The following is a 55999-nucleotide window of genomic DNA, read 5'->3' as shown; positions in this document are numbered from 1 at the left end:
GCACCCACCACACCACCGCCGTAAGGCACGGCATCATCGCGACGCAGCGCCATCCCCACGACGACACAGTTCCCGCAGCGGCGACGCCCCGCTGGTGGGCGGCCCCGCACGCCGGTCGAGGGCCGGGCCGGCGGAGGCGTGTGAGCGGTGGGGTGGAAAGGCGGCGGTCACTTGGCGTCGGCGTAGCAGGCGACCGCGACCGCCTCCATCGGGAAGCGCACCGGCGTCGACCCGAACAACAGCCTGCTGGCCTCCTCCGCCGCCGCCGACACGGCCGCCATCACCTCTTCGGCCTGCTCGAGCGGACAGTGCACCATCACCTCGTCGTGCTGGAAGAACACCAGCCGCGCCGGCTCCGGCAGCAGCCCGCGCAACACCGCCAGCAGCGCCAGCGCCCACTCCGCCGCGGTGCCCTGCACCACGAAGTTACGTGTGAACCGCCCCCGGTCCCGCGCCGCGCGCCCGCCCTCGGGCCCCGACACCAGCTCACGCCACCGCGACGACGGCGGCGGGCTGGTGCGGCCGAGCCAGGACCGCACGAGCCGGCCCTCCTCCCCCGCCTTGGCCGCGTCCTCGACGAACTGGTAGGCCCGGGGAAACCGCTGCCGCATCACCGCCAGCAGCTTGGGCGCGTCGCCGCTGGTGCCGCCGTACATGGCGGACAGCATCGCGATCTTGGCGTTGTCGCGCTGCCCGCCGAAGGATTTCGCCAGCGCCGAGTACAGGTCGATCTCCCCGGCGGCCCTGGCAAGACCCACGTCTCCGGCCATCGCGGCCAGCACCCGCGGCTCGAGCTGCGCCGCGTCGGCGACGATCAGCACCCACCCGTCGTCGGCGACCACCACCCGCCGCATCACCTTGGGAATCTGCAGCGCACCGCCCCCGCTGGTGGCCCACCGCCCGGACACGACCCCGCCGACCACGTATTCGGGCCGGAACCGCCCGCCCCGCACCCACTGATCGGCCCACGCCCACCCGTGGAAGCTGTGGAGCCGGGCCAGCTCTTTGTACGCCAGCAGCGGCGCCACGGCCGGATGGTCGATCTGCTTGAGCTCCCACGACCGGGTGGTCTTCAGCGCCACCCCCGCCCCTTTGAACGCCTTGACGAGTTGCTGCACGGAGTCGGGATTGACCGGATGCCCGAACGCCGCCGCCACCTCGTCGGCCAGGGCCTGCAGCTTGGCGGGCCGCATGCCGTGCACCGGCCGCGGCCCGAGCAGCTCGGTCAGCAGCGCGTCGTGCACGTCACGGCGCCACGGCATGCCGTCGTGCGACATCTCGGCCGCGACGAGCGCCCCCGCGGACTCGGCCGCGACCAGCAGCCTGAACCTTCCCGGCTCCGCAAGCGCCTCGATCCGCCGCAGCTGGTCGGCCAGCACCTCGGCCACCGCCTCCGCGCCGAGCGGCTCGGGCGCGAACAGCGTGCCGGGCGCGCTCGGCTGCTCCTCGGGCACGGGCAGCCCGTGCAGCCGGGCGTGGGCGGCCCGGGCCGAGCGGCTCTCGCCATAGCGGCCCTCGTACGCCAGCAGCAGGCCCTCGGTGAGCGCGAGGTCGTGGCAGCGCGAGACCCGCACCCCGGCCCGCAGCAGGTCCGGATAGGTCTCGCGCGTGTCGGCCCAGACCCACCGCGGCCGCTCGGCCGCCTCGATCTCCCGAACGGCGCCCGCCAGGTCGGCGGTATGGCGGGCCGCGCCCCCGACCGGGAGCACCGTCTCTCCGGCGACCACGACGTACACCCTGTCAAGGGTGCCAAACGGCCCCGACAAAACCGCTACGCCAGACTGATGCGCACCTCGTCCTCGACCGGCGGCTCCAGCTCCTGCGGCAGGCACCCGGTGGCGGCGAAGCACCGCAGCGTCAGCTCTTCGGGCGTCACCGACATGTGCAGGAACTGTTTGAAGAACGGCGGAGTGTCCCAGTCGGACAGTTCGGACAGGTAGCGGTGGAACACCCGGTCCACGGGCAGCCGCAGCGGCCACGGCCAGGACCCGAGCAGCCGCGCCGCCCACCGCATCCGGCGGGTGATCTTCACGGTTCCGGTGGGCGTCCTGACCGGCTCGTTCTTGATCTGCTCCGACATGATGCACAGGGCCTCGTCGGGAGTGAGGTAGAGCCACTTCATCCGGAGCCTGCGGGCGTACAGCTGGCTGTAGAAGGACAGCGAGTCGCCGCGCAGCGGGTAGCACCTGAAGTCGTCCTCGTGCACGCCCGCCACGTCGACGCGTCGGATCGTGTGCGTGGCGTGCATGAACGCCCCGCCGCCGCCCGTCACGACGTACTGGATCACCCGGTCGCCCACCTTGACCGGATAGCGCTGGTAGTTGTGCACGTCGCCGCCGATGGCCGCGACGTACCGGTGCGCCGGGTCGCGCACGATGTCGTCAATCGTGCCGCCTTCCTCCAGCCGTGACGGCTTGTACGCGTTGGCGGTGTAGATGGGCTTGCCGGTCACGAGGATCTTCGGCCTCGGGTCGAGCGAGACGCGCCGCAGCCAGGCGGTCTGCGCCTTGTCGATCTCGTTCCTGATGCCGGTGTCCACGCCCACGATGAGCAGGCTGTCGCTCTCGATCACCCAGTACGGGGCCGGCTGCGTGGCCTGCTGCGACGGCTTGCCCCTGAGCGAGCGCGCCTCGGCCAGCCGCGCCTCGTCGACGGCCTCCGGCTTGCGCCACAGCAGCCCGCGCAGGCCGCGGTCGGGCTTGGGCTTGAGCGGCGGCGCGTCGCAGAAGACCCGCATGAAGCCGCCGAGCCCGTCGTACCAGTCGTGATTGCCGGGGATCGCGTAGATAGGAGCGTCATAGTCCTTGTACGGGCGGAAGAACTTGTCGCCGTACTCGTTGCCCGATCCCGTGGGATAGACGACGTCGCTCGCGACGATGGCGAACGACGTTCCGGCGCCGACTTTCAGCATGCCGGGAACGACGGCGTACTGGGAGGCGTCGCCCTCGCCTGTATCACCGAGCAGAAGGAAACTGAAATTTCCACCGACAGGGGGCTTGATACGAAATTCCGGGTCAATCCCACGTTCTTCCTGAGCCGCCACCCAGCGCGCCCGGACCTCCCCTGACGGATCACCGAACAACCCGGCGAGGATCTCGTTGCGCGAGCGCCACAGCGTCGCTAAATTCAGCCAACTGAATCCATTGTCATCCGGTCTGAGCTGGGCGAACGTGCCGACCTGCGTGCAGGCCCACCCGGCCCCCGCCTCCGACACCCGTGAGGAAAGCTCTTTTCCGCGCTCGGCCGCGACATCCACCATGACCACATCTTTACCGCGATCTTCCATTCGCGCACCCTGAACTCTCCGTACAGCACAGAACACACGATGTTCGCCATGGTGTAACCTCAACCCCCCAAGCAAGCGGTTGGGACGCGTGACGCAGGCGGTCGCGGAACGATCCCGACCTGCGGTTGCGCACATTTACACGACCCCGAAGGGAGAAAACCGGTCCGCACTCTGACGGGTGCGTCCCGCCTGCCGGCGAACCGCCCGTCTCCGTCCCGCCATTGCGGGAGTCCGTTTCCTGTCCGGCCCGAAGGCCGGAATATCCACGGAGAAGGTCCGATGACGCGGAACGGCCCGGACGACGCGACCAGGAAAGGCACTTCAGAGGCGCAGGCCATCGAGGGTCTGCTGGCATATGCGCAGAGTCGCCCCCGGTGGGGACGCGCGGCGCTCAAAGTCGTGAGCGAGGCCGTCGCGAGGAGCCGGGCCCTGGCCAGGGAGTCCCCCGGCGAGCACACGGCGCTGCTGGCACGTTGCCTGCGCACGGCGGCGAAGCTGCTGCTCAAGCGGGGCCGGGCCGTGGAGGCGCTGCCGCTGGCCCTGGAGGCGGTGGCGCTCACCCGGTCGGTGGGCGGCGCCCCGCTGGTCGTCTCGCTGCACTGTCTGGCCGCCGCGCTGGAGGGCCTCCACCGCTACAGCGAGGCCGCCGCGACGCTGGCCGAGGCCGACGGCATCCCTCCGCAGCCGGACGACTAGCCCGTTCCGGCCCGCACCGGCTACCCGTCCGAGACCGTGTCGGCGTGGGGGATCAGCGCGCCGGGGTTGAGGATGCCGGCCGGGTCGAGCGCCGACTTGACCGCCCGCAGGACGGCCACGCCGAGCGGTCCGACCTCGGCGGCGTACGCGTCACGGTGGTCGCGCCCCACCCCGTGGTGGTGGCTGATCGTGCCGCCCGCCTCGACGATGGCCGCGTTCGCCGCAGCCTTGGCCCGTTCCCACTGCGCGACCGGGTCGTCCTCCTGCGGGGTCACGACGGTGAAATAGAGCGAGGCGCCGGTTTCGTACACGTGCGAGACGTGGCACATCACCAGCGGCGAGCCGAGGGCGCCGACCAGGGCGAGCCGCACCGCGTCGTAGAGCCGGGGCAGGCCGGCCCAGAACCCGGCCGTCTCCAGCGTCTCGACGGTGGCGCCGGCCGCGAGGAGCGAGTCGCGCAGGTACGGCGCGGAGAAACGCCCGCGCTCCCACGCCCGCCCCGGCTCCTCCCCCAGGAATTCCCCGCCCATCCGCGCCAGCACGGCGGCGACCGCACCTCGCCGCCCGGCGGCCGACGCCGGCGAGCCCACAGCCGGGCGACCGGGCTCCCCCGCCTCCGCCGGCGGTTCCGCCGGGCGACCGGGCTCCCCCGCCTCCGCCGGCGGTTCCTCGTAGCCCGCGATCAGCAGGCAGCCCGAGCCGCCGCCCGAGCCGATCGCGTCCGGCTTGGCCAGGCCGATCATCGTCTCGGTCTCGTCCGACAGCCGCAGCACGGTCGGCAGCGGCCCTTCCTGGGCGAGGGCCCGCATGGCAGCCGTTCCCGCCGCGAACGACGCGAACCGCCACCCTTCGTAGACCCGTTCGGCGGGGGCGCGGCGCACGCGCAGCCGCAGCGACGTGATGACGCCGAAGGCGCCCTCGGAGCCGAGCACGAGCTGCCGCAGGTCGGGCCCGGCCGCCGACTTGGGGGCGCGGCCGAGCTCGAGGGTGCCGGCAGGCGTGGCCACGGTGAGGCCGACGACCATGTCGTCGAAGCGGCCGTACCCGGCGGAGGCCTGGCCGCTGGAGCGGGCCGCGGCGAAGCCGCCGAGCGTGGCGTACTCGAAGGACTGGGGGAAGTGCCCCAGGGTGAGGCCGTGCGCGGCGAGCAGCCGCTCGGCGTCGGGAGCCCGCACGCCCGGCTCGAACTCGGCCACCATCGACTCGGCGTCCACGGACCGCAGCCGGTCGAGCCTGGCGAGGTCGAGCGCGATCACGCCGGCGAAGCCGGCCCGGCCGGCCGCGAGCCCGCCCACCACCGAGGTGCCGCCGCCGAAGGGCACGACCGCGATCCGCTCCCGCGCGCACAGCTCCAAGAGCGCGGCCACCTCCTCGTGCGAGCCGGGAAGCACCACCGCGTCGGGGGCGTCGGAGCCGTCTCCCGCACGCAGGCGCAGCAGGTCGGGGGTGGACTTGCCGCGGGTGTGCCGCACCCTGTCCTCGTGCCCGGTCCGGACGTGCTCGGCGCCGGCGATCGCCGCGAGCGCCTCCAGCAGCGGCGCGGGCAGGGCGACCGGCGGCAGCCGCACGGATTCCAGCGTGGCAGCGGGGACGTGCGGGGCGCGGACGCCCAGGAGGTCGCGGAGCAGCTTCCGCAGGTGCTCGGGCAGCTCGCGGGCCTGGGCGGGGTCGCCCCAGCCCGACCACAACATCGGTTCTCTCGGCACGCTTACACTGTGACACATGACGTCGATTCGTCACAATGACGGCGTTCTGGATGCCGCACGGGACTGCGTGCTGGCCTACGGCGTGCGCAGGACGACGCTCACGGACGTGGCACGCCGGGCCGGCGTGTCCCGTATGACGCTCTACCGCCGCTGGCCCGACGTGCGCACGCTGGTCGCCGACCTGATGACCAGGGAGTGGGTGCGCGTCGTCGCCGGCCTGGACATGTCGGACCCGGCGCGCGCCGTCGTCGCCGGGGTGCGGGGGCTGCGCGCGCACCCGCTGTGGCGGAAGATCGTGGAAGCGGATCCCGAACTGCTCATGCCGTACGTGCTCGACCGGCGGGGCGCCACCCACGAGGCCGTGCTGGAGGTGCTGGAGCGGACCGTCGGCGACCCGCGCAAGGCCAGGGCCGTGCTGCTGGTGGCGCAGTCGTTCCTGCTGTCGGCGCCCACCATGCTCGACCCCGTGACGCTGGACGAGCTCGACGCCGAGCTCGCCACCCTCCTGGAGGCCTACCTTGGCTCATAGGAAATCCGCGCTGATCGCCGCTACGGTCTCAGCCCCGCACCACAGTGGGGCGGCACAATGAGAGCAGGTTTCCTATGAGAAGCTCACTCAACGCCGCTAGACGGGCCCGCGAACTCCGGCAGGTCGCAGAGGAACGCGTGGACGTGCTGGTCGTGGGGCTGGGCGCGACCGGGGCGGGGGCCGCGCTCGACGCCGCCTCGCGCGGGCTGAGCGTGGCCGCGATCGACGCGCACGACTTGGCGTTCGGCACGTCGAGGTGGAGCTCCAAGCTGATCCACGGCGGGCTGCGCTACCTGGCCAGGGGGCAGGTGGACGTCGCGTACGAGAGCGCGGTCGAGCGCGGGATCCTGCTCCGCAGGACGGCTCCGCACCTGGTGAAGGCGCACCCGTTCGCGCTGCCGCTGACCCCGGCCGTCTCCCGCCGCCGGGCGGCGCTGATCATGACCGGCTACCGGATCGGCGACGCGCTGCGGGCGGCCGCGCGCACGCCGCGCCGCCTGCTGCCCGGCCCCAGGCGGCTCGGTGCCGCCAGGGCGCACACGCTGGCGCCGGTGGTGCGCGCGGACGGCCTGCGCGGCGCGCTGCTGTCGTGGGACGGCCGGGTGCTCGACGACGCGCGCCTGGTGGTGGCGATCGCCAGGACGGCCGCCGCGCACGGCGCCCGGGTGCTGACCCGCTGCCGCGCGCTGCGGCTCTCGGACGAGGGGGCTACGGTGCGCGACGAGCTGACGGGCGAGGAGTTCGGCATCCGCGCCCGGACGGTGATCAACGCGACGGGCGTGTGGGCGCGCTCTCTGGACCCCCAGGCCGACGTGCGCCCGTCCCGCGGCACCCACCTCGTGCTGCGGCCCGGGACGCTGCCGGGGCTGATCGCCGGCCTGCACCTGCCCATACCGGGCGAGAGCAACCGGTTCGCGCTCGTTCTCCCCCAGCGCGACGGGCGCGTGTACGTCGGCCTCACCGACGAACCGCTGGAGGGGCCGGTGCCCGACGTCCCCGAAGCCCCCGAGGAGGACGTCAGAACGCTCCTGGAGGTGCTGAACGGGGTTGTCGAGACTCAGGTGACCAGAGAGGCGGTTGCGGGCGCCTACGCGGGCCTCAGGCCTCTTCTGCGGGCCGACGGGCGGACGGCGGACCTGTCGCGGAGGCACGCGGTGCTGTCCGGCGGCGGCGTCGTCACGGTGATCGGCGGAAAGCTCACGACATATCGGCGCATGGCCGAGGACGCTGTGGATCGAGCGGTGTCGATCGGAAACCTCCCGGCGGGCCGGTGCCGCACCCGCAAGATCCCGCTCGTGGGCGCCGGGCCTCAGCCGTCCGGTGTGCCGGCGCTCCTCGCCGAGCGGTACGGCAGCGAGGCGCCGGCCGTGCACGAGCTCGTCAAGGCGTACCCGGAGGAGGTCGGGCTCGGCATCACCGTGGGCGAGCTGATCTGGTCGACCCAGCACGAGGGCGCGCTCGACGAGGGCGACCTGCTGGACAGGCGGACCAGGATCGGCCTGGTCAGAGAGGACAGGGAGCGCGCTCTGCCCGTGACACGGGAGGTATTGGAGCGAATCCGCCACGCATGATCCCCCGCATCCGTTAGGCTAGTCTTACCTAATTAACTTCCGCGCCGCGCCGCGCTCCGGCTGGGGTTCCGCGGGGAGGGATGGGCTGACCCGCCCTCCCCGCGATGCCGGAGTGCGGCGGGGCGCGGATGCGTTACCGCGCCGCACTCCGGCGGAGCCCGGGGGCCGACCTGTCGCCCCCGTCATGCCCGGGTGCGGCGGGTGCGGTGCGTCCTGTCGGCGGAGACGAGGAGGAGAGAGGCGTTGGCGAGGGGCTGCGAGCATCCGGCCGGGTGTCACACCGGGGAGGTGCCCACATTGGCCAGCGCCACCGTGGGAGCCCGGCTCTGGCTGCTCATCGAGTACAGCGGCACGTGGCCGTCTCACCTGGAAAGCTTCGAACTTCCTGAAAAAATCTCCGAACTCGTCCGCCGCGCGCTCGAACGCGGTATCAGGCCCCAGCTGATCCGCCGCCCCGGCAAGCGAACCCGCCCACGGGACCAGGGCATCCGTGTGCTATTGGCATACGCCGTCGGGGAGCGTCCCTGGCTGGCGAGCGGCGTCGTCGCAGGTCCTGACGATCTTGACCTGGACGCGTTCGTGGCCGGAGTGGTCCCGGAGTCCTGCATACTTGAAGACGAGCCGGTATTTCTGGTCTGCACGCACGCCAAGCGCAATGTGTGCTGCGCCCGCATTGGACTACCCCTCGCTCGGTCACTGGCCGAATCTCTGCCGGACAGAGTGTGGGAAACGTCACACGTTGGCGGCGATCGGTACGCCGCCAACCTCGTGTGCTTGCCACACGGAATTTTCTACGGCAGCATGTCTCAGGCTGCTGCACTGGCAGCGGCTAACGCGTACCGGTCGGGCGAGGTCATCCTCGACCGTTACCGGGGACGCGCAGGCATCCCTGAGCCATTGCAGGCCGTCGAGCACTTCGCCCGAGCCCATACGGGAGAGCGCTCCGTCGGCGCGGTGGCCGTGGAATCCTCCAGGTCGGACGGCGACGTCACCGAAGCCATCGTGCGCTGCGGCGACGTCCGGTTCCAGGTTGTGGTTGAGCCATCGGCGTTCCAAGCGCCGTGTGGTACGGCTTGCGCCGAGACGATCACCACCTACCGGCTGGTTTCGCTGGACAGGCTCGCGCCTGTGCGGTACGCCACGCCCGCTCTCGCCTGAACAGGGAACAAACACGGCCCGACATTGCGTTGGCACAGAGACGCCATAAGCGTCCAATGCGGCTCAATTACCGAAATACCTCTCACGAAGGTGGTTTTCTCATGTCTCAGGTACGTCGGCAGCTCGCCCGCCCGCGCCCCAGCTGGGGTTGGCAGGATGATGCCGCGTGCCGGGGTGAGGACCTCGTGCTCTTCTTCGGCCCCGATGGGGAGCGGCAGCCCGAGCGTGACGTACGTGAGCGGAAGGCCAAGGCGATCTGCGCCCAGTGCCCCGTCCGCACCGAGTGCCTTGACTACGCGCTGTCCCGGCCCGAGAAGTACGGCACGTGGGGCGGTCTCAACGAGGACGAGCGCGCCTCCGAGCGTCGCCGTCGCATGCGCCGCGCGGCCAGCGCCGGCATCTCCGCCGCCTGACACAACCCGGCAGCGTCACCATCATGCGTGATCAAGCAGTTGTCCCGATGAACCAGAGCCTGGCCCTCCATGTCCAGGCTCTGGCGAACCCGGTCGGGACAACTGCCTGATCAGGCGAGTTCGCCGCGATCCCACGCAATCCCCTGCTGCCCCTTCGACCTCCGCCGCCCTCGATGCGGCCCTTCGCCATGCCCTCTCCCGCCGGTGGCATCCGCGCGGAGGCGGGCCGTTCACGGAGGCAGGCCACTCAGGGGCATGCGGCCGGAACGTCAGGGCAGGTCACAGCCAGCCGACATCTGGCGGTCACCGTCCGTTGCCGTACGTTCGGGATTTGGTCACATGCCCGCCCTAGGGTGCCCGCCATGAAACGCATCGCCATCCTGATGTGCGCGGGCGCGACGGCCCTGTCCCTGGCCACTCCCGCCGCCGCCGACCCCGGACGTCACGGCACCCAGCCCGGCTTCGGGCAGGCCACCCTGACGGGGTTCGCCTCCCTGCCCGCGCAGACCTTCGTCCCCGGCAGCGAGCCGTCGGGATCGTCCTTGGGCACCGCGCCCGTCAACGGGGTCACCCCGCCCTTCCCCGGCCAGCCCGTACAGGGCTTCAGCGGCATTGTGCGCCGCCACGACGGCACCTTCGAGGTCCTGTCCGACAACGGCTTCGGCGCCAAGGCCAACAGCGCCGACTTCCTGCTGCGGGTGCACCGGGTCAAGCCGGACTTCAAGGCCAAGTCGGTCGAGGTGCTCGGCGGATTCAACCTGACCGACCCGCGCGGGCTGGTGCCGTTCCCGCTCACCAGGCAGGACCGCACGCTCACCGGCGCCGACTTCGACGTCGAGTCGATCGTGCGCACGGTGGACGGCACGTACTGGATCGGCGACGAGTTCGGCCCGTTCCTGCTGCACTTCGACCGCAAGGGCCGGCTGATGGAGGCGCCGATCGAGCTGCCCGGAGTCCGCGCGCCCGAGAACCCCAACCTGAACGGCGCGCAGCCCAACCTCGGCGGCAGCAAGGGCTTCGAGGGCATGGCCAGGTCCGTGGACGGCCGCCGCCTCTACCCGCTGCTGGAGGGCACCGTCGCGGGCGACCCGGCGGGGACGCTGCGGATGAACGAGTTCGACCTGCGCGAGCGGGCCTACACCGGGCGGCGGTGGACGTACAGGCTGGACTCGCCCTCCCACGCCATCGGTGACGCGATCGCGGTCGACGCCCACCGGTTCCTGATCATCGAGCGGGACAACCTTCAGGGCGACGCCGCGAAGGTCAAGCGCATCTACCTGGCGGACATGCGGGACCGGGACGGCGACGGCGCGCTGGACAAGACCCTGGTCGCCGACCTGCTCGACATCGCCGACCCGCGCGGTCTCGGCGGGGCCCCGGGGACGTTCAGGTTCCCGTTCCAGACGATCGAGGACGTCGTCATCCTCGACGACCGCACGCTGGGCGTGCTGGACGACAACAACTTCCCCTTCTCCAGCGGCCGCACGCCGGGCAAGCCTGACGACAACGAGTTCATCACCATCCGCCTCACCCGCGGCCTCCAGGCCGACCCCCGGGTCTACCGGTAACGGCCGCGCGGCCGGTGGCCCCACGCGCGGGTCGCCGGCCGCCGCCGGGCCGCAGGGTGCCCGCCCTGGCTCTTCCCCGCCCCTCCCCGTGACCGCCTGCGACGAGACCGTGCGGCCGGCGATCTGTTCGCCTACGCCGCGCAGCTCGGCCTCAAGGCCCCGCCTCTGGACGTCTCCGTCCCCTTCGCCCTGGGAAGCCGCAGGCGGGGAGGGCCCGAGGAGACCCTCAGGGCCGACCGCGCGGTCAGACCGGCCGGGCTCCTGCAGGTGCCGCGCCGAGCTCCCCGGGCGGCCGCGCCTGACCGCATGGCGCCGGCACAGCACACCCGCGGCTGACCAGAAGTGACCGAAACCCGTCAGCGTCCCCGGCCGAAATGGGCGCCGCCCGCCTGGGCGGTCCGTGGGGGCGGCGGCTCACACGATGAGGTCGTCGAACTCGCCGTCCTTCGCCCCGAGAACGAACGCGGTGATCTCCGCCTGGGTGTAGACCAGCGCCGGTCCTTCGGGAAAGCGTGAGTTACGCATGGCGATCTCCCCCGTGGGCAGGCTCGCGACCTCGACGCAGTTGCCGTTGGGGTTGCTCCTCTTGCTCTTGCGCCAGACGACGGGAAGGCGGCCGGCGGGGGTTCCGTTCCGGAACTCGTGCATGGGGGCAGCTCCTCGCGATCTTACGGATGCACGTGCATCCGCGTTTGCGAGGTGACAATACGGCAACACGTTGATCTCCATATACCGGACGACCAAAAATCCCGGTATGGAGTGGATCACAGGGATATCAGCAGCTCATCCGGAAATGAGCCGTTCCAGGAAGCGCCTGGTCTCCTTCGGCGTCTCGGCCTGGATGCTGAGCCGGTCCATGACCTCCATGTAGTGGTCGGAGTCGGCGGGTTTGTCCAGGTAGAGGGCGCTCGTGAGCTGCTCCATGTAGACCACGTCGGGCAGCTCGGGCTCCGGGAAGCGCAGGATGCTGAAGGGACCTCCGGCCGCCGCGTGGCCGCCGCGCTCGAACGGCATGAGCTGCACGGTGACGTTGCGCTCGGCCGTGACCTCCACCAGATGGGTGATCTGCTCCCGCATCGTGTCCGGGCCGCCGAGCGTGCGGCGCACCACGGCCTCGTCGATCACCGCCCAGAGCGTGAGCCCGCTCTCCAGGCGCTTTTGCCGGGTGGTGCGCAGGGCCACGCGGCGGTCCATCTCCGCCCTGGTGGCCTTCTCGTGCGCCAGCTCGATGACGGCCCTGGCGTACGCGGGGGTCTGGAGCAGGCCGGGGACGAACTGGTTCTCATAGGTGCGGATGCTGGAGGCGGCGCCCTCCAGGCCGATGTAGACCTCGAACCAGTGGGGCAGCACGTCGCCGTACTTGTGCCACCAGCCGGGGGCGTTGGCCTGCTTGGCCAGGTCGAGCAGCGGCTGCCGCTCGGCGGGGTCCGTGACGCCGTACAGGGTGAGCAGGTCGGCCACGTCGCGCTGCTTGAAGCTGACCTGGCCGAGCTCCAGTCTGCTGATCTTGGCGTGAGATGCGCGAATCGAGTACCCCGCGTCCTCGCGCGAGATACCCTTCTCCGTACGGAGCCTGCGCAGCTGGGTTCCGAGCAGGATTCGCAGCACCGTCGGGCTTCCCGGCGAATAGCTGAGAAGCTTCCCTTCCGTGCTCTGTGCGCTCACTGCACTGCTCCTAGATCATCTGCACGTGCAGATGCGATTCGCATCCGTAAACTACGAAAAGTCTTGCATTGGCAAGTACTCCCCGTAAAGATGGGCATTGGATCACCAGACCGCGCTTCGGGGGCCAGAATGACGACTTTCGACGCTCGGCCGCAAGCCGCCATCGGTTCCCGGCCACCAGGATGGCTCTCGTCCATTCTGGTGGATGGTCGTGCCGGTGCGTGCGACGCTGTGTTCCCGTTCCATCAGCGCACGGCTCTCGAGCCCTCCTGCGTGGCCACGGCCAGGAAGTTCGTCGACCAGACGCTCACTTCGTGGGGGGTGATCGAGGTCGCCTTCGATGCGCAGCTGGTGGTCTCCGAGCTGGTGACGAACGCGATGCGGCACGGCGGCGGGGCGGTGCAGCTGCGGCTGGTGGCTCATGAGGCGGAGCTCGCCTGCGTGGTGACCGACCACAGCCAGACCGTCCCGGTGGCCGCCGCGCCCGACGTGTTCTCGGAGTACGGGCGAGGGCTGCGGCTGGTGGACGCCCTCTGCACCGCGTGGGGATGGCTCGCCCCCGGCGGCACCCGCAAGCTCGTCTGGGCCGTGCTCGCCGGCTGAACTCACCTCGTCGTCTCCGTCAATCCCGGCCGAGCAGCTCGAGCACGTCGGCGTCGCTGAGCTGTTCGAAGTGCACGTACCACTGCCCCACCGCCCGGAAGTCGATGGGGGTCAGCAGCACCACCACCTCGTCGGCCTCCTGCCGCATGGACCGCACCGTGTCGCGGGCCCCGACCGGCACGGCCAGCGTCACCTTGGCGGGCTTGGCCGTGCCGACGGCTCTGAGCGCGGCCCTGGCGGTGCCGCCCGTGGCCAGGCCGTCGTCGACCACGATCACCTCCCGGTTCTCCAGCGCGGGCAGCGGCCGGTCGCCGCGGTAGGCGCGCACCCGGCGGTCCAGCTCGCGCCGCTCCTTCTCGACCACGTCCGCGACCGACTCGGGCGTCATGCCGAGCCGGCGCAGCAACGCCAGGTCGAAGACCGGCTCGCCGCCCTCGGCGATCGCCCCCACGCCCAGCTCCGGCGTCGGCGGATAGCCGATCTTCCTGGTCACCAGGACCTCGAGTTCGGCGTCGAGCCTGCGCGCGATGGGCACGGCGACGGCCACGCCGCCGCGGGGCAGCGCGAGCACCACGGGGTCGTGCGCGTCCAGCAGCCGCTCGGCGAGCCTCGCCCCGGCCTGGGCCCGATCTGCGAAGAGCTCCATGACCTGTGCCTACCCCGACGACCACCCCTCCTCGCCTCCCTCCCTCGCCCGAGGACCTGGGCCTCCTGCCCGAGGACAGGCCCCGGGCCTGGGCAGGAGGGCGGAATGTCGGCTACCGCTGCCCCAACGGGCGCGCGGGCACAGGGCCCACTGAGAAACGCCCTCGGACCGGTCCGCGCCTTCCTCGGAACAAGCCGCACCCCCTCGGACAGGCCCGCCGATCCGGGTCTCGCGCCCGAGAAGGGGCCCTGCGCCGACGCGCCTCTCCGCCCGAGAACGGGGCCGCCCCCCAGAGGGGCGGTGCGCCCGCTCGGCACCTTTCCGCCGAGCGGGCGCACCCTTCCGGCCGACGCGGCGTCAGGGGCGGTTTCTGCCTGAGCGCCGCATCTCCTTCGTGATCGACTTCCACTTGCCCTGCAGCTCCTTGCGCAGGCGCGCGTCGGTGCGGGCGGCCATCCAGGCCGCCTCGCGCTGCAGCTTGTGCCAGCTCTCCAGCCGCCGCTCCGGCAGCTCCCCGCTCTCGACCGCCGCCAGCACCGCGCACCCCGGCTCGCCGTTGTGCTCGCAGTCGCCGAACTTGCACTGCTCGGCCAGCGTCTCGAGGTCGGAGAAGACGCGGTCGACGCCTTCCCCGATGTCGTAGAGACCGATCCGGCGGATGCCGGGCGTGTCGATGACGAGCCCGCCGCCGGGCAGCAGGATCAGCTCCCGGTGCACGGTGGTGTGCCGCCCGCGCCCGTCGGCGGCGCGTACCTGCTGGATCTCCATGACCTCCTCCCCGGCCAGGGCGTTGACCAGAGTGGACTTCCCGGCCCCGGACGGCCCGAGGACGACGGCCGTGCGGGAGCCGCCGAGGTAGGAGGCGACCAGCTCCACGCCGTCCCCGTGCAGCGACGAGACGGCGTGCACGTCGACGCCGGGCACGGTCACGCGCACGTCGGCGAGCAGGTCGTCGAGGCCGCGTTCCAGCAGATCGGACTTGGTGATGAGGACGACGGGCGTGCCGCCGGACTCCCAGGCCAGCGCGACGAGCCGCTCGATGCGGCCGAGGTTGGCGAAGTCGGTGGCGTGCATGGACGGCTCGGCCACGAAGACGACGTCGACGTTGGCCGCGAGCACCTGGCCCTGGCTGTCGCGCGACAGGCCGCCGACCGAGTCGCGGCTGACGCCGCCCCGGATGAACGCGGTCGTCCTCGGCAGCACCTCCTCGAGCTCGTAGCGGCCCTCGGGCAGCATCCTGAGCGCGGCCCAGTCGCCGACGGACGGCAGCGCGACGGGGTCGGCGGCGGCCGCGCGGCGGACGTGGGCGGCGTACCTGACCTGATGCTGGCCGTCGGCCGCGATCACCTCGGCGGCGCCCCGGTCGACGCGGGCCACGCGACCGGGAACGGTGTCGGCGGGCAGCTCGGCGGCGCGGAGATCGGTCCAGCCGAGCAGAGAAAGATCGTAAGACAACGGAGTGAAACCTTTGATCGGGAAGGGAACCGGGCAGCGTCAGACGAGCGCCCGGAGGTGGACGGACGGCGCGCAGAACAGGACGACCCGCATAGTCCTCACCTCCTCGATCGGTTACCGGAGAGACTCTACGCACCCTGTCCGGGGCGATGCAATCCGATTTGGCATGGCGTTCTGTTGAACCGTGGCATGGCGGCTCGTCGTACCTCCTGCCGACGGACGCGAGAAAGGGGAGATGATGCGAGCGAGCACGTATCCCCCGCCCCCGGCCGACGGAGCCGCCCCGATGGGCAAGCCGCGCTCACGCCACAGGATCCGGCGCATGCGACCGGATGTCGAGGTGCCCGACGACGAGGTGGCAGTGTCCGCGCTCTACCGGGAGTATCACAGGCCGCTGCTGGCCTTCGTGATCCGGCTGACGGCGGGTGATCGGCAGTGGGCGGAAGACGTGGTGCAGGAGACCATGATCCGAGCTTGGCGCAGTGCGGGACAACTCGATCCTGAGGCAGTCTCACTTATGCCCTGGCTAGCCACGGTCGCCAGACGTATCGTGATCGATGACCGGCGGCGCAGGGACGCCCGCCCCCAGGAGTCGGGTGACGGGCCGCTGGAGAGCATGCCCGTGCCGGACGAGATGGAGGGACTCCTGCACCAGGTGGTCGTTTCTGAGGCCCTGAAAGCGTTGTCCCCGGCCCATCGCGAGATCCTCAACGAGACGATCCTGCGAGACCGGTCGGTCAACGACGCCGCCGAGGCGCTGGGCATTCCGGTGGGCACCGTGAAATCCCGGGTCTACTACGCCGTTCGCGCGCTGCGGATAGCGCTGGAGGAGAGGGGGGTGACGGCGTGACATCCAGAGTCGAGCACACGGACGTGGGCGCATATGCGCTCGGCCTGCTCGATGAAGAGGACAAAGAAGCGTTCGAGGCCCATCTCCTGTTCTGCGCCCCCTGCCGTGCCGAGCTCACCGAGCTGGCCGGCGTGGCCAGCGTGCTGAACGGCCTGAGTGGTCCCGTGGAGGACGACCGCCCGCCGACGCCGGCCCCGGCGATCGACATGGTGCGCCGCAGGAAGGCGGCGCACAGGAGGAGGCGCAAGGGAACGTACGTGATCGGGATGGCGGCCGCGGTCACGCTCGTTGCCGGCGGGCTGACCGTCGGCACGCAGCTCAGCGGGGGCGGTGCGCAGCAGGCCGCCCAGGAGCAGCAGAATCCCATGGGGGAACACATGGGCCCGGCCGAGCAGTTCTACGCCGACGGCCGGCCCATCGAGGGCAAGGGCGTCGACGGGGTCACCGGCGGGGTCGTGGTGGAGTCCAAGGGGTGGGGCACGCACGCGGCGCTCAAGCTGGCCGGGGTCAAAGGGCCCCTGGAGTGCGAGCTGATCTCAGTCGCCAAGTCGGGTGAGCGCCGGGTGATGACCGGGTGGTCCGTGCCTCCAGCCGGGTACGGAGTGCCGGGGTCGCCCGACCCGCTCTACATGCACGGCGGCAGCGCGACGCCGTTGAAGGACATCGATCATTTCGAGGTGGTGACCTCGACGGGCAAGAAGCTGCTCACCATCAAGGCCTGACACCGGCCTGCCGAGCCCTCCCGCCGCCGGCGGGAGGGCTTTCTGCTGCCGTACGCGGGCCTGTCTGGAAATTTCCTCGTATCCGGGTTGAACCTGGGCGGGCTGGCTCGCGTACTGCTTGCCGTATCGATCGAAATTTCCAGCCATTTGCGGGGTTTCGCCATGTCCATCCGGAAATTCGCCGTTCCTGGCGCGATGCTCGCCGGCGATCAGGCGACCCTGTCGGCACGCGCCGGGCTCGCCCCGGGGACCGGTGGCCAGGTCCGCAAGGGCGCCGGCCCCGTGGCGGCGGACCTGTTCGCGGGCGTCCTCCCGGCGAACGGCGCCGTACGGGGCCGACTCGGCGGCGAGCGCTTCACCCACCCGCGCGCGCTACGGCGGAGGCGCTGCGCGGCGAGCGGATCGGCCTCGCGCCCGCGGGGCCCTGCGCGCCCGGCGCCGAAGCCCGGATCCCGCACGGGGCCGGCTACGTCTTCCTCGGCTAGGGCCTGGCGGGGGACGCCTCGTTCCCGTTTCCCGTCAAGCCATCCCCAGCCGGCGCGGCGACCGTTTCCTCCGGGGTCCCGCTGCCCGGCCACCGCGACGGGGTACTCCGGCCCACCCCGCTCGCGACGAACGCCCCGCCGCATATGGAGCCCGTGCGGCGGGGCGTTCTGTGCTACGGCACCGCTTTCGTGCCGGACTCCCCGCGCGGTGCGGCGGGGAGGTGGGAGCCACGGAAGCCGGTGAAGGGCGCGCCGTCACGGCGGCCCGCCCCGTGCGGGTCAGAGGGCGTCACCCTGGAGGCCCTCAGCCCCGTGCCGTGGGTGGCGCCCACTCGGCCCCGCCGTAAGAAAAGAAAGATCTTAAAGGCCGGGAGCGGGGAACTGCGCGGTGAGCTCGCTGACCTCGTGGTGGACGCGCGTGATGACGTCTTCGGCGTCGCCCTTGGCGAGGGCGGTGACGACCTCGTCCATCCAGGCGCCGATCTGCCGCATCTCGGCCTCACCCATCCCCCGCGACGTGACGGACGGCGTGCCGATGCGGATGCCCGACGGGTCGAACGGCTTGCGCGGGTCGAACGGCACCGTGTTGTAGTTGGTCTCCAGCCCGGCCCGGTCGAGCGCCTGGGCGGCCGGCTTGCCGCCGATGCCCTTGGGCGTGAGGTCGAGGAGGATCAGGTGGTTGTCGGTGCCGCCGGACACCAGGTCGAACCCGCGCGAGCCCAGCTCGTCGGCCAGGGCCTTGGCGTTGGCGACGACCTGGTGCGCGTAGTCGCGGAACGACGGCTGGGCGGCCTCGTGAAGGGCGACGGCGATGGCGGCGGTGGTGTGGTTGTGCGGGCCGCCCTGCAGGCCGGGGAAGACGGCCTTGTTGAGCGCGGTGGCGTGCTCGTCGCTCATGGCCATGAGCATGGCCCCGCGCGGGCCGCGCAGCGTCTTGTGAGTGGTCGTGGAGATCACGTCGGCGTGGCCGACCGGGGACGGGTGCGCGCCGCCCGCGATCAGGCCCGCGATGTGGGCGATGTCGGCGGCCAGCACGGCGCCGACCTCGCGGGCGATCGAGGCGAAGCCCTCGAAGTCGATGGTGCGCGGGATCGCGGTGCCGCCGCAGAAGATCAGCTTGGGACGGTGCTCCAGCGCGAGCGCGCGGACCTCGTCGAGGTCGATGCGGCCGGTGTCCTTGCGCACGCCGTAGCGGACCGGGTTGAACCACTTGCCGGTGGCCGAGACCGACCAGCCGTGGGTGAGGTGGCCGCCGAACGGCAGGCCCATGCCCATCACGGTGTCGCCGGGCTGCAGGAACGCCATGTAGATGGCGAGGTTGGCGGGCGAGCCGGAGTAGGGCTGGACGTTGGCGTGGTTGACGCCGAACAGCGCCTTGGCCCGCTCGATCGCCACGGCCTCGATCTGGTCGATGACCTGCTGGCCCTCGTAGTAACGCTTGCCCGCGTAGCCCTCGGAGTACTTGTTGGTCAGGACGGTGCCGGTGGCCTCCAGCACGGCCTTGGACACGTAGTTCTCCGACGCGATGAGCTTGACCGTGTCGGCCTGGCGCCGCTCTTCCGCTTTGATGAGCTCGGCGATCTGCGGGTCGACGCTAGCGAGAGAACTCATGACTCTCCTGTCATCGTTGACAACGTGCGAAGACCCAGGCGCACGGCCTCCGCTCCTTTCGCTCCCCGGTGGTCGTTCCCACCCAATGCGCCAGTCGCGTCTCGCTGTAGACGATAGCGGATGCGGCCGAGCGTCACTCCTTGGCGATCAGCACGTTCTTGAAGAGTCCGAGCTTGAGAAGGTCCAGGTCAACGGTCTTGGCGCTCTTGGGTACGCGGCGGAAAACGGCATAGAAGCGCTTGGACTGCCCTGCCTCGATCTCGTCGTAATACCCCCACGTTGTGCAGGCGCATACGTCGCCGTTCCACATGGGCTTGATGGGATAGGTCTCACCCGGAAGAGTCATCACGATGTCTCCGAGGTTCGCCTCGTCGATCCCGAAGAAGCGCTGCACATATGTGGAGGCGCGGGCGGCATCGCTCCTGATGGTGAACTGGAGCTTGACGTTGGGGCCCTGCCACACGAGTGAGTCGATTTGCACGAGCCCTCGAATGCTCCCGCCCCCCTCCAAGGAGAGCAGGAAGGGCAGTACCGCCGCCTCTTTGCCCGGTGTGATCACCGCATTCGCCCCGACGGTCTTGGTCGGGACCGGCGCGCTGGAGGCCGGTTCGGGCGTGGCGGTGGCCGTCACAGTGCTGGTCTGCGTCATGGTGACGGTGGATCTCGCGGACCCGGCCGTCGCGGCCTTCGACTCCCACGGCCGCCACAGGGCCACCGTGCCGCCCGCCGCCAGAACGGCCGCGAGGACGGCGGACACCGCAGGCGCCACCCAGCGGCGTCCCGGCCGGACGGGCGGCGGCGGAGGTGGGGGCTGGGTGAGGAGCGGCGTCCAGGAGTCGCTCACCGCGCGGGTCGCCGCCACCACCGTCGCCCGCTCGCGCCCCAGCATCCGGTCCAGCAGCTGCTGCGCGGTCGGGCGTCGGTCCGGCTCCTTGTGCAGGGCCTCCTCCACCAGGCGCCGCAGCCGCTCGTCCAGCCCGTCGAGCACGGGCACGTGATGGGCGACCCGATACAGCACCTCGGGCACCGCACCAGTGCCGAACGGCGGCCGGCCGGTGCCGGCGTAGGTGACGACGCCGCCCCAGGCGAACACGTCGCTGGCCGCCGTGATCGGCCCGCCGCTGGCCTGCTCGGGCGCCATGTACGCCGGCGTGCCCACCACCGCCGCCGACCGCGTGGCGTCCGGCTCGGCCTGACGGGCGATGCCGAAGTCGATGACCCGCGGCCCGACCGCGCTGAGCAGGATGTTCGACGGTTTGAGGTCGCGGTGCACGATCCCGGCCTCGTGGATGGCGGCCAGTGCGGTGGCCACCCCGACCGCCAGCGCCTCCAGGTTGGCCCCGCTCATCGGCCCCCGCTGCTCGATCAGGGAGGCCAGGTCGGGACCCTCGACGTACTCGGTGACGATGTAGGCGGTCTCGCCCTCGATCCCGGCGTCCAGGACCGGCGCCGTGCAGAACCGAGCCACCTTGCGTGCCGCCTCGGCCTCGCGGGTGAAACGTCGCCTGAAGTCGTCGCGGCCGGCCAGCTCGGGCTTGAGCACCTTGAGCGCGACCGGCCGGAACTCCGGATCCTGGGCGAGGTAGACCACGCCCATGCCGCCTTCGCCCAGCTTCCGCACGATCGCGTACGGGCCGATACGCCGGATTTGATCGCTCACGCCAGCATTCTGGCGATCACACTTGCATCTGAGTAGCGAATCGCCAGATCACTTGGTCCGGCCCACGCCCGGCCAGAGCCGATCGACCTCGGCGTTCAGAATGGCCCCGATGAGCACCGCCAGGGCCGTGATGTAGAGCCACAGCAGCAACGCGATGGGCGCCGCCAGCGAGCCGTACACGGAGACGGGCGAGAACCACGCCGCGAGCACCGCCCGCAGCACCGCGGCGCAGACGATCCACAGGAAGAGAGCCAGGATCGCGCCGGGGAGCTCGCGGTACCACTTGGTCCTGATCGGCACGCTGACGTGGTAGAGCACGGTCAGGAAGAGCACCGAGCCGACGATCACGATGGGCCAGTAGAGCACGTGGACCATGACGCCGTACTCGTCGGGCAGCGCGCCCTCGAGCAGCGCCGGGCCGACGACGAGGATGGGCATGACGATGATCCCGATGAGCAGGCCCACGACGTACAGGCCGAACGACATGAGCCTGGTGCGGATGATGCCGCGCTCCTCACCCAGGCCGTAGGCGACGGAGATGAGGTCCACGTACACGTAGAGGGCCCTGGAGCCGGACCAGAGCGACAGCAGGAAGCCCAGGGAGATGATCGACACCTGCTGGGCGGCGTTCGGGCTGAGCACGTCGGCGATGAGGGGGTTGATCACCTTGTTGACGGCGTCGTCGGTGAACAGCAGCCCGGACTGGTCGATCACCCATTTCTTGACGTCCTCGACCATGGCGGGGCTCAGCCATGCGCCCAGCTTGCCGATCACGCCGATCAGGCCCAGTACGAAAGGGGGAAGCGACAGCAGGGCGAAGAACGCCGCCTCGCCTGCCAGGCCGGTCACCCGGTAGGTGACGCCCGCGTTCGTGGCGGCGCGGACGATGGCCCACGACTTCGTGTCGAGCACCCAGTTCAGCCTCGCCCGGGCGTTGGAGGCGAGGCCTCGCTTCGGCCGGGAAGGCGCATCGGTGGACGTCATGGCACCCAACGTGTTAGCAGTGACTCTTCGGGACAGCTTACGTCCCCGATACCTGCCCTAGGAGTGCTCGACGATACGGGCTCCCAGCGGGAAGAGGGACACCGGGATCATTTTGATGTTCGCGACGCCCATCGGGATGCCGATGATGGAGATGAACAGCGGTATCGAGGTGATCACGTGGCCGATGGCCAGCCAGATGCCGGCGACCACGCACCAGATCACGTTGCCGAGGAGCGAGAAGACCCCCGCCTCCGGGTCGCGCTCGACGGTGCGGCCGAACGGCCACAGCGCGTAGGCGGCGATCCTGAACGAGGCGATGCCGAACGGGATGGTGACGATCAGGATGCAGCAGATGACGCCGGCCAGCGCGTAGCCCATCGCGAGCCAGATCCCGGCGAACACCAGCCAGATGACATTGAGAATCGTCCTCATGCTTACAGCATGTCGCCGCGCGTGCCGTTTGCGTCCCTGATTTCACCCTGATCTGGGCCCCCGGCCCTTCCCGGGGGGACCGGCGAACGCCTGGGCGATCTGCATCCAGGCCCGCGCCGGCTCGCCCGTCAGCTCCAGTGCGGCGTCGGACAGGTGGAGGCGCTGGGTGACGACCAGGCAGAAGTCGAGCATCGGCCCGCGGACCACGGCGGCCGCCTCCGGCGGGCCCGCCGTCCACGTGCCCCCGCCGGGCATGGCCAGCTCCACGCGCACCGGCTCGGAAGGCTCCGGAAGGCCCCGCACGGCGAAGCTGTACGGCCGCGCCCGGAACCCGATCATGGCCACGTGCCGCAACCGGTCCGCCGGCTCCCTCACGACGCCGAGCGCGTCGGCCACGTCCTGCCCGTGCGCCCAGGTCTCCATCAGCCGCGCGGTGACGAAGGACGCGGCCGACATGGCCGGCCCGAACCACGGCAGGCGGTCGCGGGCGTCCAGCGCGGCGAACGCCTGGAGGCTGCGGGCGCGGGCGGCGCGGAACCACTCGAGCAGCTCGGCCGGCGGCATCCCGCGCGCCTGCAGGACGAGGTCGTCGACCGACCGGAAGCCGCTCAGCGAGGCGTGGAAGCCTTCCGGGTCGGTGGCGGCCCGGGCGGCCGCGTCGTCGAACCAGGCCAGATGGCTCACCTGGTCGCGGACGGCCCAGCCTTCGGCGGGCGTGGTGAGCTCCCAGTCCGCGTCCCGCAGGGGCTGGAGCAGCGCCTCGAGGGACGCGGTCTCGGCGCGGAGATCGTCGAGCAACTCGGCCATGAGATCCACGGGCGCCAGCCTAACCCGAACAACGTTCTGGGAGAATAATGGAAGTGTGATCTGTGAGAGCTGCAAGGACAGGCGGCACGAAGACTGCCGCGGCGGCTCCTGGTGTGATTGTCAGCACAAGACGGAGGCCAAGCCCAAGGATTCGGAGCTCGGCTGGCGCCGTCAGGGCTGAACAGGCCGGAAAACAGGGCGAAAGACCGGACAGTCCCACACTCTGGACCCTGTCTTGGACATCCTGGACGGTCAAGGTATCGTCGAACCATGCCAGCGGACCCCATGCTCGTCGGTCGACGCCACGTCGACCTCCAGCGTGTCCGCAGTGCCATCTGTTGCGACGCCCGCTAACCCCGTTTTCTCTGCCGCTGAGCGCGTCGCAATCCTCTGAACTTTCCTGCCCCTCGATGACGAGGCCCGGAGGAATCCTGCGCGCGCCCATGATCCGAAGGACGCGCAATGAGCACCCCTGCCAGCCGCACCCCTGCCAGCCGGCACCACAAGCGCCCGCGCGGCGAAGGCCAGTGGGCTCTCGGTTACCGTGAGCCGCTCAACAAGAACGAAGAGAACAAGAAGAACGACGACGGCCTCAACGTCCGCCAGCGCATCATCGACATCTACTCCAAGCGTGGCTTCGACTCGATCGACCCCGCCGACCTGCGCGGCCGCATGCGCTGGTACGGCCTCTACACGCAGCGCAAGCCGGGCATCGACGGGGGCAAGACCGCGATCCTCGAGCCGGAGGAGCTCGACGACCGCTACTTCATGCTGCGCGTCCGCATCGACGGCGGCCAGCTCGACCTGCGGCAGCTGCGCACGATCGCGGACATCTCCAACGAGTACGGCCGCGGCACCGCCGACCTGACCGACCGCCAGAACGTGCAGCTGCACTGGGTGGAGATCGAGTCGGTGCCCGACATCTGGGAGCGCCTGGAGGCCGTGGGCCTGTCGACCACGGAGGCGTGCGGCGACACGCCGCGTGTGATCCTCGGCTGTCCGCTGGCCGGCATCGACGCCGACGAGGTGCTCGACGCCACCGAGCAGATCTGGGAGGTCCAGGAGCGGGTCGTCGGCAACCCGGCGTACTCGAACCTGCCCCGCAAGTTCAAGTCGGCGGTGAGCGGCTGCCCGGCGCACTGCACGGTGCACGAGATCAACGACGTGGCGTTCGTCGGCGTGGTCAACGAGCAGGGCGAGACCGGCTATGACCTGTGGGTGGGCGGCGGCCTGTCCACGAACCCGATGCTCGGCAAGCGCATCGGCGTGTTCGTCAGGCCGGAGCAGGTGGCCGACGTCTACGAGGGCGTGGTCGGGATCTTCCGCGACTACGGCTACCGGCGGCTGCGGCACCGGGCGCGGATCAAGTTCCTGGTCAACGACTGGGGCGCCGAGAAGTTCCGCGAGATCCTCGAGACCGAATACCTCAAGGCGCCGCTGCCCGACGGGCCCGCCCCTGAGCAGCCGCGCGGCAGCCGCCGCGACCACGTCGGCGTCTTCCCGCAGAAGGACGGCAACTTCTACGTCGGGTTCGCGCCCAAGGTGGGCCGGCTCGACGGCGACAAGCTCCACACGATCGCCGACATCGCCGAGCGCCACGGCTCCGGCCGGGTGCGCACGACGGTCGAGCAGAAGATGGTCATCCTCGACGTCGCGCCCGACCAGGTCGACTCCATCGTGGCCGAGCTGGAGGCCAACGACCTGCAGGTCAGGCCGTCCACGTTCCGGCGCCAGACGATGGCGTGCACCGGCATCGAATACTGCAAGCTGGCCATCGTCGAGACCAAGGCCACCGCCGCCCAACTCATCGACGAGCTGGAGCGCCGGCTGCCCGACTTCCAGGAGCCGCTGACCATCAACGTCAACGGCTGCCCCAACTCCTGCGCCCGCATCCAGGTCGCCGACATCGGCCTCAAGGGCCAGCTGGTGGTGGACGAGAACGGCGACCAGGTGGAGGGCTTCCAGATCCACCTGGGCGGCTCGCTCGGCGTCAACCCCGGCTTCGGCCGGAAGGTGCGCGGCCTGAAGACCACCGCCGAGGCGCTGCCCGACTACGTGGAGCGCGTGGTGAAGAACTACGACGCCCAGCGCAAGGAAGGCGAGTCGTTCGCCGACTGGGTGCAGCGAGCGGACGAGGCGGACCTGAAATGACCACACGAGCGGTTCCCTTCCACTGCCCGTACTGCGGCGACGAGGACCTCGAACCCTACGAGGGTGACGGCGGCTGGTACTGCCGGGCCTGCGCTCGTGCCTTCAAGCTGAAATTTCTTGGAATCGGAGTGAAGATATGACGCTGGTCGACATAGAGGTCGGTTTAAGAGAACAACGCGGCACGCTCGACCTGCAGGACATCGTCGAGTCCGCCGCCACGTTCCTGGAGGGCGCCCCGGCCCGCGAGATCATCCGCTGGGCGGCGGCCACGTTCGGCGACCGGCTCTGCCTGACGTCCTCGATGAGCGACGCCCTCCTCATCGACCTGGTGAGCAGGGTCAAGCCCGGCGTGGACGTGTTGTTCATCGACACCGGCTACCACTTCGCCGAGACGATCGGCACGCGGGACGCGGTGCGCCAGGTCTATGACGTCAACGTGATCGACATCAAGCCGTCGCGGACGGTCGAGGAGCAGGATCGCGACCTCGGCCCGCGGCTGTTCGGCCGCAACCCGGACCTGTGCTGCTACCTGCGCAAGGTGGAGCCGCTCAACCGGGCGCTGGAGCCGTACCTGGCGTGGATCTCCGGCATCCGCCGCGACGAGTCGCCCAGCCGGAAGAACACCAAGGTCGTCGAGTGGGACGCCAAGCGGCAGATGGTCAAGGTCAACCCGATCGCCGCCTGGACGCAGGAGGACGTCGACAACTACATCGCCGACAACGGGGTGCTGATCAACCCGTTGCACTATGACAACTACCCCTCGATCGGCTGCGCGCCGTGCACGCGGCAGGTCGCGGAGGGAGAGGATCCGCGCAGCGGACGCTGGGCGGGTCTGGGGAAGGTCGAATGCGGCATTCACCTGTGATCCCCAGGAGGGGACCTGTCCCGTTGGCAGGCGGGACGGCCCCCGGTGGCGTGCCACTGGTGGCGGTGGCGCACGGATCGCGAGATCCGCGGGCCGCCGCCACCGTGGCCGCGCTGCTCGACCAGGTTCCGCTGGACGTCCGCGTCGCGTACCTGGATCACTGCGCTCCCACGCTCTCCCAGGCCCTGAGCGGCCTGGAGGAGGCGGTGGTGCTGCCGTTGCTGCTCACCGAGGCCTACCACAGCCGGGTGGACCTTCCGGCGGCGCTGAACGAGGTGCGGGCGCGGGATCCGCGCCTGCGCGTGCACTACGGCACCACGCTGGGCCCGCATCCGCTGCTGCGGGCCGCGCTGGAGCGGAGGCTGGCCGAGGCCGGGGTCCGGGCCGGGGACCCGGACACGGCGGTGGTGCTGGTGTCGGCGGGTTCGAGCGACGCCAGGGCCAACGCGGTGATCTCGCGGCTGGCGCGGGAGTGGCGGCGGGCCGGCTGGTGGACGGTCAGGGCCGCCTACGCCTCGGCCGCCGACCCGTCCCCCGCGCAGGCGGTGGCCGAGCTGGTGCGCGCGGGCGCGCCGCGCGTGGTCGTGGCGCCCTATCTGCTGGCTCCCGGCTACTTCGCCGACAAGGTGCGGCGCACCACGCTGGAGGCGGGCGCCGCGATCGTGGCCGACGTGCTCGGCCCGGCTCCGGAGCTGGCCGACGTGCTGCTGGAGCGGTACGCGGCGGCGCAGCGGCGACCGGTGTCACTCGCCGTCTGAGCAGGCGGGCCGGCGCGTCGCGCGGGTTCGGGCAGGCGGCCTGGGCCTGGCGCCCCGCGGGCGGCGCCGCCTCGCGCGGGCCGGCGGCTGGTCAGTAGCCGCGCCCGAGGTCCCTGTGCTGGTCGCGGAGCTGCCTGCGCAACTCGCGGCCCTCGGTCCGCAACTGCCGGCCGAGCTCCCGCCAGTCCTCGCCGTGCATCTGCCGCCAGTGCTCGCGCCAGGCCGCGAAGCCGCGCTTCAGCGGCTGCGCCCGAGAGTCGCCGAGGATCTTGACGTCGCCCATCACGGCGTACGCGCGCACCCGCACCACCGGGACGTTCATCCCGGGCGCCGCCTCCAGCACGTCCACCTTCTTGTCCCCCATGATCGCCATGCCTTCGAGGTCCACGTTGACCCCGTCGGGCACGATGATCTTCACGTTCCCCATCACGGAGACGGCCGTGATGTCGACCGTGTCCGTGCGCACCTCGGCCTCGCGCAGGTCCAGCAGCACGTCCCCCATGACGGCGACGGCGCCGAGCTCCTCGTCGATCCGCCACTTCCCGCGGCGCTTGGAGTCGCCCATGATCCCGACGAACCAGCGCCGCTTCCTGCCCTCCCGGACCGGCACGGGCGGCGCGGGCACCGCGCCGGCGGCGGGCAGGTCCTGGGTGAGCATCGCGAGCTCGGCATGAGTGGTGGCGGTATACGCGGCCTCCGTGCGGTCGGTCAGCTCGGCCAGCGTGAGCCTGCCCTCCACCGAGGCGACACGGAGCTGTTCGACGACGGCCTCGCGCTCGGCGTCCGACGCGCGGACGTCACCAGGATCAGTCATACTCGCAACATATCTCGAATCGGCCGAAATGGAGCTCCTCCTTCGGGAGGAGAAGTGTCATAGCTGAACCGATGAGAAACCTGCTAAGCAGGTTTCTTGTCGGCATGCCCATCCGTCATGGCCGTTGAACCCTGGCGGGTCGAGGGCGCGTACCACTGCATGACATGGCCCTAGCTTGGTCCGGGGCGCGGCCGGATCAAGCTAGGGTCCGTGTCATGCATGAGGAACAGCTCTACCGCGCGGCGTTGAACGGCGAGACCGATACCGTGGGCAAGCTGCTGGCCGGCGGCGCCGATCCCAACAGGCCCAGCGAGGGCGAGGACGAGGGGCTGCCGCTGTGCGCGGCCGCCGCGTGGGACCGGTACGAAACCGCGAAGACGCTGCTGGAGGCCGGCGCCGACGTCAACGGGCGGGAGGCCGGCGGCTGGACCGCGCTGCACTGGGCCGCCGCCAACGGCCAGCGGGCCGTGGCCCGGCTGCTCATCGAGTCGGGCGCCGACGTGGACGCGGCCAACGACGACGGCGACACCCCGCTCACGCTGGCCGCCAGGCGCGGCGCGCTGGGGGTGACGCAGGAGCTGCTGCAGGCGGGCGCCGACCACGAGAAGTACGACGGTGACGGCGACACGCCGCTCGACATCGCCGCCGACTGGGTGGGCGTGCACCTGGAGAGCGCGCTGCTCGACCAGATCCAGCAGGACGACTGGGACTACGTCGTGACCCGCCAGCACGCCAAGGACGGCACCGAGCTGGTCACGGTGTCCGGGCGCTCGCCGGACGGCTCCGAGGTCGAGCAGGTCCAGGCGCAGCGGGGGCACGCGGCCGTGGCGACCCTGCTGGAGGAGGCGGCCGGGATCGAAACGCCGGTGGAGCGACTCGTGGCCCGGGCCGTGGCCCACCGCGACATCGACGAGGACGCCGAGACCTGGTGGATCGTCGCCGACGCGCTGCGCAGGCGGGGCGACGACGAGACGTACGAGGCCCTCGCCAGGTTGTGCGTCAGCGAGGACGCCAGGGAGCGGGAGTTCGCCGTGGACGCGATCGCCCAGTTCGGGGTCACCGAGGACGAAAAGCCGTACCGCGAGCGCACGCTGCCGCTGCTGCTGAAGATGGTCACCACGGAGGGCGACCCGCAGGTGCTGCGCTCGGTGCTGTCCGCGCTCGGCCACCAGCAAGACCCACGGGCGCTCCCGGCGGTCCTGGACGTCATCCGGCGGCCTGGACACAAGCGCACGATGAACGACCCGATCGCGCTGGCCGACGTGATGCCGCCGGACCACGAGGAGGCCCTGGCGCTGCTGATCGAGATGACCGGGGACGACAGCCCGGACGTGCGCGAGTGGGCCACGCACGGGCTCGCGGAGCTGCAGGCCGACACGCCGCGGATCCGCGAGGCGCTGGCGGCCAGGCTGACCGACCCCAACCTGACCACGGTGGCCGAGGCCACGCACGGGCTGGCCGTCCGCGGCGACGACCGGGCCGCCCAGGGCAGGGAGCGGGTGCTGGCGGAGAGCGACGACGAGTACGCCAGGGGCCTCGTCAACGATCGGTAGCGCGGGAGGGGGCCTCAGTCGCCGTTGAGCACGCGCGTCACCCAGTCAAGGGTGCCCGTGCGCAGGGCCTCCTCCGCCAGGCGCTTGCCCGTCGGCGTGGTGAGGGCGGCGAGCGAGCTGTCGATCCAGCCCTGGACGTTCTGGTGGCCCTGCTCGCGGTATTCGACGGCCTGGATGAGACATTCCAGCTTGTCGGCGTCCCGCGCGCAGACGGCCTCGACGCTCTCCTTCTCCTCGTACTCCGCCACCGCGTCGCGCACCATGTCCGCCACCGGCTCGCTCACGCCCCGCACCTGGTCGGCGGTGACCGCCTCATTGGGAGCCGCCTTGAGATAGCGCTTGCCGATGTACGGGATGTCGGTGATGCGCGTCTCCTGTGTGTCGTGGAACAGAGCCATGAACGCCGCCCGCTGCGGATCGCCGCCCTCCAGCCTGGCGATCACGGCGGCGATGATCGCCGCGCGGAACGAGTGCTCGGCCACGCTCTCCGGATCACGCACGCCGGCGACCAGCCACCCGGTGCGCTTGTAGCGCTTGAGCAGCCCGAACTCGTAGAGCAGCCCCGCCAGCCCCGTCATGTCGCCTGTCACGAGGACCCCCTCTCGTCATGCGCAGGGCCTAAGAGCGTCTTCGGCTCTCTGTGTTTACACGAGTAAAACGGACATCAGCGTAGTCTTATCGCATTCTGGCAGAGGCCGGGATGCGATTCGGTGGAAGCCGACGCCACATCCACCCCGTGAGCCGGGCGGACCATGGGTGAGAGCCGCGTTATCGGGGCCTGACTTCGCATTCCTTGATGGAGTGCGGCTCTTGGGCCACCGCCCCGCCGAACGCTGTCCCGTCGGTGCGGACACCGATGGGGGCGGGGACCGGGCGCCAGTCAGGCGCCGACGACAGTTCATACCCTGAACGACGGTTGCCACTGCGGCTGAGGGACGGTCCCGGCGCCCGGTCCGCCGCATGCCGGCGAGGACAGGGAACGGCGGCGAATACCGCAAATTCTGGCAAATGCCGCGACCATTCTCCTGGCCGCGGCATTCGTCATATGCGGATGTGAGGAGTCGAATTCCGCGCGACCCGTCCGCCGTGTCGCCGGTGCGGTTACCTGTCGGCGGCGTGGAGCCCGTGGAGGCGGTCGTAGTAGTGACGGGCGCCCGGATGCCACCCGGGGTGGTGGTGCCGCCAGCTGGGGTGGTGGTAGTAGCGCCAGCTGGGGTGGTAGTAGCGCCACCAGCCGTAACGGCAGCGGTAGTTGTGATCGCAGTACAGCGGCGGCGTCTCGTGCGAGCTGACGGAGACCCCGAGCGTGGCGGTGGAGCTCGCGCTGGCCACCCCCTGACCGGTGGGGAGGAGCATGACCCCGGCTGCAGCGGCGGCCAGGGTCAGGGCCGCGACACGCCTGACGCCTCGCGTGCGCAGTTGCCGACTTTCGGTATTCTCGTGCATTCGACTTCCATTCATGGATAGAGATCGGCCGCGAATCCGGCGCCGAATATCGTGGGCCGGACAGAAGCAGAATTACCCATCCACGGAATCGCAGTTAACCTCCCCGGATCCCAACAACGCGTCAAATCCCCGGCGCCACCGGGCGGAGTTGCCAAACAACGATTTTCTGCTTGTTTCCGCGACGCGGGGCATGTCACGGGAATTTCGCCGGTCAGTCGTCGATCGCCGCGTACGCCAGGGTCCAGAAGTCCTGGAACACGCGCGGCGGCAGCGGCGAGCCCAGGGCGCGCTGGGTGAGCAGGACGCCGATCAGGTCCTCGGCGGGGTCGGCGTACGCCTCGGTGCCCAGGCCGCCGGACCATCCGAAGCGGCCGGGGCCGACGGCCAGGTCGTCTCGGCGCGCGCCGACGGCGAGGCCGAACCCCCAGCCGCCGGCACCGAGGAACATCTCGTTGCCGGCCTTCTGCTCGGGCGTGAGGTGGTCGCTGATCATCAGCTCGACCGCGGGCCTGGAGAGCAGCCGGCCGCCGTCGTACCGCCCCTTGCGCAGCAGCATGCGGCAGAAGGCCAGGTAGTCGTCGGCGGTCGAGAGCAGGGACGGGCCGCCGCTGCCCGACGGGAAGACCGGCGGGCGGTCCCACTCGCGACGTTCGGGGCGGCGCGCCAGTGCGCCGGTCCGCGGGTCGGCGGCGTACGGGACCGCGAGCCGGTCGAGCTTCTCCCGCGGCAGGTGGAAGCCCGTGTCGCGCATCCCGAGGGGCTCGAAGATCCGCTCGCGCAGGAAATCGGCGAACGGCTGCCCGGTGGCGCGGGCAATCAGCACTCCGAGCACGTCCGCGCCGGTGTCGTACATCCAGGCCGTCCCCGGCTGGTGCACCAGCGGGAGCGCGCCGAGCCGTTTGATCCACTCGTCCGGGCCGAACGCGGGCCCGTCCGGGCCGATCTCCAGCCCGGCCTCCGCCTGCGCCCGGCGAATCGGCCAGTCGCCCAGCACCACGCCGGTGCCCAGGCGGAAGGTCAGCAGGTCTCGTGCGGTGATCGCGCGCTCGGCGGGCACGGTGTCGTCCAGCGGGCCGTCGGGGCGGCGCAGGACCCGCGATCCGGCCAGCTCCGGGAGCAGGGCGTCCACCGGGTCGTCCAGCCGGAGCCGGCACTCCTCGACGAGGATCATGGTGGCGGCGGCGGTGATCGGCTTCATCATGGACGCCAGACGGAAGATCGTGTCCCGCCGCATCGGCGGGCCGCCGCCGAGCTCCAGGGTGCCGAGCGCGGTCACGTGCGTCTCGCCGCGCCGGTGGACCAACGCGACCACGCCCGGCACGTCCCCGTCCGCGACGGCCTCGGCCAGCACCTCCCGCATCCGCTCGAGCCGCATCTGCGACAGCCCTCCCGCCTGCTCGCCCACAGGACCTCCTCTCGCCCTTGTCTCTCACAAAGGACAGACTGGTCCAGGCCACCGAACTCATCGCCCCGCACGAACCAGGTGACAGGCCGCCCCTCACACTCCGCCCTCAAGACCCGCTCGGCGGGTCAGCGGGAGGGACGGCGGTGCGGAGGGGCCCCGCACCGCGCACTCAAGACGCGCTCCGCAGGCGGCGGGTCAGGGGCCGGAGAAGGCGGGGGCGGTGGTGAGGACGTCTCTGGCCAGGGCCAGGTCGCCGGACAGCTCGGCGGGGAAGTCGGCCGGGTCTCCCCTGCCGCCGAGCAGGAAACAGAACTTCACCACGTCCGCGGTGATATGGGTGTCCGGCTCGCCAGGCGAGCTCTCCTCCACGCCCAGCGGAAGCAGCCACTCGCCCCCGCCCGGCCCCGTCAGCGTCAGGTGCAGCGTGCGACCGGCGCCGTTCAGCCCCGAGAAGAGCATCGTCCAGGGCAGCAGCCGCGCGCACAGGTCCGCGGTCGGCCGGATGTGCTCAGGGATCGGGTCGGGGAGCCGGATCTGGGCCGTCTTGGCCGCGTCGTCCGCGTGGATCCACGTTTCCAGGCCGCGGGCCAGGATGTGGTCGCTCACCGGGATCTCCATGCCGTCCAGCGTGGCCGGCGTCGTGGCCGGCAGCCCGGCCAGGTGGCGGCAGAGGGCGTCGGCCTGGGCCCGCCAGTCGCGCCGCGTCTGCTCGGGGCTGCGCGCCCGCTCGTACGCCTGGACGTCGCTCGTACGCCCCATCGAGTCGGTCGCCCCGATGGGCGGGCCGAGGACGGGGGCGCCCACGGAGGAGGCGAGGAGGCCGTCCTTGGCGGCCAGGTGGGCGACGAGCTCCTGCAGCGTCCAGCCCTCGACGATGATCCGCGACCAGTCGTCGTCCACGGCCGAGGCCAGCAGCGCGTCCATCGCGGCCACGCGGCCCGCGTACGGCTCCGCCCACGCGGCGGTGGGAGCCGCGGGCCTGCGCCGCGCCCGCGCCCCGGCCAGCAGCTGGGGCCGCAACGACTGGGCCGGCACCGCCGGGTCCTCCATCAACGCGTCCAGGTAGAGACGCTCGACGGGGTCCATCACACCTCTTCCTCTGCCAGCGCGTCGGCCAGCCGCTTCAGGGCCAGCCGGATGCGCGATTTGGCCGTGCCCTCGGGCACGCCCAGTTCCTCGCCGACCTGCCGATATGTTCTGCCCCCGAAGTAGGCCAACTCGACCGCCTGTCTGAGGCTGTCGGGCAATTCCGTCAGCGCCTGCCGCACCCGGGCGGCCTCGTCGGCGGCGAGCACGGTGTCCTCCAGCCTGGCGGGCTCGCGCTCGAACAACCGGGGCCCCAGCGCCGACACACGCCGCCTCTCCTCGGCACGCACGTGGTCGACCGCCCGGCGGTGCGCGATCGTCGCGAGCCAGGCCCGCAACGTGCCGCGATCCGGGTCGTAGGCCAGCGGCCGCTCCCAGAAGACCAGGAACACCTCCTGAGTGATGTCCTCGGCGATCACCCGGTCCCTGGTGACCCGCAGGGACAGGCCGAAGATCAGTGAGGAGAACCGATCGTAAACCTCCCCCAGCGCGGACTCATCGCCGCCGACCACCCGCTGATGTAACAGGCGGTCGTCGTACGGTGCCTCCACTGGCACCACACTCCCCGTTTCATCCGGACCAAGGCGGCACATGCGCCGCGACCCGAGCATGTCATTATTCGCCGGAAAAGTAGAGCCGGATGACACGCGGGCCGCACTTTGTCCACGCCCGATCGGCGGCGATAGGGTCGGAAGTCCAACACGGAGGGAGCACATAGTCATGGCCACCACCCGCACTGCCACCACTCAGTGGAAGGGCGCCCTGCTCGACGGGTCGGGCACCGTTTCGCTCGACAGCTCGGGCGTCGGCACGTTCGAGGTCTCCTGGCCCTCTCGGGCCGAGGCGGCGAACGGCAAGACCTCCCCGGAGGAGCTCATCGCGGCCGCCCACTCGTCCTGCTTCTCGATGGCGCTCTCGCATGGCCTGGCGGGTGCCGGCACGCCGCCGGAGTCGCTGCAGACCAGCGCCGACGTGACGTTCCAGCCAGGTGAGGGCATCACGGGCATCGTGATCACTGTGAAGGGGCACGTGCCGGGCATCTCGGCCGAGCAGTTCCAGGAGGCGGCCGAGACCGCCAAGGCCAACTGCCCGGTCAGCAAGGCCCTCGCGGGCACCACCATCACGCTCAACGCCGAGCTCCTCTGACACTCCCTCCACGGGCCTCGGCGCCGTCCACGACCTCCCCCTCCAGCCCCCGCGAGGGAGCACGCCGAACGGGGAGGTCGTGCGGGTATCGGGCCATTGAGAGACCAAGAGCTGTTCAGCCGTGCGACAATTGGGCCACATGCGCGAGGTCTGGCCGGGCGAGCCCTATCCACTCGGCGCAACCTGGGATGGCGTTGGCACCAGCTTTGCGGTGTTCTCCGAGGTCGCCGAGCGGGTTGAGCTGTGCCTTTTTCACGACGACGGTTCTGAGGAGCGCGTCGACCTGCCCGAGGTCGACGGCTTCGTCTGGCACGGCTACCTGCCGGGCATCCAGCCGGGACAGCGGTACGGCTACCGCGTGCACGGCCCCTACGAGCCGTCGCAGGGGCACCGGTGCATCCCCAGCAAGCTGCTGCTCGACCCCTACGCCAAGGCCATCGACGGCGAGCTGACCTGGAACCAGGCGCTGTTCCCCTACTACTTCACCGATCCCGCCCGGCGCAACACCGAGGACAGCGCGCCCTACATTCCGAAGAACGTGGTCATCAACCCGTTCTTCGAGTGGGGCAACGACCGGCCGCCGCGCATCCCGTACCACCAGACGGTGATCTACGAGGCCCACGTGCGCGGGCTCACCATGCGCCACCCCGACGTGCCGCCCGACCTGCGCGGCACGTACGCCGCCATGGGGCATCCGGCGATCATCGACCACCTGCTGTCGCTGGGGGTCACGGCGGTCGAGCTGATGCCGGTGCACCACTTCGTGCCCGAGCACTTCCTGGTGGCGCGCGGGCTGACCAACTACTGGGGCTACAACACCATGGCCTACCTGGCGCCCCACGGCCGCTACTCCAGCGCGGGCACGCGCGGCGAGCAGGTCCTGGAGTTCAAGGCCATGGTGCGGGCGCTGCACGAGGCCGGGATCGAGGTCATCCTCGACGTGGTCTACAACCACACGGCCGAGGGCGACCACATGGGGCCCACGCTGGGGTTCCGGGGCATCGACAACGCGGCCTACTACCGGCTGCACGACGGCGACCGGCGCTACTACCTCGACTACACCGGGTGCGGAAACTCGCTCAACGTGCGTTCGCCGCACGCGCTGCAGCTGATCATGGACTCGCTGCGTTACTGGGTGCTCGACATGCACGTCGACGGGTTCCGGTTCGATCTGGCGTCGGCGCTGGCGCGTGAGCTGCACGACGTCGACCGGCTGAGCGCGTTCTTCGACCTGATCCAGCAGGATCCGGTGATCTCCCAGGTCAAGCTGATCGCGGAGCCGTGGGACGTGGGGCCCGGGGGCTACCAGGTCGGAAATTTCCCGCCTTTGTGGACGGAGTGGAACGGGAAATACCGGGACATCGTGCGAGATTTCTGGAGGGGCACCCATTCCGCTCTCCCCGAGTTCGCCTCCCGCCTGACCGGCTCCGCCGACCTCTACGAGTCCTCGGGCCGCCGTCCCGTCGCCTCCATCAACTTCGTGACCTGTCACGACGGGTTCACGCTCAGCGACCTGGTGTCGTACGACCACAAGCACAACGAGGACAACGGCGAGGACAACCGCGACGGCACCAACGACAACCGCTCGTGGAACTGCGGCGCCGAGGGCCCGGTCGAGGACCCGGGGATCGTCAGGCTCCGCCGCCGCCAGCGCCGCAACTTCCTGGCCACGCTGTTCCTGTCGCAGGGCGTGCCGATGTTGTCCCACGGCGACGAGCTCGGCCGCACCCAGCGCGGCAACAACAACGCCTACTGCCAGGACAACGAGCTGGCCTGGGTCGACTGGTCGCTGCTGCGCACCGAGTCCGACCTGCTGGAGTTCGTCCGCGCCCTGTCGAAGCTGCGCCGCGAGCACCCGGTCTTCCAGCGCCGCCGCTTCTTCCAGGGCCGCCACCCCGACAACGGCGACCGCGACCTGGTCTGGCTCACGCCGGGCGGGACGGAGATGACGGCGGGCGACTGGCACATCGGCTACGCCAAGTCGCTCATGGTCTACCTCAACGGCCAGGCGATCACCGAGCCCGGGCCGCGGGGCGAGCGGATCGTGGACGACTCGTTCCTGCTGCTGATCAACGCCCATCACGAGAACATGCCGTTCACGCTGCCCGGCGAGGAGTTCGGCGACAGCTGGCTGCCCGTGCTCGACACCAGCCACGAGCTGGTCGAGGACACCTTCGCCGACGAGGGGTGGCACGCGGGCGACGTGGTGGCCGTCACGGCCCGCTCGCTCCAGGTGCTCCGGCAGCCCCGCCGGTCCAAGTGAGCCGTGCCGTGAGGATGCTCAGGACGTGAGGATGCTCAGAAGACGCGCGCCGCGCTGGCCGACAGGAACACCAGCGCGAACGTCGTCACCCCGGCCAGGCCGTGCAACGTCACGGCCAGCGCCGGGAATCCGCCTGCGCCCTTCTCGTGCCGTCCCGCCCCGAGCCATCGCGTGAACATCACGAACCCCAGCAGCGAGGCCGCCGCCAGCCCTCCGAACGCCACCCAGGCCAGCGCCCGGCTCCCCGTGACCAGCCAGGCCACCCAGCACACCAGCGCCGACACCGCGAGCATCGGATGGGAGAAGACCAGGGTCGCGGGGAAGCGGGTGACCTTGGCCCGGCGCATGCCGCCGCCGGACAGCCAGAGGTAGAGCAGGTACAGCCCGGCGAGTGCGGCGATCGTCCACGTCCCGGCGGTGACCAGACCCACGGGCCCTCCCCTGTCAGTCCCATCCCCTGTTGTCACGTTAAGCGGACGGTCGCCGGTATGTCCTGGGATACACAAAAGCTCTATCCGGCCTAGAACATCCGGATGACGTACTTGCCGCGGACGCCGCCGGCCTCCAGCGCCCGGTGCGCCTTGGCGATGTCCGCCAAGGGGAACACCGTGTCCACGACCGGCCGGATCGCGCCGCTGTCCACGTACCGGGTCAGGTCGGCGAAGAGCCGGTGGGTGGGGTTGCCGCTGAAGAACCGCACGCGCCCCGAGCCGAAGACGGCGGAGGCGGCGATGTACGACAGGGACGCGGCAGCACGGTCCGGGTCGAAGGCGATCGCCACCATGCGGCCGCCCGGCCGCAGGAGCCGGCGGTAGGCGCCGGACGCGGTGCCCACGGTGTCGAGGACCACATCGAACCGGCCGAGGTCCGCCGGGGCGGTGGTCCTGTAGTCGAAGACCTCGTCGGCGCCCAGGTCGCGGACGAAGTCCTGGTTCCCCGCCCCGGCCAGGGCGGTGACGTGGGCGCCGAAGGCCCGGCCGAGCTGGACGGCGACGTGGCCCACCCCGCCGCTGCCGCCGCGGACGAGCAGTCGCTCGCCGGCCTGGAGCCGCGCCTTGTCGCGGAGCGCGGTGATCGCCGTGGTGCCCACGGGCAGAGCCGCGGCCTCGACCAGATCCAGGCCGGCGGGCGCGAGGGCGATCCGCCGGGGGCGGACGGCCACGTACTCGGCGGCGCTGCCGAACCTGTACCCCGTGAGACCCCACACCCGGTCGCCCACCGCCGGTCCTCGCACGTCCCGGCCCACGGCGACGACCTCGCCGGCGAAGTCGAGGCCTGTGCGCTTCGGAAAGCCCCGCTCCACCAGGTCCGTCACCAGCCGCACCTTGCCTGCCCTGCCGTGGAGCTCGCCGCCGTTCACGCTGACGGCATGGACGCGCACCAGCACCTCACCGGGTCCCGGGACGGGCTTGGGCACCGTGCCCTCGTACAGGACCTCTGGAGGCCCGTAACGGTCGTACAGGGCCGCCCGCATGTCACTCACTGTCTCTTTCATCCCCTTCGTCTTCGTCGTTCGGCTGCGACACTAATGCGCTAACCGGAAGGGAATGTCCACTTACGCTAATGTGAGAAACATGCCTGCTCACCCTTCTCGGATAGCCCCTTCCGCAGAGGGCGAGCCGCGCACGGGCACGCTGCGTGCGGACGCGCTGCACAACCGGGAGCGCATCCTCCAAGCCGCGCGGGAGGCTTTCGCGGCGCGAGGGCTCGACGTGCCGATGGTGGCCATCGCGCGCCGGGCCGGGGTCGGCGTGGCCACCCTCTACCGGCGCTTTCCCTCACGGGAGTCGCTGGTCATGGAGGTGTTCGCCGATCAGTTCGCGGCGTGCGGGGCGGTCGTGGACGAGGCGCTGGCCGATCCGGACCCATGGCGGGCGTTCCGCACGGTGGTGGAGAAGGTGTGCGCGATGCAGGTCGCCGACCGGGGGTTCACGGAGGCGTTCCTGACGGCGTTCCCCGGCGCGATCGATTACGAGGGGGTTCGCGCGCGTGCCGAGCAGGGCTTGGCCGAGATCGTGCGGCGCGCCAAGGCGGCCGGGAGCCTGCGCGCCGACTTCGACCTGGCCGACCTCACGCTGCTGCTCAAGGCCAACCACGGCGTCACCGCCGACACCGGCGACTCCGCCGCGGCGGCCTCCCGCAGGCTGGTCGCCTACCTCCTCCAGTCCTTCCGCGCCGAAACCGCCGAGCCTCTGCCGTCGGCGCCCCCACTCGGCCTGCAGCACGTCTACGCCCTCCCTCCGACGCGATAGCGGGAGACCGCGCACCACAGGCCCGCACCATTCCGCACGATCGGCTCCCCTACGCCTCCTGACGTCCCCTTATGGCCGCCGAGGGCCTGAAGCGGCGGTGATCGAGGAGTGGAGTGGGCATTGGAGGGTGGTCAGTACGGGAGACCGCGCACCACAGGCCCGCACCATTCCGCACGATCGGCTCCCCTACGCCTCCTGACGCCCCCACATGGCCGCCGAGGGCCGAAGCGGCGGTGGTCGAGGGTGGGGTGGTGGGCGTTGGGGGGTTGTCGGTGAGGTGTGCCAAGGTAGAGGGGTGCGGCGCATCTATCCCGACATACAGGACAACCCAGACATCGCCCAGGCGTACGCCTACCCGGACGACCGGCCCTGGCTGCGGCTCAACATGGTCGCCAGCGCCGACGGCGCCGCCTGGTTGAAGGGCCGCTCCGGCGGGCTGTCGAGCAGTGGCGACAAGCGGATCTTCCAGGTCCTGCGCGGTCTGGCCGACGTCGTGGTGGCGGGCGCCTCGACCGTGCGCAAGGAGGGATACGGCCCGATCAAGCCGCGCGAGGCGTGGAGCGAGATCCGCGCGGGCCGCCCGGAGGTGCCTCCGATCGCGGTCATCACCCGCAGCCTGGGGGGCTTCGATGTCGACCACGAGCTGTTCGGCTCCGACGCGATCAGCCGGACGATCGTGATCACCTGCGAGGCCGCGCCCCACGAGCGGCGCAAGGAGCTGGCCAGGCACGCCGACGTCATCGTGGCCGGCGGGGAGACCGTCGACATGCCCCTGGCCGTGGCCCAGTTGCACGAGCGCGGGCTGACGAGGATCCTGTGCGAGGGCGGCCCCCGGGTCAACGCCCAGCTCTCGGCCTGCGGCCTGGTGGACGAGTTGTGCCTGTCGATCAGCCCGCAGCTGGTCGGGGGCGGCGCGGCGCGCATCCAGAACGGCGAGCCCGCGCAGGTCAGACTGGATCTCAGCCAGGTGCTGGAAGAGGAGGGGGTCCTCTTCTGCAGGTATACGAGGGAGCGCAGCCCATGAGCGAGCCGACAGAGCCCACGGGACTCACCGAGCCGACGGAGCCCACCGCGACCGGTTCCGTCGAGCCGGCCGGTGCTGCCGACGCGACCGCCCCGTCCCAGGCCGTGGCCACCGCCGAAGAGCCGGAGCCGGTGCCCAATCTGCCGGTGCGGCCGCCGGTGCCGCCCATGCTGGCCAAACCGGTCAAGGCCATGCCGAAGCAGGACGGCACGCTGTTCTACGAGCCGAAGTGGGACGGCTTCCGGTGCATCGTGTTCCGCGACGGTGACGAGGTCTATCTGGGCAGCCGCAACGAGCGGCCGTTCACGCGCTACTTCCCCGAGCTGGTCGAGGCGGTGCGGGCCGAGCTGCCCGACAAGTGCGTGGTGGACGGCGAGATCGTGCTGCCCAGGGGGTCCCAGCTCGACTTCGACGCGCTGCAGCAGCGCATCCACCCGGCCAAGTCGCGGGTGAAGCTCCTGTCGGAGCAGACGCCGGCCCAGTTCATCGCGTTCGACCTGCTGGCGCTGGGCGACGAGTCGCTGATGGATGAGCCGTTCTCGGAGCGCCGCGCCCGGCTGGAGGGCATCTTCCCGGAGAAGGCCGGGTCGGTCCGGCTGACCCCGGTCACGACCAGCGACGAGCAGGCACGCGAGTGGTTCGAGACGTTCGAGGGCGCGGGGCTCGACGGCATCATCGTCAAGCCCGGCGACCAGCCGTACGTCCCGGACAAGCGCACCATGTTCAAGGTCAAGCACGAGCGCACGGCCGACGTCGTGGTGTGCGGCTACCGCGAGCACAAGTCGGGCCCGATCGTGGGGTCGCTGCTGCTGGGCCTCTACGGCGACGACGGCAGGCTGCACCACGTGGGGGTGGCGGCCTCGTTCCCGATGGCGCGCCGGGCCGAGCTGGTGGAGGAGCTCAAGCCGCTGGTCGCCGAGCTGAGCGAGCACCCGTGGGGCCACTGGGCCGAGCAGGCGCAGGCCAACATCGGCCAGCCGGCGGCCGGGCCCGCGACGGGCGGCCAGCGGGTGCCGGGGGCGGTGTCGCGGTGGAACGCCAAGAAGGACCTGTCGTTCATCCCGCTGCGTCCCGAGCGGGTGATGGAGGTGGCCTACGACCAGATGGAGGGCGACCGGTTCCGGCACACCGCGCACTTCCGCCGGTGGCGTCCGGACCGCACTCCGGAGTCGTGCACGTACGAGCAGCTGGAGCGTCCAGTCAGTTACAACCTTGACGATATCCTTGCCCGATAGGCGTATATCCCGTTATATCTCGACATATGAGTACTGGGGATGAGTTAAAGGCAGCCGTGTCCGCCCGCCGCGATCTCGGGCCCGAGTTCGAGGACGCCATCGTGGAGTCGTTCCTCGACAAGATGGGCAAGGAGGTCGACCGGCGGGTGGACGAGCGCCTGGCCCAGGCGGCCCCGAAGTCGGTTGCCCACCAGGGGCCGAGCGACGCGCAGCGGCTCGCCCTGGCGATCGTCTCGCTCAGTCTGGGCACCCTCACCACCATCTTGTTCGTCCTGGTGGGCGATGGCCGCGCGGGCTACGTGATCCCGATCTGGGTGGCGATCATCATCGTCAACGTGTTGTTCAACAACCGGGGCAAGAACGGCTAGACCAGCCAGATGAGGCCCGCGAAGCGGCCTCCGGGCTGCTCGCGGCGGTGGGAGTAGAGCTCTTCCGACTCGATCGTGCAGCGCGCGTCGTGGCGTACGTCCGTCAGCCCCGCCGCCCTGAGCTGGGCCTCGATGCCGGCCCTCAGGTCGAGCGCGGGTGTCTGCCACGACGTCGTCGACCAGGTCTCCGGCACCCGGGAGGCGACCCGCTCGCGCAGCTCGGCGGGCACCTCGTAGCAGCGTCCGCACGCGCCGGGGCCCACGAGCGCGACCATCCGGCCGGGCTCCGCGCCCTTGGCGGCCATGGCCTCCACCAGGACCGTCGCGATGCCCGCCTCGGTGCCGGGACGGCCGGAGTGGGCGGCGCCGACCATGCGGGCCACCGGGTCGGCCACCAGCACCGCCGGGCAGTCGGCCCCGAGCGAGGCCAGCGCCAGCCCCGGCTCGGTGGTGAACACGCCGTCGAGCGGCGGCGGATCGTCGCGGAACGGCTCGCTCACGTACGCGACGTCCGCGCTGTGGACCTGCCGCATGTAGACGACCGCCCGCACGCCCAGCTCGGCCGCCAGGCCCTCGCGGTTGGCCCGCACGGCCGCGGGGTCGTCGCCGACCATGCCGCCGAGGTTGCGCGAGGCGAAGGGCGGGGCGCTGACGCCTCCGTGCCGGTCGGTGACGGCGACGTGGACCCCCGGAGCCAGCTGCATGCCTAGATCCTAGAGTGCTGAGTGACGCACCGATGGAAAGGGATTCCCCATGACCAGCCTCGCCGACCTGCACGCGCTGATGACCCGCCTCGGGCACCCGGTGGCACAGCAGGCCGCCCCGTCCGGGCGTGCCTTCGCGGACGGCGCCCCCTACCGGTATGAGATCCCCAGTGTGGAGGGGCCGGCCGTGCTGGAGGCCGTGGTCGCGGAGGCCGACCGGCTGGGCGTGCCGATCGCCAGGACGTCGCAGGGCAGCGGCGTGATGATGCTGACGGACGCGGAGATCTCCGACATGGCGCGGATCGGGGCCGAGCGCGGCATCGAGGTGAATCTGTTCCTCGGGCCGCGGGCCGCCTGGGACACCGGCGGGCAGGCCAAGCTCACGCAGGCCGTCGGGGCGGCCGCGCGCGGCAACGCGATGGTGGCGGCGTGCGTGGCGGACGCCCTGCGGGCCTGCTCGCTGGGCATCCGCAGCCTGCTCGTGGGCGATCTGGGCACGCTGGAGGTACTGCGGGCGCTGAAGGAGGACGGCACGCTGCCGGCGAACCTGGTGCTGAAGACCTCCGTGCTGCTGCCCCTCACGAACGGCCCGACCGCCGCGATCTTCGAGCGGCTGGGCGCCACCACGATCAACGTCGGCACCGACCTGACCGTGCCGCACCTGGCCGAGATCCGGGCCGCGACCCCGCTGCCGATCGACCTGTATCTGGAGGTGCCCGATGACCAGGGTGGATTCGTCCGGTTCTACGAGGCCGTGGAGATCGTCCGGGCCGCCGCGCCCGTCTACCTGAAGATGGGGCTGCGTAACGCGCCGAACATCTACCCGTCCGGCTCGCACCTCGGCGCGGTGCCGCGCGAGCTGGGCCGCGAACGGGTGCGGCGGGCCGCGCTGGTGCAGCGGCTGATCGAGCAGCTCGACCCCGAGCTGGCCAAGCTGCCCGCCCACTTCCGCCCTGCCGACCTCGGCGTCCCCGAGGTCTAGCCCGCGATGGAGGCGTTGGCCTCCGTGATGAACTTGCGTGCGGCGTCGTCAGGGGTCATCCGGCGGAACAAGACCTCGTTCGTATACCGTGCGAGGATCGTCTCCATGGCGCTGGCGAGCTTCGGCGGGGCGGCGGGCGGGGCCGTGAGCTCGCCCTTGATCTCCTCGAGGAAGGCCAGCGTCTTCCTGTCGGTCTCCGGGAGCTTGTCCTGGACCGCCGCGAGCACCTTGGAGCTGGCAGGGAGGCCGCGGTCGCTGAGGATGATCTGGCCCGCCTCCGGGTCGTTGATCATGAAGTCGATGAACTTGGCGGCCTCTGCCGGGTGCGCGGACTTCGCCGAGGCGGTGTAGAACATCGCGGGCTGCAGGAACATGCCGCCGGTGGCGGCTCCCTGCACCTTCGGCATCCTCAGCAGCTCCACTTCCTTGCCGCCCGCCGCCTTGCTGATCGCGCCGAGCTCGTTGCTCCACCACATCCCCATCGCGCCGTTGCCGGTGGCGAAGAGCGACCGGTCCGCGTTCTGGGTGGCGAGCTCGACGCTCTTGGGGACGTCAGGAGAACCCTTGGTCTTGGCCAGCTTCTGGTGGATGGCCCACCATGCCTTGAGCGTATCGGGCGAGACGCCGATCTTGTTGCCGTCGTAGAAGCGCTCGCCCCGCTGAGCGGCGAAGATCTGCAGGTAGGCCGGGTTGAAAGACTGCTGCGTGCCGTAGACCTTGCCACCGGTCCCCGCGGTGATCTTCGCGGCCAAGTCGATGTATTCCTCCCAGGTCCATGCGGTGTCGTCGGGTAGTTCCTGCCCCGCGTCCTTGATCGCCTTCGGGTCCATGACCAGGGACCAGGCGTTGACGCCGGTGGGGATGGCGAACTGCTTGCCGTCGATCGCGCCGGTGGCCAGCACCTTGCCGTCGATGTCGGCCGTGTTGACCCTGCTGGACAGGTCGGCGAGCGTGCCGCGCTCGGCGTACTCCCGCAGGCCGCGGATCTCGATCGTGATGACGTCAGGCGTCTGGCCGCCCGCGACCTTCGTGGCCAGCGTCTCGTAGTAGCTGCCGAAGCCGGAGAACTCTGCCTCGACGTCGATGTTCGGGTTCTTGGCCTCGAATCTCTTGATCGCTTCTTCGGTCATCTTCTGTCGCGCCTCAGTGCCCCAGTACAAGAAACGCAACGTGATCTCGCCGTCGGCGCCTTCGCCGCCGCAGGCCGCAGTGGTCACCAGCACAGCAGTGGCCAGTAACGCCGCCGTCCACGTCTTCCTGCCAGAGCTCACGGCTCTACCTCCCGGGGGGTGAAGGACCTCTTCGGTCCTGGGGTGGTCACACCATGGATCAGGTACTTCCGTCCGGCAGGAAGAAGCCGAAGATCAGCCCGAGCGCGATGATCGGCATGGCGAACATCGGGGGGCCACGACGGCTCACCACCGGAGTCAAAGAATCCTGCAAAGGCTAGCGGGGTGGTGCAGTCGCCGGAAGTTGTTCAGGTGGAGGAAGTGATTCGTTCTTGCGGCGATCAGCGGCGGACGAGCTCGTGCGGGGCGAGCTCCCGCGTCTCGCCGCGCTCCAGGTAGACCACCCGGTCGGCCAGGCCGGCCTGCTCGATGTGGTCGCGGAAGTCGGCCAGCGGCGAGCTGAAGACGGTGTAGTCGTCGTAGTGCACCGGCACCACCGCACGCGGGTTGATCAGGTCCACCCACGAGGCGCCCTGCTCGCCGTCCATCGTGACGAGCAGGAAACCGAGCAGCTTGGTGCCGCCCAGGTGGACGATGGCCACGTCGATCTCGGGGAAGCGGATGGGGATCGCGTCCAGGCGGCGGTCGAACAGGGTGTCGCCGCTGACGTGCAGGCGCAGCTCCACACGCTCGTCCTGGCCGGCGAACTCCAGCATGGTGCCGATCACGGCCGGCAGGAGCGCCTCCGCCGGGCCCGGCGCGTGCTTGGCGGGCAGCGCCGTGATGACGACGCTCCCGCCGGGGCCGTGCAGCTCGTGCTGCCCGAACTCCTCCAGCCCCACACTCCGCCGGAACCCGCGGCGGCGCAGCTTGCGAGCCGCCTCCGTGGTGGTGATGATCGGCGTCTCCTTGTCCAGGCCGCGCTGGGCGACCCGGTCCCAGTGGTCGCCGTGCATGTGGGACAGCACCACCGCGTCCAGCGCCGGGAGCTCCTCGATCTCCACGGCGGGGTCGGCGAGGCGGCGCGAGCTCAGGCCGTAGCCGAGGTACGCCCGCTCCCCCCGGTGCAGGAAGTTGGGATCCGTCAGCAGGGTGAATCCGTTGTAGCGGATCAGCGTGGTGGCGTTCCCGATGAACTGCAGGCTTCCCTTCACCTCACGTCACTCCGGGTGTTTCGGCCGCTGCTCGGGCGGCACGCCGCCCCCTTTGCCGCCGCCCTTGCGGCCCTTGTCGGTTCCGTGTGGGTGGGCGGCGCGCTTGACCGCGTTCTTCGCCTCGCGTACGGCGTCGGCGGCCTTGGAGCCGGTCACCGTCTTGCCTGATCTGCGCAGTTCGGGCTGTTGTGGATTGACCATGACGACTTTCCCCCTAGTAGGGGTAACCACTGCCACGACGGCCCGAAGCCAAACACTCCGTATCTGCCTGTTTCACTTCGGTCACATTACTTGACGATCGGTCCAATAGTTCGCAAGGCTCTCAGAAGCATCGGGGGGAACGACCGACAGACTTCGGGAGCCTCCATGGCAAGTGCACGACGTCTCGCGGCCGCCGGAGCGGTGACGGCCTTCGTGGTCGGTGGGATGAGCCTGACGGCGGGCATCGGCATCGCCTCCGCCTCGGCGGATCCGGGGCAGCAGGTGCCGGGCGAGGCGGCCACGTGCCTCCTTCCCTTGCCGATCCTCTGCGACGAGCCCTCCTTGCCGGGTGTGCCCACGCCCGGCGACACCTGGTCGAGCGCGCCCCAGGAGAGCTGGTCGGACGCGCCGTCCCCCAAGGACTCCTGGCCCCCCGCGGACGGCCCCGAGAGGTCCGAGCCTCCGTGGCGGCCGGCCGGCGAGCACGAGCACAGGGTGCCGAAGGGGCATCCGGAGACCGGTGGGGGCGGGCTCGCGCAGGACGGCACGGTGTGGCCGTTCGCACTGGGCGGGGCCGCGCTCCTGACCGGGGCGGGGCTGGCCGGATTCGCGGTACGGCGCCGCCATGCGAGCGAGCCGGCTCCCGAGGTGCGGCCGTGAGCAGGGATGCCGTCTAGGGTGGCGGGCGTTCCCGGGAACCGGCTGGTCCTGGCCCTGGCGGGCGTCGTCACTCTGGGCGGGGTCGGCCTGATCGGCTTGGGGGTGAGCGGCGTCCTGGGGGCCGGCTCCGAGGCGGCGCCGGCCGCGAACGCACGCCAGGAGCCGGCGCCGGTCACCGGCGTGCCGCTCTCCAAGATGGCCGCGCCCATGAAGGCCGCCCGGCCCACGGCCGTCTACATTCCGTCCATCGGCGTGTCCGCCCCGCTCATGGAGCTGGGCCTCGACACGCGCGGCGCCATCCAGACCCCGCCGCTCGACTCACCGAACCTCGCCGGCTGGTACCGCTACGGCCCCGTCCCCGGCCAGCGCGGCGCCGCCGTGATCACCGGGCACCTCGACACCAGGAACGGCCCGGCCGTCTTCGCCCGCCTGAAGGAGGTCAAGCGCGGCGACCAGGTGCAGGTGCTGCGTGCCGACCGCTCGGTGGCCGTCTTCGTCGTCGACAAGGTCGAGCACACCCCGAAGACGCGCTTCCCCGCCAAGAAGGTGTACGGCAAGCTGCGCTATCCGGGGCTGCGGCTGGTGACGTGCGGCGGCGCGTTCGACCGGCAGGCACACAGCTACCGGGACAACACCATCGTGTACGCGCACCTCGCGGCCCCGTACTACCCCAAGAGCTGATCAGGGATCGCGAGGCAGGCCCAGCGCGCGCTCGGCGATGATGTTGAGCTGCACCTCCGTGGTGCCGCCGCCGATCGTGTACGCGCGGGTGGTGAGGATCATGCGGCTCCAGTACGCGTCCGCCGGGGCCAGCGACCAGCAGAACTCCGAGATCGCCTGCGCGTGCCGCATGCCGAGCAGCTTGCGGACGCTGGAGGCGACCCCCGGATCCCCGCCGGACAGCTTCGAGAGCGTCACGCGCTGGCCGAGCGCCGAGATCGCCTGGCCCTCCGCCCACAGGCGTCCCGCCTGCTCGCGCTGTGCCTGGCGGAGCGGGGGGAGGCGGGCGACGAGCTTCGCCATGTCGGTGTGCTGGGAGCCCGGGCCCCAGGAGTCGCCGAGTGCGACGCGTTCGTGGGAGAGCGTGTCGCGGGCCACCCGCCAGCCCTGATCCACCTCGCCGACGACCAGGTCGTCCGGGACGAAGACGTCGTCGAGGAACACCTCGTTGAAGATCTCGTCGCCGTTGATCTCTTTGAGCGGCCTGACGGTGACGCCGGGGGACGACATGTCCACCAGGAAGTACGAGATGCCCTGGTGTTTCGGTTTCCCGGGGGAGGTCCGGGCTAGGCAGATGCCCCAATGGGCGTACTGTGCGAGGGACGTCCAGATCTTCTGCCCGCTCAGTGACCAGCCGCCCTCCACCCTCGTGGCCTTCGTCGACAGGCCGGCCAGGTCGGAACCCGCGCCGGGCTCGCTGAACAGCTGGCACCACACGATCTCGCCGGCGAGCGTCCGCGGCAGGAAACGTTCCTGCTGCTCGCGGGTGCCGTACGTGACGATGGACGGGACCGCCCAGGCCGCGATGCCGAGGTTCGGGCGTTCGAGGTCCCGGAACTCCTGGTGGATGATCACCTGCTCGAGCGGCGAGGCGTCCCTGCCCCACGGCCTCGGCAGGTACGGCATGATCCACCCTTCCCGCGCGAACCTGGCCCGCCTGGCCGCCGGCGCCTCGGCCCGCAGCGACTCCGCCTCCGCTCTGATCGCGTCCCTGAGCGGCGCGGCCTCGTCCGGGAGGTCCGGCTCCATCGCCCGCCGGACGCCCGCCACCGCCAGCGCGGCCGCCTCCTCGGCCCAGGGGCCGGGGTCGCCCGCCAGCATGCGGTCGGAGAGGGCGCGGCGGTAGTAGCGGTGGGCGTCGTGCTCGAAGGTGTAGCCGATGCCGCCGAGCACCTGGATGGCGTCCGCCGCACACCGGACGGCCGCATCCAGCGCCAGCACCGCCGCCACGGCCACGGCCAACCGCGTCTCGTCAGGGAGTGCCGGGTCGCCATCGGCGGTTCTTCCGCTCGTGTCGAGTGAGAGAGTGCGGACGTCGCCGGGTGACGTCGCGGGGCCGGCGTCCATGGCTCTGGCTGCGTCCCAGACGGCGGCGCGGGCCTGCTCCAACGCCACCAACGCGGCGGCCACGCGGTGCTTGACGCCCTGGAACTGCCCGATCGGGCGGCCGAACTGCTCGCGCGCCTTCGCGTAGCCGGCCGCCGTGGCGACGGCCCACGCCGCGACGCCGCACGCGTCCGCGCCGAGCAGTACGGCGGCGATCTCCCGTACCGGCGTGCCGGTGAGCACCCGATCGGCCGGGACGGGCCCGCGCGGCGTCACGGTGCACAGCGCCCGGTCGAGGTCGACGCCCTCGGCGCGCTCGGCGACGACGTCGTCCCGGTCCAGCACCGCCCACGCGCCGCCGCCCACCCCCAGCAGGAAGAGATCGGCGTCGGCCGCCCCCAGGGCGAGGACCGCGCCTCCGGCGGCCGGACGCTCGGAGGAACGGGCGCCGGAGGCGTCGGTGGGCGGGACGGCGGAGGCGGCCGCGGAGGCGTCGGTGGGCAGGGCGACGGCCGCGGTCATGGAGCCGTCGGCGAGGGAGGTGATCAGGCGCTCGTGGCGTCCGCCCGAGCGGGCGAGCGCGGCCGACGCCAGCACGGTCGGCAGGTGAGGGCCGCCGACCCGCCGCTCGGCCAGGGACTCCAGCGCGACGCAGAGCTCCAGCAGCCCGTACCCCTGCCCGCCCTGCTCCTCGGGCAGATGCAGGCCCAGCAGCCCCTGCTCGGCCAGCGCCGCGTGGTCGGCGCTCCGCTCGGCCAGCCCCCGTACGGAGGCGGCCAGCGCCAGGTGTTCCTCGGTCAGCCCGATGCCCATGCGTCCGAATCTAGAAGCTTATTCGGTCGATCTCCAGGGCGAGGAGAAAACCATTGGCCGTACGTCGCCCCGCGCCGCTACCCTCACACGTGGCCGAATCGATCGGGCAGCGGTCGCGCTGTCCCGGAGGGAGTGGGTTTATGCATGGCATCGAGACCCGTGCGCCTCGACGTGCCGTCGGCGATCCCTGCCTCTGATCGGGTCACACCCGACTTCGTGAATCATCACATCTGACAGGCCGGACCGCCTGCGGCACCGGTGTGCCCGCGTTCACCGCGAGGCCCGCTCGGGCGCACGACCCTTGCTGCCTTCCCACGATTCGTTTCGGCAAGGAGTAACCCAGGTTGTCTGCCAACGGCAAAACTCGTTCCATCGTCAACACCGAGACCTTCCCGTGCGTGCGCTGCGGCCTGACCGTGACGGCCACCGCGCCGGACGGCACCCGCCGCAACCACTGCCCGAGCTGCCTGCACTCGATGCACGTGCTCGACCGGGTGGAGGGCGGCCCGTCGGAGTGCCGCTCGCGGATGATCCCGATCTCGATCGCGGTCCTCCGCACCGGCGACTGGATGATCATCCATCGCTGCACCCGGTGCGGTGAGCTGACGTCCAATCCCATCTGCGGGGACGACAACCAGCTCATCCTCATGCGCATGGCGGTACGCCCGCTCGCGCAGCCGCCGTTCCCGCTCGAGGCGTTCGGCGACCTGTGACATGCCCAGGAGGAAACCCGGCCGTGAAAGGCCGCAACGGCGCAAGAGCACGCACCACCGGGAGCCCGCCGACGCCTTCCGCTGCGTCGGGTGCCGGCTGGACGTGCCGATGTCCGCGCCCGGCACCGCGCACCGCAACCACTGCCCGCACTGTCTGACCAGCCTGCACGTCGACCACCGGATCCCGGGGGACCGGCGGGCGGGCTGCCGGGGCCGGATGGCGGCGCTCAGCGTCACCGTCCGGCCGGACGGCGAGTGGTTGATCATCCATCACTGCCAGTCCTGCGGAGGGCTCAGCGCCAACCGCATCGCGGGCGACGACAACGCGCGGGCGCTGCTCCGCATCGCCATCCGCCCGCTGTCCGACAGCCGCCTGCCGGTCAGCGCCCTGCTCGCTCTCTGAAGAGGGCTCCTCGCCGAGGCCGCCGCGTACGGCCCGGCGAGGAGCCCGGCACGCGCTTCTCGGCGTCCGTGCCGGGCGTTAGGCTCGCCGGGTGCTGAGAGAATTCGATCTGCGGCTGCCGGACGGCCGCACGCTGCACGTGTACGACACCGGCCCGGACGACGCCGCCGACCGGCCGGCCGTCTTCTGGCACCACGGCACACCCAACATCGGCACGCCCCCTGAGCCCCTGTTCCCGGTCTCCGACCGCCTGGGCATCCGCTGGGTGTCGTACGACCGGCCCGGCTACGGCAGCTCGACCCGCGTCCCCGGCCGGAACCTGGCCTCGGCCGCGGCCGACGTCATACGGGTCGCCGACGCGCTGGGCCTCGCCCGTTTCGCCGTCATGGGGCATTCCGGCGGCGGCTCGCACGCCCTGGCCTGCGCCGTCCTGTTCCCCGACCGGGTGCGGGCCGTCCTCAGCGTGTCGGGCCTCGCCCCGTACGGCGCGGACGGGCTCGACTGGTTCGCCGGCATGTCGCGCTCCGGCCAGGCGTCTCTGCGGGCCGCCGCGGCGGGACGCGCGGCCAAGGAGAAGCACGAGGCCTCGGCCGAGTACGACCCGGAGATGTTCTCCCCGGAGGATCACGCCGCCCTCGAGGGCGTGTGGTCCTGGTTCGGCAGCGTCGTCGAGCCGGCCATCGCGTCCGGCCCCGGCGGGCAGATCGACGACGATATCGCCTACGTCTCCCCGTGGGGCTGCGACCCGGGCCAGGTGACCCAACCGGTGCTGCTCCTGCACGGCGAGCGGGACCGGGTCGTGCCCAGCCCGCACGGCGAGTGGCTGGCCCGCCACTGCCCGGGGGCCGAGCTGCGCCTGTATCCGGACGACGGGCACATCTCGGTCCTCCACGCGGCCCCGGACGCCCTGGAATGGCTCCACGCGAACGCCGGGCCCGCATGAGGAGAGCCCCTGACCGGCGGGTGGGCCACCACAACCACGCCCGCACACGGCCAGGAGCTCCGGTGCAGTTCTACCAGTGTTGCCGGTCGGCTCGTCGGCGCAATGCGGAAGTTCCGGCCGCGAGCCCCGGGACCGGCGCGCGCGTGTCCCTGGCTCAGTCGCCGAACTCCAGGTGCAGCGCCCGGGTGAAGTCGGCCACCGCCTCCTCGTGGCGCTCCACCTCCTGGAGGATCTCGCCCCGCACCCGATACGCCCAGATGTATTCGGCGTCCAGCTCGATCGCCCGATCCAGGTCGCGCAGCGCCGCCTCGTTGTCGCCCAGCTCGCTCAGCACCGCGCCCCGGCTCCCCAGCGCCCGGTCGTTCTCCGGGTCCAGCTCGAGGGCGCGGTTCAGGTCGGCCAACGCCTCCTCGTAGCGGTCGATCATGCGCAGGGCCTCGCCGCGCCTGCCGAGGGCCCGTACGTGCTCGGGGTCGATCTCCAGGGCCTTGGTGTAGTCGTCGATGGCCTCGGCGTACAGGTGCAGGCGCTGGTACAGGTCGCCGCGGGCCACCCAGGAGTACGCCAGCTCGCCGTTCAGGGCGATGATCTTGGCGTGCTCGTCCAGGGCCTCGTCCAGACGGTCCAGGTCCACCAGTGCGTCCGCCTTCGCCTCAAGGATCCACAGGGAGTCGGGCGAGAGGGTGAGGGCGTGGTCGAAGTCGGTCATGGCCTCCTCCAGCCTGCCCATCGCGGCGTACGTCTGGCCGCGCGAGCCGAGGGCGTACGCGCTGTCCGGCTCCAGCTTCAACGCCTCGTCGAAGTCCTCCAGCGCGGCCTCGTACCGCTCGATCAGGCGGTGGCTCTCGCCGCGCAGACGCCAGGCGCGGGCGTTGTCCGGCACCAGGGCGATCGACTCCGTCAGGTCCGCGATCGCGGCCTCGTGCCGCGACAGGGCGATGTACGATTCGGCGCGACTCCGCAACACCGACGCCCTCGACTGGGCGGCTGCCTCGGACAGCCCGGCCCGGTCCTTGATCCCCTCGCTCATGAGGGGTAAATCTATCCGACTAAATTTGGATGATGGCCGCCTTTTCGCGGGTGAACTCGAGCACCGAATCGTGGCCGTAGCCGCTGTCCTTGACGCCGCCGAACGGCAGGCCGGGCGGCATCTGGCGGAAGGTGTTCACCCAGACCGTGCCGCCGCGCAGATCGCGCACGAAGCGGTGCGCGCGGCCCAGGTCGCGGGTCCAGACGCCGGCCGCGAGCCCGTACGGGGAGTCATTGGCGATCTCCAGGGCCTGCTCGTCCTTCTCGAACGGCAGCGCCACAGCCACCGGCCCGAAGATCTCCTCCTGGCAGACGCGCAGCGAGTTGTCCTCCGTGGTGTAGAGGGTGGGCTCGACCCAGTAGCCGCCCGGCAGGCGCGGCACCACGTCGGCGCCGGTCCGGCCGCCGAAGACCAGCGTGGCGCCCTCCTTCTCGGCCAGCTCCAGGTACGACGTCACGCGCTCGAACTGCCCGGCCGACACGATCGGCCCCATCGTGGTCCGCAGGTCCTGCGGGTCGTCGAGCACCAGGCCCGCGCACACGTCCCTGATGCGGCCGAGCATCTCGTCCCAGATCGAGCGGTGGATGAGGATGCGCGAGCCGGCGACGCACACCTGTCCGGCGTTGCCGGTGTAGATGGAGTTCACGGTGACGCCCTGCGTGGCGGCGTCCAGGTCAGCATCAGGAAAGACGATATTGGGCGATTTGCCGCCCAGCTCGAAGATCATCGGCTTCAGCGCGTCCGCGGACGCCCGGGTGATCGCCTGGCCGGTGGCCGTGGAGCCGGTGAGGCTGATCTTGCCGACGTCGCGGTGCCGTACGAGGGGCTCTCCGACCGCCTCGCCCATGCCGCTGACGATGTTGAGCACCCCGGGCGGGAATACCCCGGCCAGCAGCTCGCCCAGCCGCAGCACCGACGCGCTCGCCTGCTCGGCCGGCTTGACGATCACCGTGTTGCCCGCCGCCAGTGCGTACGCGGCCTTCGCCGAGAACGTCGAGATCGGCGAGTTCCACGGGATGATGCACACCACCACGCCGTACGGCTCCCGCCGCGTCAGCCCCAGCGCGTCGGGCCCGAGGATGACGGTGTCGCCTTTGACCGCGTCCAGGCACTGCCCGGCGGCCAGCTGCCACAGGAACGCCATCCCCGGCAGGTCCTTCTTCAGCGTGTCCCGCAGGATCCTGCCGTTGTCGCGGGTCTCCAGCCTGGCCAGCTCCTCGGCGTGCCGGCCGAAGATCTCCGACACCTTGCGCAGATAGTGGGCGCGGGCCAGGGCGGGCAGCGCCGACCAGGCAGGGAAGGCCTCGCGGGCCGCGGCCACGGCCGCCTCGGCCTCGTCGGGGCCGCTCGCCGGGACCGCCGTCCACGCCTCGCCCGTGGCCGGGTCGACCGAGTCCATCGTCCGGGACGCGGCGACCAACTCGCCGCCGATGAGATTGCGATACTCAGGCACGGCACCAAGCATATGCTTGCTTGCTAACATCCGGCCATATATCACGACATGTATGTGACGCCCGGGCCCTCCTCGCCCAAGAGCCTGTAAAGCGCCCGAACACGCGCGCATAGTCACTTGGGTGTGGGGCAAGACGCTTCGCAGGGTGGTGGCTATGTCATATCGACGACTTTTGGGCCGTCTGGCGTACGGCTCCCGTTACGACCGTGTCCCGTGGGGTCAGCGTGTCTACGTACGGCCCGGCGAGCGGCTGATCCGCGAGGCGCAGTGGAAGTGGCTGATCAGGCGGGCGCCGATCATGTCCTTGGAGGAATACCGGCGGCTGAGACCGCTGGGCGAGATCGAGGAGTTCCTCAGCTGCATGATGTGCGGGGAGTCCCGCCAGCAGCCGCTGTTCGAGCCGACCGGCGGCAACGGATGGCGCTACTTCGTCGTCCGCTGTCCCTCCTGCGGTTTCCTCTACCGCAACCCGAACGTCCGCCCCGAGCGGCTCGGCGACCTCTATGCCACCGGCTACAGCAATTTCCTGACCGGCAAGTACGCCGCCAACCGGCAGCGCCGCTACGAGCTCACCATGCAGGCGTTCTCGCCGGTGTTCGACGAGGGCAAGGAGCGGCGGCTGCTCGACTTCGGCTCCGGCGTGGGGCTGTTCCTCGAGCTGGCCGAGCAGCGCGGCTTCGACGCGTACGGGGTGGACCTGTCGCCGGAGTCCGTCGAGCAGGCCAACCAGCGGCTGAGCAAGGCGCGGACCTACTTCGGCGCGCCCGAGGACGTGCCGGAGATCGCCGCGGGCGGATTCGACGTGATCACGCTCTGGTCGGTGCTCGCGCACCTGCCCAGGCCGCTGGAGGACTTCAAGAAGTTCCGCAGCCTGCTGGCGCCCGGCGGGGTGCTGCTCATCCTGACCGTCAACGCCCGGTCGCTGCTGCTCAAGGCGTACGGGTCGGCGTGGAGCGGCTTCACCAAGAACCACCTGATGTTCTACTCCTCGGAGACCGTGCGCACGCTGCTCGGCCGCACCGGCTTCGCCGGCGTCGCCTTCGCCCCCCACTACGGCGACACCATCGAGGCCGGCACCACCAGGCTGCCCGCCGACCTGGTCGCCCGGCTGCGGCGCAACGTCGAGCTGAGTGACGGCGGCAACATGATGCGCGTCCTGGCCTTCGCCGACGAGGAGGCGATCGGCCGCTGGGGCGGCGGCCCGCTGACGGTCCACCGCCTGTACGCCTAGGCCGGCGGCTGCCCGATCCTGGTGTTCTGGAAGGCGGTGAACAGCCAGGCGCCGTCGCGCTTGACGGCGACCCGGGTCTGCATGGAGCGAGCCTCAGGACGGCACTCGTCCTCGCCCGGGCGGATGACGCAGTTGCCGGTGATCATGATCGCCGTGTCAGCGGAGAGGAAGCGGACATGCCGCTCCTCTCCCAGCCGGAGCCGCGTTCCCTTCATGAACGTGCTGAGCCCCGCCCGCATGCTTTCGGCGATCTTCGCCCGCGTGCGGATGTGCTCGCCGTTGACCGCGATGAAGTCGGCGTCCTCGGTGAACGTGGCGGCGAACGCGTCGCCGTCCCCTCGATCCCAGGCGTCGGCCTGGCGCTGTTCGAGCGTCCCCAGCGCTTGAGCGTCCGCGTCCTGCCCCATGGTGCTCTCCTTTCCCGCGGTCGGTTCCGCGGCGCCTGCGCCACCGCATGCCGCCGCCATGAGCAGCAGCACGCCGATCGCGGTCTCGTTGAATCGCTTGCCCAGCAAGGCGACTCCTTCCTTGCGTCTGTCACAGGACAGGCGCGAGCCGCGGCGTAGCGATCGCTACGCCGGCCCACGGGAGCGGCCGGGCTGAGCGGGAGGCCGGCAGGGGCGTTGGGACAATGAGCCCATGCCCGCGCTCATCGGACGCGATCTACCGGCCGCGATCGTGCGTGACGCGTTCGCGCGGGCGCGAGGCGGTCACGGTGGGCTGGTGCTGGTCGCCGGCGAAGCGGGGATCGGGAAGAGCGCTCTGGTCGCCGACGCCGCCGACGGCGCCCGCCGCACGGGCGCCCTGGTCGCGGGCGGCGCCTGCTGGGACCGGGACGGCACGCCGGGCTACTGGCCGTGGACGCAGGTCATACGGTCGCTGCGGCGCAAGGCCGCCCCCGCGGAGTGGGCAAGGGGAACGCAGGCCGCGGGCCCCGCCTTGTTCGCGCTGCTCGGCGAGCCGGGCGAGCCCGGCGTGCGGATGGCGGGGCCGGAAGGGGGCGCCTGGGGCGCCGCACCGGCGTTTCCGCTGCACGACGCGGTGATGACGTTGCTTGTGACTCTGGCGCAGCACCGGCCGGTGGTGGTCGTGCTGGAGGACCTGCATCGGGCCGACGACGCCTCCCTCCGCCTCCTGCGGTTCGCTGCCCGGCACATGTCGCTGGAGCGGCTCCTGGTCCTGGGGACGTACCGGGACGCGGAGACCGGACCGGCCGAGCCGCTCCTGTCGTCACTGTCGGCGACGGCCGAGGTGATCACACTGGCCGGGCTCGACCGCGCGGGC

The 55999-nt window shown here is 71.0% G+C and carries 56 protein-coding genes and 1 riboswitch (1 of these 57 cut by a window edge); of the genes, 28 read left to right on the top strand and 28 right to left on the bottom strand.

Going from position 1 to position 55999, the window contains the following annotated elements; translation table 11 throughout:
* Positions 1–167: 167 nt before the first annotated feature.
* Both ID574_RS03700 and ID574_RS03695 read right to left on the bottom strand, forming a co-directional pair.
* On the bottom strand, positions 168–1736 hold the full coding sequence (locus ID574_RS03700; protein ID WP_188187313.1) for a bifunctional 3'-5' exonuclease/DNA polymerase: 1569 nt from the start codon (positions 1734–1736) through the stop codon (positions 168–170).
* A 35-nt stretch (positions 1737–1771) separates the two neighbouring features.
* Positions 1772–3043 carry a metallophosphoesterase family protein gene (locus ID574_RS03695; protein ID WP_223166504.1) on the bottom strand — a complete coding sequence of 424 codons (1272 nt, stop codon included), beginning with the start codon at positions 3041–3043 and terminating at the stop codon, positions 1772–1774.
* Positions 3044–3565: 522 nt separating this feature from the next.
* Here ID574_RS03695 and ID574_RS03690 point away from each other — a divergent pair.
* Positions 3566–3982 (top strand): hypothetical protein, encoded by a 417-nt coding sequence (locus ID574_RS03690; protein WP_188187311.1) that lies wholly within the window; start codon positions 3566–3568, stop codon positions 3980–3982.
* A 20-nt stretch (positions 3983–4002) separates the two neighbouring features.
* Here ID574_RS03690 and ID574_RS03685 read toward each other — a convergent pair whose 3' ends face one another.
* Entirely contained in the window at positions 4003–5673 is a 1671-nt protein-coding gene (locus ID574_RS03685) for an FAD-binding oxidoreductase (RefSeq protein ID WP_188188268.1), read from the bottom strand.
* Between the two features lie 31 nt (positions 5674–5704).
* Here ID574_RS03685 and ID574_RS03680 point away from each other — a divergent pair, with 31 nt between their 5' ends.
* The 5 genes from ID574_RS03680 (at position 5705) to ID574_RS03660 (ending at position 10927) form a co-directional block, all read left to right on the top strand.
* On the top strand, positions 5705–6217 hold the full coding sequence (locus ID574_RS03680; RefSeq protein WP_188187310.1) for a TetR/AcrR family transcriptional regulator: 513 nt from the start codon (positions 5705–5707) through the stop codon (positions 6215–6217).
* A 74-nt stretch (positions 6218–6291) separates the two neighbouring features.
* Positions 6292–7788 carry a glycerol-3-phosphate dehydrogenase/oxidase gene (locus ID574_RS03675; protein ID WP_188187309.1) on the top strand — a complete coding sequence of 499 codons (1497 nt, stop codon included), beginning with the start codon at positions 6292–6294 and terminating at the stop codon, positions 7786–7788.
* A 288-nt stretch (positions 7789–8076) separates the two neighbouring features.
* Positions 8077–8946 (top strand): sucrase ferredoxin, encoded by an 870-nt coding sequence (locus ID574_RS03670; protein ID WP_223166334.1) that lies wholly within the window; start codon positions 8077–8079, stop codon positions 8944–8946.
* 101 nt (positions 8947–9047) lie between these two features.
* Positions 9048–9359: a WhiB family transcriptional regulator gene (locus ID574_RS03665; RefSeq protein WP_101784355.1), complete on the top strand. Its 312-nt coding sequence runs from the start codon at positions 9048–9050 to the stop codon at positions 9357–9359.
* A 362-nt stretch (positions 9360–9721) separates the two neighbouring features.
* A complete protein-coding gene (locus ID574_RS03660) occupies positions 9722–10927 on the top strand; it encodes an esterase-like activity of phytase family protein (protein WP_223166333.1) in 1206 nt (401 codons plus the stop codon).
* Positions 10928–11341: 414 nt separating this feature from the next.
* Here ID574_RS03660 and ID574_RS03655 read toward each other — a convergent pair whose 3' ends face one another.
* Together ID574_RS03655 and ID574_RS03650 are read right to left on the bottom strand one after the other, a co-directional pair.
* Positions 11342–11575: a DUF397 domain-containing protein gene (locus tag ID574_RS03655; RefSeq protein ID WP_188187307.1), complete on the bottom strand. Its 234-nt coding sequence runs from the start codon at positions 11573–11575 to the stop codon at positions 11342–11344.
* 135 nt (positions 11576–11710) lie between these two features.
* Complete coding sequence (locus ID574_RS03650) at positions 11711–12592, bottom strand: helix-turn-helix domain-containing protein (RefSeq protein WP_188187306.1); 882 nt, start codon at positions 12590–12592, stop codon at positions 11711–11713.
* Positions 12593–12823: 231 nt separating this feature from the next.
* Here ID574_RS03650 and ID574_RS03645 point away from each other — a divergent pair, with 231 nt between their 5' ends.
* The gene (locus ID574_RS03645; protein ID WP_188187305.1) at positions 12824–13195 is read left to right on the top strand and encodes an ATP-binding protein; all 372 of its coding nucleotides are present in this window, start codon (positions 12824–12826) and stop codon (positions 13193–13195) included.
* Positions 13196–13214: 19 nt separating this feature from the next.
* Here ID574_RS03645 and ID574_RS03640 read toward each other — a convergent pair whose 3' ends face one another.
* Entirely contained in the window at positions 13215–13841 is a 627-nt protein-coding gene (locus tag ID574_RS03640; RefSeq protein WP_188187304.1) for a phosphoribosyltransferase, read from the bottom strand.
* 357 nt (positions 13842–14198) lie between these two features.
* Positions 14199–15296: a ribosome small subunit-dependent GTPase A gene (gene rsgA / locus ID574_RS03635; protein ID WP_188187303.1), complete on the bottom strand. Its 1098-nt coding sequence runs from the start codon at positions 15294–15296 to the stop codon at positions 14199–14201.
* 322 nt (positions 15297–15618) lie between these two features.
* On the opposite strand from rsgA, the gene ID574_RS03630 reads away from it, so the two are divergent.
* A complete protein-coding gene (locus ID574_RS03630; RefSeq protein ID WP_262495934.1) occupies positions 15619–16146 on the top strand; it encodes a sigma-70 family RNA polymerase sigma factor in 528 nt (175 codons plus the stop codon).
* A complete protein-coding gene (locus ID574_RS03625; protein WP_188187301.1) occupies positions 16143–16868 on the top strand; it encodes an anti-sigma factor family protein in 726 nt (241 codons plus the stop codon). Before ID574_RS03630 ends, ID574_RS03625 begins: the two co-directional genes overlap by 4 nt.
* An 845-nt stretch (positions 16869–17713) precedes the next feature.
* On the opposite strand, the gene glyA is transcribed toward ID574_RS03625, so the two are convergent.
* The 5 genes from glyA to ID574_RS03600 all read right to left on the bottom strand — a co-directional run bounded on the left by glyA (position 17714) and on the right by ID574_RS03600 (position 22847).
* The gene (gene glyA / locus ID574_RS03620; protein WP_188187300.1) at positions 17714–18964 is read right to left on the bottom strand and encodes a serine hydroxymethyltransferase; all 1251 of its coding nucleotides are present in this window, start codon (positions 18962–18964) and stop codon (positions 17714–17716) included.
* 25 nt (positions 18965–18989) lie between these two features.
* Positions 18990–19072, bottom strand: a riboswitch (ZMP/ZTP riboswitch).
* Between the two features lie 25 nt (positions 19073–19097).
* Positions 19098–20624 carry a serine/threonine-protein kinase gene (locus ID574_RS03615; RefSeq protein ID WP_188187299.1) on the bottom strand — a complete coding sequence of 509 codons (1527 nt, stop codon included), beginning with the start codon at positions 20622–20624 and terminating at the stop codon, positions 19098–19100.
* 48 nt (positions 20625–20672) lie between these two features.
* Complete coding sequence (locus tag ID574_RS03610) at positions 20673–21608, bottom strand: YihY/virulence factor BrkB family protein (RefSeq protein ID WP_223166332.1); 936 nt, start codon at positions 21606–21608, stop codon at positions 20673–20675.
* A 57-nt stretch (positions 21609–21665) separates the two neighbouring features.
* Positions 21666–22040 carry a YccF domain-containing protein gene (locus ID574_RS03605; protein ID WP_188187298.1) on the bottom strand — a complete coding sequence of 125 codons (375 nt, stop codon included), beginning with the start codon at positions 22038–22040 and terminating at the stop codon, positions 21666–21668.
* Between the two features lie 42 nt (positions 22041–22082).
* The gene (locus ID574_RS03600) at positions 22083–22847 is read right to left on the bottom strand and encodes a TIGR03084 family metal-binding protein (RefSeq protein WP_188188265.1); all 765 of its coding nucleotides are present in this window, start codon (positions 22845–22847) and stop codon (positions 22083–22085) included.
* 270 nt (positions 22848–23117) lie between these two features.
* Here ID574_RS03600 and ID574_RS62670 point away from each other — a divergent pair, with 270 nt between their 5' ends.
* The 4 genes from ID574_RS62670 (at position 23118) to ID574_RS03585 (ending at position 26621) form a co-directional block, all read left to right on the top strand.
* Positions 23118–23201: a putative leader peptide gene (locus ID574_RS62670; protein WP_311132608.1), complete on the top strand. Its 84-nt coding sequence runs from the start codon at positions 23118–23120 to the stop codon at positions 23199–23201.
* Positions 23202–23309: 108 nt separating this feature from the next.
* Positions 23310–24998, top strand: a complete 1689-nt coding sequence (locus ID574_RS03595) for a nitrite/sulfite reductase (protein WP_188187297.1) — start codon at positions 23310–23312, stop codon at positions 24996–24998.
* Positions 24999–25134: 136 nt separating this feature from the next.
* Positions 25135–25863, top strand: coding sequence for a phosphoadenylyl-sulfate reductase (locus ID574_RS03590; protein WP_188187296.1), 729 nt, complete (start codon positions 25135–25137; stop codon positions 25861–25863).
* Positions 25845–26621 (top strand): sirohydrochlorin chelatase, encoded by a 777-nt coding sequence (locus ID574_RS03585; RefSeq protein WP_442939207.1) that lies wholly within the window; start codon positions 25845–25847, stop codon positions 26619–26621. The genes ID574_RS03590 and ID574_RS03585 overlap by 19 nt, the downstream gene beginning before the upstream one ends.
* A 91-nt stretch (positions 26622–26712) precedes the next feature.
* On the opposite strand, the gene ID574_RS03580 is transcribed toward ID574_RS03585, so the two are convergent.
* On the bottom strand, positions 26713–27435 hold the full coding sequence (locus tag ID574_RS03580; RefSeq protein ID WP_188187295.1) for a DUF1707 SHOCT-like domain-containing protein: 723 nt from the start codon (positions 27433–27435) through the stop codon (positions 26713–26715).
* Positions 27436–27650: 215 nt separating this feature from the next.
* Between ID574_RS03580 and ID574_RS03575 the strand changes: the two genes are divergently transcribed.
* Positions 27651–28988 (top strand): ankyrin repeat domain-containing protein, encoded by a 1338-nt coding sequence (locus ID574_RS03575; protein WP_223166329.1) that lies wholly within the window; start codon positions 27651–27653, stop codon positions 28986–28988.
* Between the two features lie 14 nt (positions 28989–29002).
* Here ID574_RS03575 and ID574_RS03570 read toward each other — a convergent pair whose 3' ends face one another.
* The 5 genes from ID574_RS03570 to ID574_RS03550 all read right to left on the bottom strand — a co-directional run bounded on the left by ID574_RS03570 (position 29003) and on the right by ID574_RS03550 (position 33482).
* The gene (locus ID574_RS03570) at positions 29003–29566 is read right to left on the bottom strand and encodes an HD domain-containing protein (protein ID WP_188188262.1); all 564 of its coding nucleotides are present in this window, start codon (positions 29564–29566) and stop codon (positions 29003–29005) included.
* A gap of 523 nt (positions 29567–30089) precedes the next feature.
* Positions 30090–30434, bottom strand: a complete 345-nt coding sequence (locus ID574_RS03565; protein WP_188187294.1) for a hypothetical protein — start codon at positions 30432–30434, stop codon at positions 30090–30092.
* 211 nt (positions 30435–30645) lie between these two features.
* On the bottom strand, positions 30646–31839 hold the full coding sequence (locus tag ID574_RS03560; RefSeq protein WP_223166328.1) for a serine hydrolase domain-containing protein: 1194 nt from the start codon (positions 31837–31839) through the stop codon (positions 30646–30648).
* Positions 31840–32034: 195 nt separating this feature from the next.
* The gene (locus tag ID574_RS03555; protein WP_188187293.1) at positions 32035–32925 is read right to left on the bottom strand and encodes a maleylpyruvate isomerase family mycothiol-dependent enzyme; all 891 of its coding nucleotides are present in this window, start codon (positions 32923–32925) and stop codon (positions 32035–32037) included.
* A complete protein-coding gene (locus ID574_RS03550; RefSeq protein WP_223166327.1) occupies positions 32925–33482 on the bottom strand; it encodes a sigma-70 family RNA polymerase sigma factor in 558 nt (185 codons plus the stop codon). Before ID574_RS03550 ends, ID574_RS03555 begins: the two co-directional genes overlap by 1 nt.
* A gap of 163 nt (positions 33483–33645) precedes the next feature.
* Between ID574_RS03550 and ID574_RS03545 the strand changes: the two genes are divergently transcribed.
* Positions 33646–34071 carry an OsmC family protein gene (locus ID574_RS03545; RefSeq protein WP_188187291.1) on the top strand — a complete coding sequence of 142 codons (426 nt, stop codon included), beginning with the start codon at positions 33646–33648 and terminating at the stop codon, positions 34069–34071.
* Between the two features lie 139 nt (positions 34072–34210).
* Positions 34211–36334 (top strand): glycogen debranching protein GlgX, encoded by a 2124-nt coding sequence (gene glgX, locus ID574_RS03540; RefSeq protein ID WP_188187290.1) that lies wholly within the window; start codon positions 34211–34213, stop codon positions 36332–36334.
* Between the two features lie 35 nt (positions 36335–36369).
* On the opposite strand, the gene ID574_RS03535 is transcribed toward glgX, so the two are convergent.
* Both ID574_RS03535 and ID574_RS03530 read right to left on the bottom strand, forming a co-directional pair.
* A complete protein-coding gene (locus tag ID574_RS03535) occupies positions 36370–36765 on the bottom strand; it encodes a hypothetical protein (protein WP_188187289.1) in 396 nt (131 codons plus the stop codon).
* An 89-nt stretch (positions 36766–36854) separates the two neighbouring features.
* Complete coding sequence (locus ID574_RS03530) at positions 36855–37808, bottom strand: NAD(P)-dependent alcohol dehydrogenase (protein ID WP_188188260.1); 954 nt, start codon at positions 37806–37808, stop codon at positions 36855–36857.
* 100 nt (positions 37809–37908) lie between these two features.
* Here ID574_RS03530 and ID574_RS03525 point away from each other — a divergent pair, with 100 nt between their 5' ends.
* The 4 genes from ID574_RS03525 to ID574_RS03510 all read left to right on the top strand — a co-directional run bounded on the left by ID574_RS03525 (position 37909) and on the right by ID574_RS03510 (position 41213).
* Complete coding sequence (locus ID574_RS03525) at positions 37909–38586, top strand: TetR/AcrR family transcriptional regulator (protein ID WP_188187288.1); 678 nt, start codon at positions 37909–37911, stop codon at positions 38584–38586.
* A 295-nt stretch (positions 38587–38881) separates the two neighbouring features.
* The gene (locus tag ID574_RS03520) at positions 38882–39610 is read left to right on the top strand and encodes a pyrimidine reductase family protein (RefSeq protein WP_188187287.1); all 729 of its coding nucleotides are present in this window, start codon (positions 38882–38884) and stop codon (positions 39608–39610) included.
* A 167-nt stretch (positions 39611–39777) separates the two neighbouring features.
* On the top strand, positions 39778–40845 hold the full coding sequence (locus ID574_RS03515) for an ATP-dependent DNA ligase (protein ID WP_442939251.1): 1068 nt from the start codon (positions 39778–39780) through the stop codon (positions 40843–40845).
* Positions 40846–40871: 26 nt separating this feature from the next.
* Positions 40872–41213 carry a hypothetical protein gene (locus ID574_RS03510; protein WP_188187286.1) on the top strand — a complete coding sequence of 114 codons (342 nt, stop codon included), beginning with the start codon at positions 40872–40874 and terminating at the stop codon, positions 41211–41213.
* Here ID574_RS03510 and pgeF read toward each other — a convergent pair.
* Positions 41210–41917: a peptidoglycan editing factor PgeF gene (gene pgeF, locus ID574_RS03505; RefSeq protein ID WP_188187285.1), complete on the bottom strand. Its 708-nt coding sequence runs from the start codon at positions 41915–41917 to the stop codon at positions 41210–41212. The genes ID574_RS03510 and pgeF overlap by 4 nt on opposite strands.
* A 49-nt stretch (positions 41918–41966) precedes the next feature.
* Between pgeF and ID574_RS03500 the strand changes: the two genes are divergently transcribed.
* Complete coding sequence (locus ID574_RS03500; RefSeq protein WP_188187284.1) at positions 41967–42899, top strand: hypothetical protein; 933 nt, start codon at positions 41967–41969, stop codon at positions 42897–42899.
* Here ID574_RS03500 and ID574_RS03495 read toward each other — a convergent pair.
* The 3 genes from ID574_RS03495 to ID574_RS03485 all read right to left on the bottom strand — a co-directional run bounded on the left by ID574_RS03495 (position 42896) and on the right by ID574_RS03485 (position 45423).
* Positions 42896–44170 carry an ABC transporter substrate-binding protein gene (locus tag ID574_RS03495; protein ID WP_188187283.1) on the bottom strand — a complete coding sequence of 425 codons (1275 nt, stop codon included), beginning with the start codon at positions 44168–44170 and terminating at the stop codon, positions 42896–42898. The two genes, ID574_RS03500 and ID574_RS03495, sit on opposite strands and share 4 nt — an antisense overlap.
* A 239-nt stretch (positions 44171–44409) precedes the next feature.
* Positions 44410–45222, bottom strand: coding sequence for an MBL fold metallo-hydrolase (locus tag ID574_RS03490; RefSeq protein ID WP_188187282.1), 813 nt, complete (start codon positions 45220–45222; stop codon positions 44410–44412).
* 6 nt (positions 45223–45228) lie between these two features.
* Positions 45229–45423 (bottom strand): hypothetical protein, encoded by a 195-nt coding sequence (locus ID574_RS03485; RefSeq protein ID WP_188187281.1) that lies wholly within the window; start codon positions 45421–45423, stop codon positions 45229–45231.
* Between the two features lie 165 nt (positions 45424–45588).
* Here ID574_RS03485 and ID574_RS03480 point away from each other — a divergent pair, with 165 nt between their 5' ends.
* Both ID574_RS03480 and ID574_RS03475 read left to right on the top strand, forming a co-directional pair.
* A complete protein-coding gene (locus ID574_RS03480) occupies positions 45589–46083 on the top strand; it encodes a hypothetical protein (protein ID WP_188187280.1) in 495 nt (164 codons plus the stop codon).
* Between the two features lie 18 nt (positions 46084–46101).
* Positions 46102–46764, top strand: a complete 663-nt coding sequence (locus ID574_RS03475) for a class F sortase (protein ID WP_188187279.1) — start codon at positions 46102–46104, stop codon at positions 46762–46764.
* Here the strand turns inward: ID574_RS03475 and ID574_RS03470 are convergent, their stop codons facing one another.
* Entirely contained in the window at positions 46765–48942 is a 2178-nt protein-coding gene (locus ID574_RS03470) for an acyl-CoA dehydrogenase family protein (RefSeq protein ID WP_188187278.1), read from the bottom strand.
* 344 nt (positions 48943–49286) lie between these two features.
* On the opposite strand from ID574_RS03470, the gene ID574_RS03465 reads away from it, so the two are divergent.
* The 3 genes from ID574_RS03465 to ID574_RS03455 all read left to right on the top strand — a co-directional run bounded on the left by ID574_RS03465 (position 49287) and on the right by ID574_RS03455 (position 51001).
* Positions 49287–49655 carry an RNHCP domain-containing protein gene (locus ID574_RS03465; RefSeq protein ID WP_188187277.1) on the top strand — a complete coding sequence of 123 codons (369 nt, stop codon included), beginning with the start codon at positions 49287–49289 and terminating at the stop codon, positions 49653–49655.
* Between the two features lies 1 nt (position 49656).
* Positions 49657–50058, top strand: coding sequence for an RNHCP domain-containing protein (locus tag ID574_RS03460; RefSeq protein WP_188187276.1), 402 nt, complete (start codon positions 49657–49659; stop codon positions 50056–50058).
* Positions 50059–50149: 91 nt separating this feature from the next.
* On the top strand, positions 50150–51001 hold the full coding sequence (locus ID574_RS03455) for an alpha/beta fold hydrolase (RefSeq protein ID WP_188187275.1): 852 nt from the start codon (positions 50150–50152) through the stop codon (positions 50999–51001).
* 154 nt (positions 51002–51155) lie between these two features.
* Here the strand turns inward: ID574_RS03455 and ID574_RS03450 are convergent, their stop codons facing one another.
* Together ID574_RS03450 and ID574_RS03445 are read right to left on the bottom strand one after the other, a co-directional pair.
* Positions 51156–52031: a tetratricopeptide repeat protein gene (locus ID574_RS03450; protein WP_188187274.1), complete on the bottom strand. Its 876-nt coding sequence runs from the start codon at positions 52029–52031 to the stop codon at positions 51156–51158.
* Between the two features lie 19 nt (positions 52032–52050).
* Positions 52051–53484 (bottom strand): aldehyde dehydrogenase family protein, encoded by a 1434-nt coding sequence (locus ID574_RS03445; RefSeq protein ID WP_223166325.1) that lies wholly within the window; start codon positions 53482–53484, stop codon positions 52051–52053.
* Positions 53485–53638: 154 nt separating this feature from the next.
* Between ID574_RS03445 and ID574_RS03440 the strand changes: the two genes are divergently transcribed.
* Entirely contained in the window at positions 53639–54715 is a 1077-nt protein-coding gene (locus ID574_RS03440) for a class I SAM-dependent methyltransferase (protein WP_188187272.1), read from the top strand.
* On the opposite strand, the gene ID574_RS03435 is transcribed toward ID574_RS03440, so the two are convergent.
* Positions 54712–55230, bottom strand: a complete 519-nt coding sequence (locus tag ID574_RS03435) for an SgcJ/EcaC family oxidoreductase (RefSeq protein WP_223166324.1) — start codon at positions 55228–55230, stop codon at positions 54712–54714. The genes ID574_RS03440 and ID574_RS03435 overlap by 4 nt on opposite strands.
* A gap of 124 nt (positions 55231–55354) precedes the next feature.
* On the opposite strand from ID574_RS03435, the gene ID574_RS03430 reads away from it, so the two are divergent.
* Positions 55355–55999, top strand: the start of a protein-coding gene (locus tag ID574_RS03430; protein WP_188187271.1) for an ATP-binding protein. The gene runs 2496 nt beyond the window's last position; 645 of the gene's 3141 nt are visible here — the first part of the coding sequence; its start codon is at positions 55355–55357; its stop codon lies beyond the right edge, outside the window.

The organism is Nonomuraea sp. SYSU D8015 (genome assembly GCF_008065375.1).
Classification (GTDB): domain Bacteria; phylum Actinomycetota; class Actinomycetes; order Streptosporangiales; family Streptosporangiaceae; genus Nonomuraea.
Note: the sequence above shows the minus strand (reverse complement) of the source record. Positions and strands in the feature narration are given on the sequence as shown.

Coding starts and splice junctions, on each gene's coding strand:
- ID574_RS03690 (WP_188187311.1), top strand. CDS start 3,566: ATGACGCGGAACGGCCCGGACGACGCGACCAGGAAAGGCACTTCAGAG.
- ID574_RS03685 (WP_188188268.1), bottom strand. CDS start 5,673: ATGTTGTGGTCGGGCTGGGGCGACCCCGCCCAGGCCCGCGAGCTGCCC.
- ID574_RS03680 (WP_188187310.1), top strand. CDS start 5,705: ATGACGTCGATTCGTCACAATGACGGCGTTCTGGATGCCGCACGGGAC.
- ID574_RS03675 (WP_188187309.1), top strand. CDS start 6,292: ATGAGAAGCTCACTCAACGCCGCTAGACGGGCCCGCGAACTCCGGCAG.
- ID574_RS03665 (WP_101784355.1), top strand. CDS start 9,048: ATGTCTCAGGTACGTCGGCAGCTCGCCCGCCCGCGCCCCAGCTGGGGT.
- ID574_RS03660 (WP_223166333.1), top strand. CDS start 9,722: ATGAAACGCATCGCCATCCTGATGTGCGCGGGCGCGACGGCCCTGTCC.
- ID574_RS03655 (WP_188187307.1), bottom strand. CDS start 11,575: ATGCACGAGTTCCGGAACGGAACCCCCGCCGGCCGCCTTCCCGTCGTC.
- ID574_RS03640 (WP_188187304.1), bottom strand. CDS start 13,841: ATGGAGCTCTTCGCAGATCGGGCCCAGGCCGGGGCGAGGCTCGCCGAG.
- ID574_RS03630 (WP_262495934.1), top strand. CDS start 15,619: ATGCGACCGGATGTCGAGGTGCCCGACGACGAGGTGGCAGTGTCCGCG.
- glyA (WP_188187300.1), bottom strand. CDS start 18,964: ATGAGTTCTCTCGCTAGCGTCGACCCGCAGATCGCCGAGCTCATCAAA.
- ID574_RS03610 (WP_223166332.1), bottom strand. CDS start 21,608: ATGACGTCCACCGATGCGCCTTCCCGGCCGAAGCGAGGCCTCGCCTCC.
- ID574_RS03605 (WP_188187298.1), bottom strand. CDS start 22,040: ATGAGGACGATTCTCAATGTCATCTGGCTGGTGTTCGCCGGGATCTGG.
- ID574_RS03600 (WP_188188265.1), bottom strand. CDS start 22,847: ATGGCCGAGTTGCTCGACGATCTCCGCGCCGAGACCGCGTCCCTCGAG.
- ID574_RS62670 (WP_311132608.1), top strand. CDS start 23,118: ATGCCAGCGGACCCCATGCTCGTCGGTCGACGCCACGTCGACCTCCAG.
- ID574_RS03595 (WP_188187297.1), top strand. CDS start 23,310: ATGAGCACCCCTGCCAGCCGCACCCCTGCCAGCCGGCACCACAAGCGC.
- ID574_RS03590 (WP_188187296.1), top strand. CDS start 25,135: ATGACGCTGGTCGACATAGAGGTCGGTTTAAGAGAACAACGCGGCACG.
- ID574_RS03585 (WP_442939207.1), top strand. CDS start 25,845: ATGCGGCATTCACCTGTGATCCCCAGGAGGGGACCTGTCCCGTTGGCA.
- ID574_RS03580 (WP_188187295.1), bottom strand. CDS start 27,435: ATGACTGATCCTGGTGACGTCCGCGCGTCGGACGCCGAGCGCGAGGCC.
- ID574_RS03575 (WP_223166329.1), top strand. CDS start 27,651: ATGCATGAGGAACAGCTCTACCGCGCGGCGTTGAACGGCGAGACCGAT.
- ID574_RS03570 (WP_188188262.1), bottom strand. CDS start 29,566: ATGACGGGGCTGGCGGGGCTGCTCTACGAGTTCGGGCTGCTCAAGCGC.
- ID574_RS03565 (WP_188187294.1), bottom strand. CDS start 30,434: ATGCACGAGAATACCGAAAGTCGGCAACTGCGCACGCGAGGCGTCAGG.
- ID574_RS03555 (WP_188187293.1), bottom strand. CDS start 32,925: ATGGACCCCGTCGAGCGTCTCTACCTGGACGCGTTGATGGAGGACCCG.
- ID574_RS03545 (WP_188187291.1), top strand. CDS start 33,646: ATGGCCACCACCCGCACTGCCACCACTCAGTGGAAGGGCGCCCTGCTC.
- glgX (WP_188187290.1), top strand. CDS start 34,211: ATGCGCGAGGTCTGGCCGGGCGAGCCCTATCCACTCGGCGCAACCTGG.
- ID574_RS03530 (WP_188188260.1), bottom strand. CDS start 37,808: ATGCGGGCGGCCCTGTACGACCGTTACGGGCCTCCAGAGGTCCTGTAC.
- ID574_RS03525 (WP_188187288.1), top strand. CDS start 37,909: ATGCCTGCTCACCCTTCTCGGATAGCCCCTTCCGCAGAGGGCGAGCCG.
- ID574_RS03515 (WP_442939251.1), top strand. CDS start 39,778: ATGCTGGCCAAACCGGTCAAGGCCATGCCGAAGCAGGACGGCACGCTG.
- ID574_RS03510 (WP_188187286.1), top strand. CDS start 40,872: ATGAGTACTGGGGATGAGTTAAAGGCAGCCGTGTCCGCCCGCCGCGAT.
- pgeF (WP_188187285.1), bottom strand. CDS start 41,917: ATGCAGCTGGCTCCGGGGGTCCACGTCGCCGTCACCGACCGGCACGGA.
- ID574_RS03500 (WP_188187284.1), top strand. CDS start 41,967: ATGACCAGCCTCGCCGACCTGCACGCGCTGATGACCCGCCTCGGGCAC.
- ID574_RS03485 (WP_188187281.1), bottom strand. CDS start 45,423: ATGGTCAATCCACAACAGCCCGAACTGCGCAGATCAGGCAAGACGGTG.
- ID574_RS03480 (WP_188187280.1), top strand. CDS start 45,589: ATGGCAAGTGCACGACGTCTCGCGGCCGCCGGAGCGGTGACGGCCTTC.
- ID574_RS03470 (WP_188187278.1), bottom strand. CDS start 48,942: ATGGGCATCGGGCTGACCGAGGAACACCTGGCGCTGGCCGCCTCCGTA.
- ID574_RS03460 (WP_188187276.1), top strand. CDS start 49,657: ATGCCCAGGAGGAAACCCGGCCGTGAAAGGCCGCAACGGCGCAAGAGC.
- ID574_RS03450 (WP_188187274.1), bottom strand. CDS start 52,031: ATGAGCGAGGGGATCAAGGACCGGGCCGGGCTGTCCGAGGCAGCCGCC.
- ID574_RS03440 (WP_188187272.1), top strand. CDS start 53,639: ATGTCATATCGACGACTTTTGGGCCGTCTGGCGTACGGCTCCCGTTAC.